Origin of the sequence: Mesorhizobium huakuii, assembly GCF_030160235.1 — a bacterium.
GTDB classification, from domain to species: Bacteria; Pseudomonadota; Alphaproteobacteria; order Rhizobiales; family Rhizobiaceae; genus Mesorhizobium; species Mesorhizobium huakuii.
In genome coordinates this window covers 1-56,144 of record NZ_BSNY01000056.1, presented here as the reverse complement: position 1 = coordinate 56,144, position 56,144 = coordinate 1, and the positions used below count along the sequence as shown (strand labels likewise).

At 64.6% G+C, this 56,144-nt stretch carries 52 protein-coding genes and 1 pseudogene (1 of these 53 running past the window's edge); 20 read left to right on the top strand and 33 right to left on the bottom strand.

Annotated elements, in window-relative coordinates; all coding sequences use genetic code 11:
• Window positions 1–782, top strand: the 3' portion of a protein-coding gene (locus tag QQK95_RS30190; RefSeq protein ID WP_284278086.1) for a saccharopine dehydrogenase family protein. Its footprint begins 322 nt before the window's first position; only the last 782 of its 1,104 coding nucleotides appear in the window; its start codon lies beyond the left edge, outside the window; it ends in the stop codon at window positions 780–782.
• A 169-nt stretch (window positions 783–951) separates the two neighbouring features.
• On the opposite strand, the gene lpdA is transcribed toward QQK95_RS30190, so the two are convergent.
• The 4 genes from lpdA to QQK95_RS30170 all read right to left on the bottom strand — a co-directional run bounded on the left by lpdA (window position 952) and on the right by QQK95_RS30170 (window position 6,205).
• A complete protein-coding gene (lpdA, locus tag QQK95_RS30185; protein ID WP_284278084.1) occupies window positions 952–2,346 on the bottom strand; it encodes a dihydrolipoyl dehydrogenase in 1,395 nt (464 codons plus the stop codon).
• Window positions 2,347–2,637: 291 nt separating this feature from the next.
• Window positions 2,638–3,954, bottom strand: a complete 1,317-nt coding sequence (locus QQK95_RS30180) for a dihydrolipoamide acetyltransferase family protein (protein WP_284278083.1) — start codon at window positions 3,952–3,954, stop codon at window positions 2,638–2,640.
• Window position 3,955: 1 nt separating this feature from the next.
• Window positions 3,956–4,969, bottom strand: coding sequence for an alpha-ketoacid dehydrogenase subunit beta (locus tag QQK95_RS30175; protein ID WP_284278082.1), 1,014 nt, complete (start codon window positions 4,967–4,969; stop codon window positions 3,956–3,958).
• Window positions 4,970–4,972: 3 nt separating this feature from the next.
• Window positions 4,973–6,205: a 3-methyl-2-oxobutanoate dehydrogenase (2-methylpropanoyl-transferring) subunit alpha gene (locus tag QQK95_RS30170; protein WP_284278081.1), complete on the bottom strand. Its 1,233-nt coding sequence runs from the start codon at window positions 6,203–6,205 to the stop codon at window positions 4,973–4,975.
• A 319-nt stretch (window positions 6,206–6,524) separates the two neighbouring features.
• On the opposite strand from QQK95_RS30170, the gene holA reads away from it, so the two are divergent.
• A complete protein-coding gene (holA, locus tag QQK95_RS30165) occupies window positions 6,525–7,568 on the top strand; it encodes a DNA polymerase III subunit delta (protein ID WP_284278080.1) in 1,044 nt (347 codons plus the stop codon).
• A 33-nt stretch (window positions 7,569–7,601) separates the two neighbouring features.
• Here holA and QQK95_RS30160 read toward each other — a convergent pair whose 3' ends face one another.
• The 6 genes from QQK95_RS30160 to mnmE form a co-directional block, all read right to left on the bottom strand.
• Window positions 7,602–8,225 carry a DUF1326 domain-containing protein gene (locus tag QQK95_RS30160; RefSeq protein ID WP_284278079.1) on the bottom strand — a complete coding sequence of 208 codons (624 nt, stop codon included), beginning with the start codon at window positions 8,223–8,225 and terminating at the stop codon, window positions 7,602–7,604.
• 500 nt (window positions 8,226–8,725) lie between these two features.
• Window positions 8,726–9,613: a ParB/RepB/Spo0J family partition protein gene (locus QQK95_RS30155; RefSeq protein ID WP_284278077.1), complete on the bottom strand. Its 888-nt coding sequence runs from the start codon at window positions 9,611–9,613 to the stop codon at window positions 8,726–8,728.
• Window positions 9,614–9,687: 74 nt separating this feature from the next.
• Window positions 9,688–10,485 (bottom strand): ParA family protein, encoded by a 798-nt coding sequence (locus QQK95_RS30150; protein ID WP_284278076.1) that lies wholly within the window; start codon window positions 10,483–10,485, stop codon window positions 9,688–9,690.
• 56 nt (window positions 10,486–10,541) lie between these two features.
• On the bottom strand, window positions 10,542–11,174 hold the full coding sequence (gene rsmG, locus QQK95_RS30145) for a 16S rRNA (guanine(527)-N(7))-methyltransferase RsmG (protein ID WP_284278075.1): 633 nt from the start codon (window positions 11,172–11,174) through the stop codon (window positions 10,542–10,544).
• Window positions 11,171–13,042 carry a tRNA uridine-5-carboxymethylaminomethyl(34) synthesis enzyme MnmG gene (gene mnmG / locus QQK95_RS30140; RefSeq protein ID WP_284278074.1) on the bottom strand — a complete coding sequence of 624 codons (1,872 nt, stop codon included), beginning with the start codon at window positions 13,040–13,042 and terminating at the stop codon, window positions 11,171–11,173. The genes rsmG and mnmG overlap by 4 nt, the downstream gene beginning before the upstream one ends.
• 464 nt (window positions 13,043–13,506) lie before the next feature.
• Window positions 13,507–14,838 (bottom strand): tRNA uridine-5-carboxymethylaminomethyl(34) synthesis GTPase MnmE, encoded by a 1,332-nt coding sequence (gene mnmE, locus QQK95_RS30135; RefSeq protein WP_284278073.1) that lies wholly within the window; start codon window positions 14,836–14,838, stop codon window positions 13,507–13,509.
• Between the two features lie 59 nt (window positions 14,839–14,897).
• Between mnmE and QQK95_RS30130 the strand changes: the two genes are divergently transcribed.
• Window positions 14,898–16,916 carry a thioredoxin domain-containing protein gene (locus QQK95_RS30130; RefSeq protein WP_284278072.1) on the top strand — a complete coding sequence of 673 codons (2,019 nt, stop codon included), beginning with the start codon at window positions 14,898–14,900 and terminating at the stop codon, window positions 16,914–16,916.
• Between the two features lie 122 nt (window positions 16,917–17,038).
• Here the strand turns inward: QQK95_RS30130 and rho are convergent, their stop codons facing one another.
• The 3 genes from rho to hemE all read right to left on the bottom strand — a co-directional run bounded on the left by rho (window position 17,039) and on the right by hemE (window position 20,034).
• A complete protein-coding gene (gene rho, locus QQK95_RS30125; RefSeq protein WP_019862177.1) occupies window positions 17,039–18,304 on the bottom strand; it encodes a transcription termination factor Rho in 1,266 nt (421 codons plus the stop codon).
• A gap of 162 nt (window positions 18,305–18,466) precedes the next feature.
• On the bottom strand, window positions 18,467–19,003 hold the full coding sequence (gene hemJ, locus QQK95_RS30120) for a protoporphyrinogen oxidase HemJ (RefSeq protein WP_284278071.1): 537 nt from the start codon (window positions 19,001–19,003) through the stop codon (window positions 18,467–18,469).
• A complete protein-coding gene (hemE, locus tag QQK95_RS30115; protein WP_284278070.1) occupies window positions 19,003–20,034 on the bottom strand; it encodes a uroporphyrinogen decarboxylase in 1,032 nt (343 codons plus the stop codon). Before hemE ends, hemJ begins: the two co-directional genes overlap by 1 nt.
• Before the next feature lie 310 nt (window positions 20,035–20,344).
• Here hemE and QQK95_RS30110 point away from each other — a divergent pair, with 310 nt between their 5' ends.
• The 5 genes from QQK95_RS30110 (at window position 20,345) to dnaQ (ending at window position 24,114) form a co-directional block, all read left to right on the top strand.
• Window positions 20,345–21,259: a pyruvate, water dikinase regulatory protein gene (locus QQK95_RS30110; protein ID WP_407660570.1), complete on the top strand. Its 915-nt coding sequence runs from the start codon at window positions 20,345–20,347 to the stop codon at window positions 21,257–21,259.
• 27 nt (window positions 21,260–21,286) lie between these two features.
• Window positions 21,287–21,886, top strand: a complete 600-nt coding sequence (locus QQK95_RS30105) for a Maf-like protein (protein WP_284278067.1) — start codon at window positions 21,287–21,289, stop codon at window positions 21,884–21,886.
• The gene (locus tag QQK95_RS30100; RefSeq protein ID WP_284278066.1) at window positions 21,879–22,721 is read left to right on the top strand and encodes a shikimate dehydrogenase; all 843 of its coding nucleotides are present in this window, start codon (window positions 21,879–21,881) and stop codon (window positions 22,719–22,721) included. The genes QQK95_RS30105 and QQK95_RS30100 overlap by 8 nt, the downstream gene beginning before the upstream one ends.
• Window positions 22,718–23,311 (top strand): dephospho-CoA kinase, encoded by a 594-nt coding sequence (gene coaE, locus QQK95_RS30095; protein ID WP_284278064.1) that lies wholly within the window; start codon window positions 22,718–22,720, stop codon window positions 23,309–23,311. The genes QQK95_RS30100 and coaE overlap by 4 nt, the downstream gene beginning before the upstream one ends.
• 77 nt (window positions 23,312–23,388) lie before the next feature.
• Window positions 23,389–24,114, top strand: a complete 726-nt coding sequence (gene dnaQ, locus QQK95_RS30090) for a DNA polymerase III subunit epsilon (protein WP_284278063.1) — start codon at window positions 23,389–23,391, stop codon at window positions 24,112–24,114.
• 82 nt (window positions 24,115–24,196) lie between these two features.
• Here dnaQ and QQK95_RS30085 read toward each other — a convergent pair whose 3' ends face one another.
• The 7 genes from QQK95_RS30085 to QQK95_RS30055 form a co-directional block, all read right to left on the bottom strand.
• Complete coding sequence (locus QQK95_RS30085; RefSeq protein ID WP_284278061.1) at window positions 24,197–25,144, bottom strand: alpha/beta hydrolase; 948 nt, start codon at window positions 25,142–25,144, stop codon at window positions 24,197–24,199.
• A gap of 12 nt (window positions 25,145–25,156) precedes the next feature.
• Entirely contained in the window at window positions 25,157–25,837 is a 681-nt protein-coding gene (locus QQK95_RS30080; protein WP_284278060.1) for an isochorismatase family protein, read from the bottom strand.
• Window positions 25,834–27,129 carry a M24 family metallopeptidase gene (locus tag QQK95_RS30075; protein WP_284278058.1) on the bottom strand — a complete coding sequence of 432 codons (1,296 nt, stop codon included), beginning with the start codon at window positions 27,127–27,129 and terminating at the stop codon, window positions 25,834–25,836. The genes QQK95_RS30080 and QQK95_RS30075 overlap by 4 nt, the downstream gene beginning before the upstream one ends.
• A 162-nt stretch (window positions 27,130–27,291) precedes the next feature.
• Entirely contained in the window at window positions 27,292–28,260 is a 969-nt protein-coding gene (locus QQK95_RS30070) for a GlxA family transcriptional regulator (protein ID WP_284278057.1), read from the bottom strand.
• Between the two features lie 46 nt (window positions 28,261–28,306).
• Window positions 28,307–29,491: a trans-sulfuration enzyme family protein gene (locus QQK95_RS30065; RefSeq protein ID WP_284278056.1), complete on the bottom strand. Its 1,185-nt coding sequence runs from the start codon at window positions 29,489–29,491 to the stop codon at window positions 28,307–28,309.
• Window positions 29,488–30,927 (bottom strand): pyridoxal-phosphate dependent enzyme, encoded by a 1,440-nt coding sequence (locus tag QQK95_RS30060; RefSeq protein WP_284278055.1) that lies wholly within the window; start codon window positions 30,925–30,927, stop codon window positions 29,488–29,490. Before QQK95_RS30060 ends, QQK95_RS30065 begins: the two co-directional genes overlap by 4 nt.
• A 234-nt stretch (window positions 30,928–31,161) precedes the next feature.
• Window positions 31,162–31,560 (bottom strand): RidA family protein, encoded by a 399-nt coding sequence (locus tag QQK95_RS30055; RefSeq protein WP_284278053.1) that lies wholly within the window; start codon window positions 31,558–31,560, stop codon window positions 31,162–31,164.
• Window positions 31,561–31,728: 168 nt separating this feature from the next.
• On the opposite strand from QQK95_RS30055, the gene QQK95_RS30050 reads away from it, so the two are divergent.
• Window positions 31,729–32,061, top strand: a complete 333-nt coding sequence (locus QQK95_RS30050; RefSeq protein ID WP_284278052.1) for a hypothetical protein — start codon at window positions 31,729–31,731, stop codon at window positions 32,059–32,061.
• Entirely contained in the window at window positions 32,058–32,705 is a 648-nt protein-coding gene (locus tag QQK95_RS30045) for a cysteine hydrolase family protein (protein WP_284278051.1), read from the top strand. The genes QQK95_RS30050 and QQK95_RS30045 overlap by 4 nt, the downstream gene beginning before the upstream one ends.
• Before the next feature lie 6 nt (window positions 32,706–32,711).
• Here QQK95_RS30045 and QQK95_RS30040 read toward each other — a convergent pair whose 3' ends face one another.
• Entirely contained in the window at window positions 32,712–33,065 is a 354-nt protein-coding gene (locus QQK95_RS30040) for a winged helix-turn-helix transcriptional regulator (RefSeq protein ID WP_284278050.1), read from the bottom strand.
• Between the two features lie 111 nt (window positions 33,066–33,176).
• Between QQK95_RS30040 and QQK95_RS30035 the strand changes: the two genes are divergently transcribed.
• Window positions 33,177–33,947, top strand: a complete 771-nt coding sequence (locus QQK95_RS30035) for a type 1 glutamine amidotransferase domain-containing protein (protein ID WP_284278049.1) — start codon at window positions 33,177–33,179, stop codon at window positions 33,945–33,947.
• Here the strand turns inward: QQK95_RS30035 and QQK95_RS30030 are convergent.
• Both QQK95_RS30030 and QQK95_RS30025 read right to left on the bottom strand, forming a co-directional pair.
• A complete protein-coding gene (locus QQK95_RS30030; RefSeq protein ID WP_284278047.1) occupies window positions 33,944–35,302 on the bottom strand; it encodes an FAD/NAD(P)-binding protein in 1,359 nt (452 codons plus the stop codon). The two genes, QQK95_RS30035 and QQK95_RS30030, sit on opposite strands and share 4 nt — an antisense overlap.
• A 25-nt stretch (window positions 35,303–35,327) precedes the next feature.
• On the bottom strand, window positions 35,328–35,798 hold the full coding sequence (locus QQK95_RS30025; protein WP_284278046.1) for an RrF2 family transcriptional regulator: 471 nt from the start codon (window positions 35,796–35,798) through the stop codon (window positions 35,328–35,330).
• An 899-nt stretch (window positions 35,799–36,697) separates the two neighbouring features.
• Here QQK95_RS30025 and tauA point away from each other — a divergent pair.
• The 4 genes from tauA (at window position 36,698) to QQK95_RS30005 (ending at window position 39,707) form a co-directional block, all read left to right on the top strand.
• Window positions 36,698–37,711, top strand: coding sequence for a taurine ABC transporter substrate-binding protein (gene tauA / locus QQK95_RS30020; RefSeq protein WP_284278044.1), 1,014 nt, complete (start codon window positions 36,698–36,700; stop codon window positions 37,709–37,711).
• 159 nt (window positions 37,712–37,870) lie between these two features.
• The gene (locus QQK95_RS30015; RefSeq protein ID WP_284278042.1) at window positions 37,871–38,638 is read left to right on the top strand and encodes a taurine ABC transporter ATP-binding protein; all 768 of its coding nucleotides are present in this window, start codon (window positions 37,871–37,873) and stop codon (window positions 38,636–38,638) included.
• The gene (locus tag QQK95_RS30010; protein WP_284278041.1) at window positions 38,635–39,495 is read left to right on the top strand and encodes an ABC transporter permease subunit; all 861 of its coding nucleotides are present in this window, start codon (window positions 38,635–38,637) and stop codon (window positions 39,493–39,495) included. Before QQK95_RS30015 ends, QQK95_RS30010 begins: the two co-directional genes overlap by 4 nt.
• A 20-nt stretch (window positions 39,496–39,515) precedes the next feature.
• A complete protein-coding gene (locus QQK95_RS30005; RefSeq protein ID WP_284278040.1) occupies window positions 39,516–39,707 on the top strand; it encodes a hypothetical protein in 192 nt (63 codons plus the stop codon).
• Window positions 39,708–39,761: 54 nt separating this feature from the next.
• Here QQK95_RS30005 and QQK95_RS30000 read toward each other — a convergent pair whose 3' ends face one another.
• Window positions 39,762–40,523 carry an ABC transporter permease gene (locus tag QQK95_RS30000; protein ID WP_284278039.1) on the bottom strand — a complete coding sequence of 254 codons (762 nt, stop codon included), beginning with the start codon at window positions 40,521–40,523 and terminating at the stop codon, window positions 39,762–39,764.
• The gene (locus tag QQK95_RS29995) at window positions 40,520–41,446 is read right to left on the bottom strand and encodes an ABC transporter ATP-binding protein (RefSeq protein ID WP_284278038.1); all 927 of its coding nucleotides are present in this window, start codon (window positions 41,444–41,446) and stop codon (window positions 40,520–40,522) included. The genes QQK95_RS30000 and QQK95_RS29995 overlap by 4 nt, the downstream gene beginning before the upstream one ends.
• A gap of 240 nt (window positions 41,447–41,686) precedes the next feature.
• Between QQK95_RS29995 and QQK95_RS29990 the strand changes: the two genes are divergently transcribed.
• Both QQK95_RS29990 and QQK95_RS29985 read left to right on the top strand, forming a co-directional pair.
• Window positions 41,687–43,048 (top strand): cytochrome ubiquinol oxidase subunit I, encoded by a 1,362-nt coding sequence (locus tag QQK95_RS29990; protein WP_284278036.1) that lies wholly within the window; start codon window positions 41,687–41,689, stop codon window positions 43,046–43,048.
• Window positions 43,049–43,053: 5 nt separating this feature from the next.
• On the top strand, window positions 43,054–44,058 hold the full coding sequence (locus tag QQK95_RS29985) for a cytochrome d ubiquinol oxidase subunit II (RefSeq protein ID WP_284278034.1): 1,005 nt from the start codon (window positions 43,054–43,056) through the stop codon (window positions 44,056–44,058).
• A gap of 31 nt (window positions 44,059–44,089) precedes the next feature.
• On the opposite strand, the gene QQK95_RS29980 is transcribed toward QQK95_RS29985, so the two are convergent.
• Window positions 44,090–46,678, bottom strand: coding sequence for an ATP-binding protein (locus QQK95_RS29980; protein ID WP_284278032.1), 2,589 nt, complete (start codon window positions 46,676–46,678; stop codon window positions 44,090–44,092).
• 241 nt (window positions 46,679–46,919) lie between these two features.
• Between QQK95_RS29980 and QQK95_RS29975 the strand changes: the two genes are divergently transcribed.
• Window positions 46,920–47,192 (top strand): DUF4242 domain-containing protein, encoded by a 273-nt coding sequence (locus tag QQK95_RS29975; RefSeq protein ID WP_172221775.1) that lies wholly within the window; start codon window positions 46,920–46,922, stop codon window positions 47,190–47,192.
• Between the two features lie 342 nt (window positions 47,193–47,534).
• Complete coding sequence (locus QQK95_RS29970; protein WP_284278030.1) at window positions 47,535–48,038, top strand: hypothetical protein; 504 nt, start codon at window positions 47,535–47,537, stop codon at window positions 48,036–48,038.
• Window positions 48,039–48,240: 202 nt separating this feature from the next.
• On the opposite strand, the gene msrA is transcribed toward QQK95_RS29970, so the two are convergent.
• The 6 genes and pseudogenes from msrA to QQK95_RS29940 form a co-directional block, all read right to left on the bottom strand.
• Complete coding sequence (msrA, locus tag QQK95_RS29965; protein WP_409371719.1) at window positions 48,241–48,969, bottom strand: peptide-methionine (S)-S-oxide reductase MsrA; 729 nt, start codon at window positions 48,967–48,969, stop codon at window positions 48,241–48,243.
• Window positions 48,970–49,169: 200 nt separating this feature from the next.
• Complete coding sequence (locus QQK95_RS29960) at window positions 49,170–49,469, bottom strand: hypothetical protein (protein ID WP_284278029.1); 300 nt, start codon at window positions 49,467–49,469, stop codon at window positions 49,170–49,172.
• Between the two features lie 85 nt (window positions 49,470–49,554).
• Window positions 49,555–50,259 carry a DUF1223 domain-containing protein gene (locus QQK95_RS29955; protein ID WP_284278028.1) on the bottom strand — a complete coding sequence of 235 codons (705 nt, stop codon included), beginning with the start codon at window positions 50,257–50,259 and terminating at the stop codon, window positions 49,555–49,557.
• Between the two features lie 276 nt (window positions 50,260–50,535).
• A complete protein-coding gene (locus tag QQK95_RS29950; protein WP_284278027.1) occupies window positions 50,536–50,862 on the bottom strand; it encodes a hypothetical protein in 327 nt (108 codons plus the stop codon).
• Between the two features lie 260 nt (window positions 50,863–51,122).
• Window positions 51,123–51,468 (bottom strand): annotated as a pseudogene (locus tag QQK95_RS29945) (endonuclease domain-containing protein).
• Window positions 51,469–51,569: 101 nt separating this feature from the next.
• Window positions 51,570–52,631, bottom strand: a complete 1,062-nt coding sequence (locus tag QQK95_RS29940) for a TadE/TadG family type IV pilus assembly protein (protein ID WP_284278025.1) — start codon at window positions 52,629–52,631, stop codon at window positions 51,570–51,572.
• 198 nt (window positions 52,632–52,829) lie between these two features.
• Here QQK95_RS29940 and lepA point away from each other — a divergent pair, with 198 nt between their 5' ends.
• Window positions 52,830–54,635 (top strand): translation elongation factor 4, encoded by a 1,806-nt coding sequence (gene lepA / locus QQK95_RS29935; protein WP_010912511.1) that lies wholly within the window; start codon window positions 52,830–52,832, stop codon window positions 54,633–54,635.
• A 3-nt stretch (window positions 54,636–54,638) separates the two neighbouring features.
• On the opposite strand, the gene QQK95_RS29930 is transcribed toward lepA, so the two are convergent.
• Window positions 54,639–55,829: a DNA methyltransferase gene (locus QQK95_RS29930; RefSeq protein ID WP_284278024.1), complete on the bottom strand. Its 1,191-nt coding sequence runs from the start codon at window positions 55,827–55,829 to the stop codon at window positions 54,639–54,641.
• Between the last annotated feature and the right edge of the window lie 315 nt (window positions 55,830–56,144).

Sequence of the window (56,144 nt, the reverse complement as noted above, 5' to 3'; positions counted from 1 at the left end):
AACTGGCGCGCTCGGGCAAGAGCGCCTTCATTCCGCAGTGCGGGCTGGCGCCGGGCTTCATCTCGATCGTCGCCAATGATCTGGCCAGCCGTTTCGACACGCTGGAAAGCGTGCGCATGCGCGTCGGCGCGCTGCCGCAATATCCGTCCAATGCGCTGAACTACAACCTCACCTGGAGCACCGACGGCGTCATCAACGAATATTGCGAGCCCTGCGAGGCGATCGTCGAGGGCGAGCTGATCGAAGTGCCGCCGCTGGAGGAGCGCGAGGAATTCTCGCTCGACGGCGTCACCTACGAGGCGTTCAACACATCGGGCGGGCTCGGCACCTTGGCCGAGACGCTGAAGGGCAAGGTGCGCACGCTGAACTACCGCACCATCCGCTATCCCGGCCACGCCGCCATCATGAAGGCGCTGCTCAACGACCTCGGCCTGCGCCACCGCCGCGACGTGCTGAAGGACATTTTCGAGAGCGCGCTCCCGGCGACGCTGCAGGACGTGGTCATCGTCTTCGTCACCGTCTCCGGCCGCCGCAACGGCCGCCTGCTGCAGGAAACCTACGCCAACAAGATCTATTCGCAGCGCGTCGGCAACCAGGTGCGCAGCGCCATCCAGATCACCACGGCATCGGGCATCTGCGCCGTGCTCGACATGCTGGCCGACGGCAGCCTGCCGGCGACCGGCTTCGTCAAGCAGGAAGACATCGCGCTCGACGCATTCCTGGCCAACCGTTTTGGGCGGGCCTATGCGCAGCACGAGATGGTGAGCCGGCTGGCGAGCTGAGCAGCCGCTACTCTTCCTTCTCCCCTTGTGGGAGAAGGTGGATCGGCGCACAGCGCCGAGACGGATGAGGGGTGTTCCAGGGAACTCCAACGCCTCACTCCGCTGGAGCACCCCTCATCCGTCGCCTTCGGCGACACCTTCTCCCACAAGGGGAGAAGGGAAGAGCCCTCTAAATATGCAGCGCGTGCCCGAGCGCCTTCAGCGCCGCTTCCTGGAACCCCTCGCCTTGTGTCGGGTGCGCATGGATGGTGCCGGCGATATCCTCCAGCCGCGCTCCCATCTCCAGCGCCAGGCCGAACGCCGCCGCCAGCTCCGAAACGCCCTGCCCGACCGCCTGGATGCCGAGCACCAGATGGTTGTCGGCGCGGGCGACGACACGGACGAATCCATCCTCGCCGAGCTTCGTCATCGCCCGTCCATTGGCGGCAAACGGGAACAGGCCGATCTTGATCTCGCCCTGAGCCTTGGCTTCCTCGGGCGACAACCCTGATGTCACCAGCTCGGGATCAGTGAAGCAGACGGCCGGGATTGAGCGCTTGTCCCAGCTGCGCTTGTGGCCGGCGACGATTTCCGCGACCATTTCGCCTTGCGCCATCGCCCTGTGCGCCAGCATCGGCTCGCCGGTGACGTCGCCGATGGCGAAGATGCCGCGCATCGAAGTGCGGCACTGGTCGTCGATCCGGATGAATTTGCCTGTCCTATCGAGGTCGATCTGGTCGAGGCCCCAGCCTTCGGTCACCGGCTTGCGGCCGACCGTCACCAGGATCCTGTCGGCGGCGACCTTGACGTTCTTGCCGTCGGCTGTCTCGACGAGCAGCGCGTCGCCCTTGGTCGACAGGCCCTTGGCCTTGGCGCCCAGCATCACTTCGATGCCAAGCGCCGCGAGCCGCTTGACGACAGGCCGGGTCAGTTCGGCATCGTACTGCGCCAGCACGCGCGGCAAGGCCTCGACCACGGTCACCTCGGCGCCCATTTTGGCGAAGGCCATGCCAAGCTCAAGCCCGATATAGCCCCCGCCGACCACCGCAAGCTTCTTCGGCACCGCACCCAAGGTAAGCGCGTCCGTCGACGAAATCACAGGTCCGCCAAAGGGAAGAAACGGCAGTTCGACCGGCGCCGAGCCGGTGGCGATGACGATCGCCTCGGCCCGGATCACCTGGCTTCCCGTCTCGGTCTCGACCTCGACGGTCTTGCCGTCACGGAACGTCGCCCAGCCATGCACGGTCTTCACGCCGGCCTTCTTCAGCAGGCCGGCGACGCCGCTGTTGAGCCGGCTGACGATGCCGTCCTTCCAGGCGACGGTTTTGCCGAGATCGAGCACGGGTGCCGATAGCGAAATGCCGAGCGGGCTCTTGCCGCCGGCCATATGCGAGACCTTCTCGAACTCCTCCGCCGCATGGATCAGCGCCTTGGACGGGATGCAGCCGACATTGAGGCAGGTGCCGCCCGGCTTGCCCGCCTCGACGATGACCGTGTCGACGCCGAGCTGGCCGGCACGGATGGCGCAGACATAACCGCCCGGACCGGCGCCGATGACGAGCAGCTTGCAGGAGATTTCTTTCATGTCGACTGCTTCCTTTCGGCGAGAGCCGCGACGCGCCCCTTCCTTCCCCCCTTGTGGGGGAAGGTGGATCGGCGCGTCAGCGCCGAGACGGATGAGGGGTGCTCCAGCGGAGTGAGGCGTCGGCGTTCCCTGGAGCACCCCTCGTCCGTCGCCTTCGGCGACACCGCCCGGGGGCGAGCCACTTGTCTCGCCCCGTCCTTCGGACCCCACAGGGGGAGAAGGGGGAGCCGGGATCCCGACGCCGGCACCTCCCGACGATCCCTATCGCGCTTCGAGATCAACCTCATCGCCTCAATCCACAAAGATCAGCGCCGGCGTTTCCAGCAGCGCCTTGATGCGCTGCACGAACACCGCCGCGACCCAGCCGTCGATCACCCGATGGTCGAAGCTGGACGACAGGTTCATCATCTTGCGCGGGATGAACTGGGTGCCGTCCCACATCGGCCGCACCATCATCTTGTTGACGCCGATGATGGCCACTTCGGGATGGTTGATGACCGGCGTCGTCGCGATGCCGCCCATGGCGCCGAGCGAGGTGATGGTGATGGTCGAGCCGGAGAGTTCGTCGCGGGTCGCCGTTCCGGACTTGGCCGCCTCGGCCAGCCTGACGACCTCGGCGCCGCAATCCCAGATGTCGCGCGCCTCGGCATGCTTGACGACAGGCACCACCAGCCCGGACGGCGTCTGCGCGGCAATGCCGATATGGATGCCGCCATGCTGGTGGATGATGCCGGCCTCGTCGTCGAACAGCGAATTGAGCTGGGGCTGGTCCGCGATCGCCTTGACCATCGCCCGCATCAGGAACGGCAGCAGCGTCAGCTTCGGCCTGTCCGCGCGCTTCTCCTTGTTCAGCGCGGCGCGCAACTCCTCGAGTGCCGTGACGTCGATCTCCTCGACATAGGTGATGTGCGGGATGCGCGATTTGGAAAGCGTCATCTTCTCGGCGATCTTGCGCCGCAACCCCACCACCTTGATATCCTCGATGGCATCGTTGCGCGCCAGGCCGGATGCCTTGGCGACCTGCGGCCCGCGCGCCAGGAACGCCTCGATGTCCTCATGGCCGATGCGCCCGGCCGGGCCGCTTCCCGCGACCTGCCTGAGATCGATGCCGGCCTCCTTCGCGCGCAGCCGCACGGCCGGCGACGCCAGCGGCTTCTCACCCTCCGGGCGCGGCGCGCCGGAAACCGACCTCTGCCCGGCGCTTTTCGCAACCGCCGGAGCGGGTTTCGCCTCCTGGTCGCCGGCCTTTGGCGAGGCCTTCGCGGTCGGCGCGGCCGTTTCGGGCTTCGGCGTCGGCAGCTTCGCCGGCGGCTCGGCGGCCACCGCCTCGGCCTTGGCATCGCCCTGCGGCTTTACATTGCCCTCGCCCGCCACTTTCAGCCGCACGATGGGCGAGCCGATCGCCACCGTGTCGCCGATCTCGGCGCCCAGCCACAGGATCTCGCCATCGACGGGCGAAGGAATCTCGACCGTCGCCTTGTCGGTCATGACGGCGGCGAGCACGGTGTCCTCGCGCACCATGTCGCCGACCTTGACGTGCCACTCGACGAGCTCGGCCTCGGCGACGCCTTCGCCGACATCGGGCAGCTTGATGATGTGCTCGCCCATGTCAGGCCTCCATGGTTTCTATGAGCGCGCGGCTGACCCGGGCGGGACCGGGGAAATAGTCCCATTCCTGCGCATGCGGATAGGGCGTGTCCCAGCCGGCGACCCGCGCCACCGGCGCCTCCAGGTGGTAGAAGCAGTTTTCCTGGACCAGCGCCGACAGCTCGGCGCCGAAGCCGGAGGTCAGCGTCGCCTCATGCACGATGACGCAGCGCCCGGTCTTCTTCACCGAGGCGACGATGGCGTCGAGGTCGAGCGGCAGAAGCGTCCTCAGATCGATGATCTCGGCATCGATGCCGGTCTCTTCGGCCGCGGCCTGCGCGACATAGACCATGGTGCCGTAGGCGAGTACGGTGACATCAGAGCCGGCCCTGCGGATCGCCGCCTTGCCGAGCGGCACGGTGTAGTGACCGTCGGCGACTTCGCCGAGCTCATGCTTCGACCAGGGCGTGACCGGCCGGTCGTGATGGCCGTCGAAGGGGCCGTTGTAGAGGCGCTTCGGCTCGAGGAAGATCACCGGATCGGGATCCTCGATCGCGGCGATCAGCAGCCCCTTGGCGTCATGCGGGTTTGACGGCACCACCGTCTTCAGCCCGGAGACGTGGGTGAACAAGGCTTCCGGGGACTGGCTGTGCGTCTGGCCGCCGAAAATGCCGCCGCCGGTCGGCATGCGGACCACGATCGGGCAAGTGAAATCGCCGTTCGATCGGTAGCGCAGTCTAGCCGCTTCCTGGGTCAGCTGGTCGTAGGCCGGATACATGTAGTCGGCAAACTGAATTTCCACGCAGGGCTTCAGCCCGTAGGCGGCCATGCCGATGGCCGAGCCGACAATGCCGGATTCGTTGATCGGCGCGTCGAAGCAGCGGGTCTTGCCATATTTGGCCTGCAGGCCTTGCGTGCACCGGAACACGCCGCCGAAGAAGCCGACATCCTCGCCGAACACGACGACTTTCTCGTCACGCCCCATCGACACGTCCATGGCGTCGCGAATGGCCTCGATCATGGTCCGTCTCGGCATGGCTCAGACTCCCGCCTGCTGGCGCTGGCGCCTGAGATGCGGCGGCATCTCGGCATAGAGGCCCTCGAACATGTCTCGGGTCGACGGCTTGCCGCCGGCGTGCAGCGTGCCGTGGCTCTCGGCCTCCTTTTGCGCCGCGATCACCGTGTCGAGGATTTCGGCCTCGGCCTGCGCGTGCCGCTCGTCCGACCAGACGCCGAGCCCGATCAGATGGTTCTTCAGCCGCACGATCGGATCGCCGAGCGGCCAGGCGTCGGATTCGGTCTTCGGCCGGTAGGCTGACGGATCGTCCGAGCTCGAATGGGCGCCGGCGCGGTAGGTGACATATTCGACCAGCGTCGGTCCGAGATTCTTGCGCGCCCGCTCGGCCGCCCATTTGGCGACCGCATGCACGGCGAGATAGTCATTGCCGTCGACACGCAGCGACGGGATGCCGAAGCCGAGGCCCCGCGCCGCGAAGGTGCCGGAACCGCCGCGCGCAATGCCTTGGAAGGTCGAGATCGCCCACTGGTTGTTGACCACATTGAGCACGACCGGCGCCTTGTAGGTGGAGGCGAACACCAGCGCGGAATGAAAGTCGGATTCCGCCGTCGAGCCGTCACCGATCCAGGCTGCCGCGATCTTGGAATCGTTCGAGATCGCCGAGGCCATCGCCCAGCCGACCGCCTGGATGTACTGCGTCGCCAGATTGCCGGAGATCGAGAAGAAACCGTGCTCCTTCGACGAATACATGATCGGCAGTTGCCGGCCCTTCAGCGGGTCGGCCTCGTTGGAATAGATCTGGTTCATCATCGTGACCATCGGATAGCCGTCGGCGATGAGCAGGCCGGCCTGCCGGTAGGTCGGGAAATTCATGTCGCCCGGCTCGAGCGCCTTGCGGAAGGCGCAGCTCACCGCCTCCTCGCCGAGATGCTGCATGTAGAAGGAGGTCTTGCCCTGGCGCTGCGCCATCTGCATGCGCGCGTCGAAGGTCCTGAGCGTCATCATGTGGCGCAGGCCTTCAAGCAGCTCCTCGCTGGAGAGCAGCCCCGCCCATGGCCCGACGGCCTCGCCATCGCGGTTCAGCACGCGGATGATGGAGAAGGCCATGTCGCGGATGGTGCGCGGATCGACATCGATGTCGGGGCGCGGCACCGAGCCGGCCGCGGCAATGGTCACGTTGGAGAAATCAGGCGTGCCGCCCGGCCGCACTTCCGGCTCCGGAACGTGGAAACGCAACATCCCAGCATCGGCCATGACCTTCGTCCTCCAATGTTGCCTGGCGCCGATATTTGCACATCCGCGCGTCCAGTGCGAATTCGCCGAAGGTCGTCGGACCGGCCATGCCGGCCGATCCAGCCTCCCTGCGCCAAGATGAAGATATGTCCGCGAAATTTCTTGTCGATGTTTCGCGGCGGCGCGCAATTTGGCGCAAGCTTGGACGAGGGTTTCCGCCAGATAAGGCGATTGGGCGGCAGACCTCGCGCGGTCTTCCTTCTCCCACAAGGGTAGAAGGAAGAGAGCGTCGGCGCCGATCGCCGTTCACGCCGCCCCAACATCATGCTAACCACCCCCCATGGCACAGAAGAAAGCTTTCGAGGTCGATTCCTGGCTCGCGCGGCCTGATCAGCGCATCTCCATCGTCCTGCTCTACGGCCCCGATCGCGGCCTCGTCTCCGAGCGGGCAAAGGCCTTTGCCGAAAAGACCGGCCTGCCGCTCGACGATCCCTTTTCCGTGGTCCGGCTGGAGGGTTCGGAGGTCGACCGCGACGAGGGCCGGCTGCTGGACGAAGCCCGCACCGTGCCGATGTTTTCCGACCGCCGCCTGCTCTGGGTGCGCAATGCCACCGGCCAGAAGGCGCTGGCCGAGGACGTCAAGGCGCTGACGGCGGAACCGGCGCCCGATGCCATCATCCTCATCGAGGCCGGTGACCTCAAGAAGGGTGTCGGCCTGCGCGCCGTGGTCGAGGGCGCCGACAACGCCATGGCGCTGCCTTGCTACGCCGACGAGGCCCGCGACATCGACACGGTCATCGACGACGAACTGCGCAAGGCCGGCATGTCGATGACGCTCGAGGCGAGACAGGCGCTGCGCCGCAATCTCGGCGGCGACCGGCTGGCTTCGCGCGGCGAGATCGAGAAGCTCATCCTCTACGCCCACGGCCAGAAGGAGATCGGCCTGGAGGATATCAGGGCGATGTCAGGCGACGTGTCCGGGGCTTCCTTCGACGATGCCGTCGACGCGCTGCTAGAGGGCAAGATCGGCGACTTCGACACCGCCTTCACCCGCCACTGCCAGTCCGGCGGCCCGCCCTTCCTGGTGCTGTCCTCGGCGATGCGCCAGTTGCAGCAGATCCAGGTCATGCGCGGCCAGATGGACTCTGGGGGGCGCAATGCCGCGTCGGTCGTCGCCGGCGCGCGCCCGCCGGTTTTCTTCTCCAGGCGCAAGCTGGTGGAGAAGGCGCTGGAGCGCTGGAGCAGCGATGCGCTGAGCCGCGCATTGACCCGGTTGCAGACCGCCGTGCTGCAGACGCGGCGGCGGCCTGATCTTTCGGTCGCGCTGGCACGGCAGGCGCTGCTCGGCATTGCGGTGGAGAGCGCGAGGCTGGGGCAGCGTTAGGCGAGCGATCCTCCCGTACCATGCAGCCAACGGCTACTCGCCTGACCAATTGATCGGGGCGTAATGTCCGTTCTGGCCGGAATTGTCCCAGCTCATGCCATGGTCGCTGAATGTGCTGCCTTCCGCCCCCATCGCCATGGCGAGCCAGTCGGGATTGACGGGATGGCCGGTGGCCGCCCACATCTGCCCGTCCTCGCGCATCGTCGGCAGCGGCTCGACAGCCATCTGCATGACGCCGGCAATCTTCGCCGACCGCTTCTTGCCGTCTATCCGGTAGTCAATCGGCACCTTCCTGGCCCCGAGGTTCGTGCCGATCAAGGGTGCCAACACGGCCATGGGGCCGCCCGCGGCGCCAGTAAAGATGGCACCCAGCGCCTCTGTCTGCCTGTCATCGGCCCGTTCGTCTATGTAGGCGGCGGCCGTCCAATTGCCGTCTGCCATCGGACCCGGCGTGTGAGCAACCATCGCGACACTGAGCCCGTCCAATCGAACGTCGCCGTAATTGCCCGTATCGATATGAAAGACCAGACCGACGTCGCAAACGCCTTTCGTCGGTCTCGATGTCAGCTGCGCCTCGGTGGACAGCAGGCAAGGACACACGACATCGCAGCTGCAATTTTCGAAGTAGCTTCCGGACAATTGCCAACGGACTGCCATTTGCACCTCCCACTCGCGTCAGGCGCGTCGGCATATCGGTTTGGCGAGGCGGTGCCATTTCACGACCAGGCAGGAATGGCAAATGGCCCTCGCCGCGACCGACCGGCACGCCAGGGCAATTAATTTAAGCCATATCTAATATAAGTTACGCCGTTGCCCGGCACTGTCAAGCCGCGAGGGCTGGGGCTGCGGTGGGCGATTGGCCGATCTCCCCCACGAGGGGGAGATGGCTGGCAAGCCAGAGGGGGCGCTGGCCCGCCGACCTCTCGATCAGTCGCGATACGGCTTCGGCTGAGTTGTCGGCCAGCCGCAGATGGCCGAGCCAGCGCCCTAAGGCGCCCCCCTCTGCCCTGCCAGGCGTCCCCCCCCGAAGGGGAGAGATTGGCAGTTTCGCCGATTTCGCCAATCAGCGCTGCAAAAAGAAAGGGCTGACCCAACAGCCAGCCCCCCTTTTTCCCTACATCAAATCGAGCGTCTGCCTGATGCAATTTGCCGGCTAATTACCGCTCCTGCTTCAATCTCCGGCACAGCTCGTCCAGCTGCTCCAGCGACCGATAGGACACCCGCAGCTCGCCGCCCTTGCCCTTGTGATCAATCGCCACGATCATGCCCAGCGTGTCGGTCATCAGCTTTTCCAGCGCCATCGTGTCGGTATCCTTTTCCGGCGCGGCTTGCGGCTGCTTCGGCTTGGCCGGCGTGGGGCCGGCCGGCATCTGCGCCAGCGCTTCGGCCTGGCGCACGGAAAGCCCTTCCTCGACGATGCGCTTGGCAAGGCCGGCCGGATCCTCCGCCGTCACCAGTGTGCGGGCGTGGCCGGCCGACAGCGCGCCGTCGACCAGCATGTCGCGGATCACGTCCGGCAGCTTCAGCAGCCTCAGCGTGTTGGCGACATGGCTGCGGCTCTTGCCGATGACATTGCCGAGATCGGCCTGGGTGTAGCCGTGTTCGTCGATCAGCTGCTGATAGCCCAGCGCTTCCTCGACGGCATTGAGGTCGGTGCGCTGGACGTTCTCGATGATCGCCAGCTCGAGCGCGGTGCGGTCGTTGACCTCGCGGATGATGACCGGGATCTCGGTCAGCCCGGCGCGCTGCGCCGCGCGCCAGCGCCGTTCGCCGGCGATGATCTCGTAGCGGCCCGCCTGCGTCGGCGACGGCCGCGCCACCACCGGCTGCACCACGCCATGTTCGCGGATCGATTGGGCGAGGTCGGTCAGTTCGGCGTCGCCGAAGTGCCGGCGCGGGTTTTTCGGGTTGGGGCTGAGAAACTCGATCGGCACCTTGCCGTCGGCACTCATGCCGGGCTTTTCCGGCGCCGCCGGGCGATCGATCTCGCCGATCAGTGCCGCCAGGCCACGGCCCAGTCTTTTCCTCGAAAGGTCTTCGCTCATGTCTATTCCGAGTCTATTTTGGATATTGGATCGTTTCGGTATCGAATCGGCTGTCAATTCTGCGTCCGATCTTATCAAGCGGCGCGCAATTTGCGCTCGCGGCGGATCACTTCCGAGGCCAGCTGCAGATAGGCCTGGCTGCCCGAGCACTTCAAATCGTAAAGGATCGCCGGCTTGCCATAGGACGGTGCCTCCGACACCCGCACATTGCGCGGAATGATCGTCTCGTAGACCTTGTCACCCATATGCGCCCGCACATCCTGCACCACCTGGTTGGCGAGATTGTTGCGGCCGTCATACATGGTCAGCACGATGCCCTGGATAATGAGATCCGGATTGATGGAGCGGCGCACCTGCTCGACGGTCTCCAGCAATTGGCTCAAGCCTTCCAGCGCGAAGAATTCGCATTGTAACGGCACAAGGACGGAATCGGCGGCGGCCATTGAATTCAGAGTCAAAAGGTTAAGCGAAGGCGGGCAATCGATCAGCACGTAACCGAAAGGCGCCCCGCGCTCGGTCGCGGCGCGCAACGCATTGCGCAGCTTCAGCACCCGGTCCGGCGCCGAGGCGATCTCCATTTCGATGCCGAGCAGGTCGAGCGTCGACGGCACGATCGACAGGCCGGGCACGGCGGTCGGAATGGCCGCGGCTTCCAGCTCCAGCTCGCCCGTCAACACGTCGTAGGACGAGACGGTGCGGTCTTTGCGGTCGATACCGAGGCCGGTGCTGGCATTGCCTTGCGGGTCGAGGTCGACGATCAGCACTTTTTCGCCGATCGCGGCCAGAGCGGTGGCCAGATTGATGGCGGTGGTGGTCTTGCCGACACCGCCCTTCTGGTTGGCTACGGTGATGATTCGGGGGCCGTTCTTCATGGGTTTATGCCAGAAATTCATGTTCTTGGGTCGCCAAATAGCCGACGAGTCGAAGATCAGACAGGTCGCAGGTTAGACAGTTCAAGGATGACGCCTTGGGAGTCCGTCACACTGGGATGTTCTACCAGATCGAAGGCCCATCGGTTAACGCTTTCTTGCACTTCGGCGCGATAATCCCGGCCTTTGTGGAACAGGCCGCGCGCGCCTGACGTGAGCCACGGCGCCGACAGGTCGAGCAGGACCGAAAGCGAGGCCAGGGCCCGCGCCGTGACGATTTGCGGTTGCGAAACAAGCGCATGGCTGTCCTCGATCCGCCGCGCCACGACCCGCGCCGGCAGGTTGAACTGGCCGATGACGGTCTGCAAGAACGAAGCCTTCTTGCGGTTGCTCTCCACCAGATCGATGCTGGCGCCGTCGCGCTCGGCAAGCAGGAAGGCCATGACCAGGCCGGGAAATCCGCCGCCTGAACCGATGTCGACCCAATGCGAGGCATCGGGCTCAATGCGCGCCAGCTGTGCGCTGTCGAGGATGTGGCGGTGCCAGACATCGCCCGCTGTAGACTGCGCCACCAGATTGATGCTGCGATTCCATTTCTGGAACATGGATTCGAACGCCACAAGGCGATCGAATGTTTCACGTGAAACCGGGCCTGCCGCATCCTGCAGGCTCTCTAGGGAGAAAGAGCTCACGCAACGTCTCTCTGCGCACTCTCGTAGTGGCGGACATGCGCGACAATGATCGCCAGCGCCGCCGGCGTCATGCCCTCCATGCGCTGCGCGTCGGCAATAGAACGCGGCCGCCGCGCCTGCATCTTCTGCTTCAACTCGTTGGACAGGCCAGGCACACCGGCGAAATCAACCGTCTCGGGGATCAGACGGCTCTCTTCGTGGCGGATCTGCGCGACATCGCTCTTCTGCCGGTCAAGATAGACCGAATATTTCGCTTCCGTTTCGAGACGCTCGGCGGTCTTGGCGTCGATCGCCGCGAATCCCGGCTCGACCCCGGCCAGCCAGGCGACATCGACGTCGGGATAGGCCAGCAGTTCGTAAGCCGAGCGGCGAACGCCATCCCTGTTGATCTCCAACCCATGCCGCGCCGCCTCATTCGGCGTCATCGCCACCGATCTGGCCAGTTCGCGCGCCGCATCGAGCCGCTGCATGACATCGCCGTAGCGCTGCATGCGTTGCGCCGATGCGATGCCCAGCTTCGCGGCGAGCGGTGTCAGCCGCTCATCGGCATTGTCGGCGCGCAACGACAGCCGGAATTCGGCGCGCGAGGTGAACATGCGATAGGGTTCGGTGATGCCGCGGCTGGTCAAATCGTCGACCATCACGCCGATATAGGCCTCGGTGCGGCTGAGCACGATCAGTTCGCCGCCCGCGGCCCGACGCGCCGCGTTGAGCCCTGCGAGCAGGCCCTGGCCCGCGGCTTCCTCATACCCGGTCGTGCCGTTGATTTGCCCGGCAAGGAACAGGCCGACAACACGCTTGGTCTCCAGCGTCTGCTGCAGTTCGCGCGGATCGACGTGATCATATTCGATGGCATAGCCAGGCTGCAGCATGGTCGCACGCTCGAGCCCGGGAATGGTCTTGAGGATCTCGAGCTGCACGTCCTGCGGCAGCGAGGTCGAAATCCCATTGGGATAGACGGTGTCGTCGTCGAGCCCTTCCGGCTCCAGAAAGATCTGGTGGCCGTCGCGGTCGCCGAACTTGACGATCTTGTCCTCGATCGACGGGCAATAGCGCGGCCCGACGCCTTCGATCGAGCCGGAATACATGGCGGAGCGGCCGAGATTGGCGCGGATCAACTCATGCGTGGCTGTTGTCGTGCGGGTAATGCCGCACTCGATCTGCGGTGTAGTGATGCGGTCGGTCATCAGCGAGAACGGCACCGGATCCTCATCCGCCGCCTGGCTTTCCAGCGACGCCCAGTCGATGGTCTTTCCGTCCAGCCGTGGCGGCGTGCCGGTCTTCAGTCGGCCGAGCTTGAAGCCTGCACGGTCCATCGTCGCCGACAGGCCAAGACTCGCCTGCTCGTTCATCCGGCCGGCGACGATCTTCTTCTCGCCAATATGAATGAGGCCGCGCAGGAAAGTACCGGTGGTCAGGACAACAGCGCCGCAGGCGAGCCTGCGGCCGTCGGCCAGGAGGACAGCGGCGATCCGTCCTTGGTCGATCTCGAAATCCAGGACCTCGCCCTCGACCACGTCGAGATCGTTCTGCTGCCGAATCGCTTCCTGCATGGCCAGGCGATAGAGCTTTCGGTCGGCCTGCGTGCGCGGGCCGCGCACCGCCGGCCCCTTGCGGCGGTTGAGCAAACGGAACTGGATGCCCGCGGTATCCGCCACCCGGCCCATCAGGCCGTCCATGGCGTCGATCTCGCGGACCAGATGGCCCTTGCCGAGCCCGCCGATGGCGGGATTGCACGACATCACGCCGATCGTATCGAAGCGCAGCGTCACCAACGCGGTCTTGGCGCCGGCGCGCGCGGCAGCACTGGCCGCCTCGCATCCCGCATGGCCGCCGCCCACCACAACCACATCATAGTGATCGGTCATTTTCAAATCCTGGACTCAAAAAAGAGATTGAGGGACACATGTCCCCGCGGGGCCAAGCTGTCAAGAAAACTTCGCGGCAAGTTTCACGTGAAACAGGGCAATGCCTTGCCATCCCCCTTGTGGGGAGGGTCGCTGCGAAGCAAGCGGGGTGGGGTGCGGCGCAGACCCCCACCCGGATTTACGGTCCTTACGGTCCTACCTCCCCACAAAAGGGGAGGTAGGGCCTGGCGCCTATGTTTCACGTGAGTCACCGCTGGGGATTGCCGAAGCGTCTCCAACTTCGTCATCCACGGGCCGAGCAGCCACGAAGTGGCGTCGCGGAGACCCGAGGATCCATTCCGTGACTTTAGGTGTAGGGCGCAGCGGAGCAGAATTCTGAACCGTTGCGGCGCGTTGCATATCCCCTCAATCATCATCACCGAACAGCCGGGCTGGTCTTCGCCCAAGTGGTTGTTTCACGTGAATCATTTCCCGATACAGAACTGCGAAAAGATCACGTCCAGCATATCTTCGACATCGATCGCGCCCACAATTCGGCCCAGCCTGTCCGCCGCCAGCCGCAACTCCTCGGCGCGCAGTTCCTGGCCCGCCGCGTGGTCGTCGAGGGCGCGACGCAGATGGCGATTCGCCTCGCCGAGCAGTTCGACGTGTCGCAGGCGCGACGGCAGAACGTCGCCGACATTGCCGGCCGCGCCCGCCGCGCGACGGCCGATCTCCGCCAGCAGCGCTTCCACGCCGCTTCCGTTCATCGTCGAAATGACGAAATCATATCTGCCGGCCGCATCATCCGCCGCCTGTTCACTCAACAGGTCGAGCTTCGTGCCGATGCGCAACAGGGGCGCCGCCGTCTGAACCGGACCGACGCCACCGGGCGACAGAATGTCTTCCAGCAGCAACAACAGATCGGCGCGATCGGCCTTCGCCCGCGCCTTTTCGATGCCGATCGCCTCGACCTTACCGGGCGCGTCGCGCAGGCCGGCCGTATCCGTCAGCCTGACGCGCAGGCCGCCGAGATCCAGCGTCACCTCGAGCAGATCTCGGGTCGTGCCGGGCTCATCCGTTACAATAGCTGCATCGCGCCGCGCCAACGCGTTGAACAGACTCGACTTGCCGGCATTCGGTGCGCCGAGAATCACCACCTCGAAGCCGTCGCGGATGATCTCGGCCGCATGAAATCCGGCGATGTGGCGATCGATTTCGCCGATCATTGCCCGGACATCCGACCAGACCGTATCCGAAACGGATCCAGGCACATCGTCTTCATCGGCGAAGTCGATCTCCGCCTCGATCATGGCCCGCGCATGGATCAACCTGCGGCGCCAGCTTAGATAAAGCTCGCTTTGGACACCCTCGGCGTTCTGGACGGCAAACCGCCGCTGCGCCTCGGTCTCGGCATTGACCAGATCGGCAAGTGCTTCCGTCTCGACCAGATCGACCTTGCCGTTGAGAAAGGCGCGACGCGTGAATTCGCCCGGTTCAGCATGCCGCACGCCGTCGAAACCGGAGATCGTCTCCAGCATCCGGGCCACCACGGCACGTCCGCCATGGACATGGAATTCGGCGACATCCTCGCCGGTGAAGCTCGCCGGACCGGGAAAGAAGATGACCAGGCCGCTGTCGAGCACGGTCCCATCCGGCGCCCTGAACTTGCGCAAGGCGGCCGCACGGGCCTTAACCATGCCGCCGGCGATCGTTTCGACCACGAATCGAGTCTGCGGACCGGAAATACGCAGCACGGCGACACCGGCCGGAAGCCGGCCGCTCGACAGCGCAACGATCGAATCGCTTGAAATCATTTGCCCGCTCTGTTGAACCGCCCTAGCCTCGCGCCTTCAAACAAGCCGAGTTGCCCATCGTGAGATTGCCCGCGCAAAACCTGCTTGCCGAAGAGGCCAGCCCCTATCTGCAGCAGCACAGCGGCAATCCCGTCCATTGGCGGGCCTGGTCGCCGGCATCGCTCGAGGAAGCAAGGACGCTCGATCGCCCGATCCTGCTTTCCGTCGGCTATGCCGCCTGCCATTGGTGCCATGTCATGGCGCACGAAAGCTTCGAGAATGACGGCGTCGCCGCCGTCATGAACCGTCTGTTCGTCAATATCAAGGTCGACCGCGAGGAGCGTCCCGACATCGACCAGATCTACATGGCCGCGCTGTCGTCGATGGGCGAGCAAGGCGGCTGGCCGCTGACCATGTTCCTGACGCCCGACGGCAAGCCGTTCTGGGGCGGCACCTATTTTCCGCGCGAGGCGCGCTATGGCCGCCCGGGCTTCATCCAGGTGATGGAAGCGGTCGACAAGGCCTGGCGTGAGAAGCGCGACAGCCTGCACCAGAGCGCCGACGGGCTGACCTCCCATGTCGAGGCGCGGCTCGCCGGCACGCACGCCAGGCAGAGCCTCGACCGCGGCACGCTCACCGACCTCGCCGGCCGCATCGACCGCATGATCGACCGCGACCTCGGCGGCTTAAGCGGCGCGCCGAAATTCCCCAACGCGCCATTCATGCTGACGCTCTGGCTGTCCTGGCTGCGCGATGGCAACGCCGCGCATCGCGACGACGTGCTGGTCAGCCTCGAACGGATGCTGGGCGGCGGCATCTACGACCATGTTGGCGGCGGGCTCAGCCGCTACTCCACCGATGCAGAATGGCTGGTGCCGCATTTCGAGAAGATGCTCTACGACAATGCCGAGCTGATCCGCTTCTGCAACTGGGCCTTTTCGGCCAGCGGCAAGGATTTGTTCCGGATACGAATCGAAGAGACCGTCGACTGGCTGCTGCGCGAAATGCGCGTCGCCGGCGGCGCCTTCGCCGCCAGTCTCGACGCCGACAGCGATGGCGAGGAAGGGCTTTTCTACACCTGGAGCAGGCAAGAGATCGAAGCCGTCCTTGGCGACGATTCAGCCTTGTTTTTCAATTACTTCACGCTATCCAGTCCACATGGCTGGGAAGGCAAGCCGGTTGTCCACCAAACCCGCGCCCAGCAAACCCAAAGCGTCGCCGACCGCGAAAGACTCATTCCGCTCAAGGCCAGGCTTCTCGCGGTCCGGGAGGAGCGCGTCAGGCCAGGCCTCGATGCAAAAACCCTGACCGACTGGAACGGCCTGATGATTGCGGCACTCGCCGAGGCTGGTCGGTCGCTGGCCCGGCCCGACTGGATCGAGGCCGCGGCCACGGCCTTTGCCCATATCTCCGGTTCCAGCCGCGACGGCCGCTTGCCGCATTCCATGCTTGGCGCCAGGAAACTGTTTCCCGCTCTGTCCAGCGACTACGCCGCCATGGCCAACGCCGCGATCTCGCTGTTCGAGGCGTCGGGCGATTGGAGCTATATCGACCAGGCCAAGCAGTTCATCGAGCAGCTCGACCATTGGCACATCGACGCCGCCGGCACAGGTTACTATCTGACCGCTTCGGACAGCACCGACGTCCCGATCCGCATCAGGGGGGATGTCGACGAGGCCATTTCCTCGGCCACCAGCCAGATCATCCAAGCGTTGGTGCGGCTCGCATCCGTTACCGGCGATCTCGATCTCGGGGAAAAGGCCTGGAAGATCGCCGAGCACGCCGCCGGCCGCGCAACGCACCAGGCTTACGGCCAGGCCGGCATCGTCAATGCCTGCGCGATTGCCGTCGAGCCTTTGAAACTGGTCATCGTCGATGATCTGGAAGGTCCAAAGCTCGTTCCGGTTGCGAATCGATGCCCCGACCCGCGCCGCGTCGACATCATGGCCGCGATTGGTTCGGAAACGAATCGACCCTTGCTGCCCGGCGGGATTCTGCCGCCGACCGACAGGCCGGGCGCCTGGCTTTGTACCGGGCAGGTATGTTTGCCGGTGGTGACGGATGCCGGGGAGTTGGAGCGGTTGTTGCGGCGTCGATAGGGACAACTTCACACGTCGCGACTTGCCGCCAAACCCGCGGACTAACCCCAGGCAATAAAAACCCCATCCCGGCCTTCCGGAATGGGGTTTCGACATTACAGGTTTGGAAAGGCGGCTAGACCTTAGGTATTCATCGAATCGAAGAAATCCGCATTGGTCTTGGTCTGCTTGAGCTTGTCGATGAGGAACTCGATCGCGTCGGTCGTTCCCATCGGCGCCAGGATGCGGCGCAGCACGAAGATCTTCTGCAGGTCCTGACGCGGCACCAGCAGGTCTTCCTTGCGGGTACCGGATTTGAGGATGTCCATGGCCGGGTAGATGCGCTTGTCGGCGACCTTGCGGTCGAGCACGATTTCCGAATTGCCGGTGCCCTTGAACTCTTCGAAGATGACTTCGTCCATGCGGCTGCCGGTATCGATCAGCGCGGTGGCGATGATGGTCAGCGAACCGCCTTCCTCGATGTTGCGCGCGGCGCCGAAGAAGCGCTTCGGGCGCTGCAGCGCGTTGGCGTCGACACCGCCGGTCAGCACCTTGCCGGATGACGGCACGACGGTGTTGTAGGCGCGGCCGAGGCGGGTGATGGAATCGAGCAGGATGACGACGTCGCGGCCATGTTCGACCAGGCGCTTGGCCTTTTCGATGACCATTTCGGCGACCTGGACGTGGCGCACCGCCGGTTCGTCGAAGGTCGAGGAAACGACCTCGCCCTTCACCGAGCGCTGCATGTCGGTCACTTCTTCCGGCCGCTCGTCGATCAGCAGCACGATCAGATAGCATTCGGGATGGTTGGTGGTGATGGAGTGGGCGATGTTCTGCAGCAGCACCGTCTTACCGGTGCGCGGCTGCGCGACGATCAAGGCGCGCTGGCCCTTGCCGAGCGGCGCCACCAGATCGATGACGCGCGGCGAGATATCCTTGGAGGTCGGAACCTCCATTTCCATCTTCAGCCGCGAGGTCGGGTAGAGCGGCGTCAGATTGTCGAAATGGATCTTGTGACGGATCTTTTCGGGATCGTCGAAATTGATGGTGTTGACCTTGAGCAGCGCGAAATAGCGCTCGCCCTCTTTCGGGCTGCGGATCGGCCCTTCGACCGTATCGCCGGTCTTCAGCGAAAAGCGCCGGATCTGCGACGGCGAAATGTAGATGTCGTCGGGGCCTGGCAGATAGTTGGCGTTGGCCGAACGCAGGAAGCCGAACCCGTCCTGGAGCACTTCGACCACGCCGTCGCCGATGATCTCGACGTCCTGGGCGGCCAGCTTCTTCAGGATCGCGAACATCAGCTCCTGCTTGCGCATGACGCTGGCGTTCTCGACCTCGAGCGATTCGGCATAAGCGATCAACTCTGGCGGCTTCTTGTTCTTGAATTCGGTAAGTTTCATTTCTTGCATAGACGGACTCTGGGTGAGCTTTGGGAAAAATATCGGCGGGATGCGACAAATGCCGGGCGCGGCCAAAAACAATGAAGGGCGGCGCATGACGGGAAGGAAGACCCGTCTTTTATCGTCGGTCGGGTGAAAGAGCAAGCCGCGTTTTAAGAGGCTTGATCGGCCTCAGAACGGCTTGACGACAACCAGGATCACGATGGCGATCATCAACAATGTGGGGATCTCGTTGACGATCCGCCAGTGCCTCGCCGGTTTTTCGTTGCGATCTTCGGCGAATTTGCGCACCGCGCCGGCCAGATAGCCGTGAACGGCGGACAACAAAAGCACCAGGCCGATCTTGGCGTGCAGCCAGCCGCCCTGGAATCCAAAGACTTTCCAGGCAAGCCACAAGCCGAACACCCAGGTGACGATCATCGCCGGATTGATGATGCCGCGCAGCAGGCGCCGCTCCATCACCTTGAAGGTCTCCGACTGCACCGAGCCCTTCTCGGCATCGACGTGGTAGACGAACAGCCGCGGCAGATAGAGCATGCCGGCCATCCAGGAAATGACGGCAAGGATATGGATCGCCTTTGCCCAGGGATAGAAACTTTCGGGCGCGACGAGAAACAGAAGCGCCGTCGCCACGATCAGCACGCCGATGCTGATGACCATGCGCATCATCGCCTGCCCGGTGCCGTTGGTGTTGTTCATCCCAGCCATCAGCGTGTCGCGCTCCTCACCTGCTTCACCATCGCCTCGACATGCGCGATCGGCGTCTCCGGCGTGATGCCGTGGCCGAGATTGAAGATCAGCGGCCCCTCTCCCAGCGCGTTCAGGATCGCCTCGACGCCGTCCGACAGTGCCTTGCCGCCAGCCACGAGGCGCAAGGGATCGAGATTGCCCTGGACCGCACCCGAACGCTGCAAGTCCTTCGCCGCCGCCAGCGGCACCGTCCAGTCGATCCCCAGCCCCGTCACGCCGGTCTTCTGGCGATAGGTGCGGTAGCGCGCGCCGGCGCCCTTGGGAAAACCGATGATCGGCACATCGGGATGGACGGCTCTTACCTGCCTGACGATCTCCGCCACCGGCCAAACGCAGAACTGGTCGAACGTCGCATCGTCGAGCACGCCGGACCAGGAATCGAAAATCTGCACCACATCGGCACCGGCCTCGATCTGCCGGATCAGATAGGCCGCCGAATGATCGGCAAGCACCTTCAGGAGATGTTGGAACGCCGCCGGCTCGCGATAGCCGAACAGCCGCGCCGGCGCCTGGTCGGGCGTGCCATGGCCGGCGATCATATAGGTCGCCACCGTCCAGGGCGCGCCGCAGAAACCGATCAGCGTGGTCTCGTCAGGCAGTTTTGCCCGCACCCGGCGAACCGTCTCGTAGACCGGTTCGAGATTCACGTGAAACACATCGCTTTCCAGAGCCATGATCTCGGCCACGGAGATCGGCGTCAGCAATGGTCCTCGCCCCTCTTCGAAGCGCACGTCACGGCCGAGCGCATGCGGAACGACAAGGATGTCCGAGAACAGGATCGAGGCGTCGAAGCCAAAGCGCTCGATCGGCTGCAAGGTCACTTCCACCGCAAGGTCGGGATCGTAGCAGAGGTCGAGGAACGAACCGGCGCGCCGGCGTGTTTCACGATACTCCGGCAGATAGCGACCTGCCTGGCGCATCATCCAGAGCGGAGGCGGAAAATGAGCCTCGCCCTTCAGGACGTCCAGCATGATCCGGCTTCTAGGCATTGAGCACTCGCCTCTCCCAGCCTTCCTATAATCAAAGATTCTTATATCTAAGATTCTTCTGATTCTAAGAGTCTGTTGGTTGTGGTGGTTGTCACCTGTCCCGCTTCGTCAGCCAAAAAGCCAGCAAGCATATTGTCGCGCGCTTCGTTCTCCCGGCTGCACGGTTCTGGGGATAGTCCAGAATCCGTGATCGGGAACAAGGCGTTAGCACGCCAGGGAAAAATCCCGCCCTGTGGATGGCTGAAAGGCAAAAGAGACGGTCCCCAGATTTGTCCCCAGCCGTCCGGCGAAGCTGACAGAGGACCGAATTGTGGACAAACTGCCATCTGATACAGTCGCCTCCAACCGGCGCCTCTTTCTGTCCCGCTTTATCCACACCCGCCCACAGCCCCAGGTGATCCCTGTGAACAAACCCCAGAGCTTCTTTCACCTGCACCTGATTTCCGACGCGACCGGCGAAACGCTGCTTGCCGCCGGCCGGGCGGCTTCGGCGCAATATAAGGACGCGCGGGCGATCGAGCACATCTACCCGCTCATCCGCACCGAAAAGCAGGTGGCCAAGGTGTTCGAGGACATAGAGGAGGAGCCGGGCATCATCCTTTATACGGTCGTCGACCAGAAGCTGGCGCGCGGCATCGACGAGCGCTGCGCCACAATGGGCCTGCCCTGCGTGTCGGTACTGGAACCGGTGCTCACCGTCTTCCAGTCGTATCTCGGCACGCCGGCCGGCCGCCGCGTCGGCGCCCAGCACGTCCTCGACGCCGAATATTTCCGCCGCATCGATGCGCTGAACTTCACCATGGACCATGATGACGGCCAGTTGCCCGCGAATATGGACGATGCCGATGTCGTGCTGATCGGCATTTCGCGAACGTCGAAGACGCCGACCAGCATCTATCTCGCCAACCGCGGCATCAAGACCGCCAACATCCCGATCGTGCTCGGCGTGCCGGTGCCGGAAAGCCTGGTCAGCGCCTCGAAGCCGCTGATCGTCGGGCTGATCGCCACCGCCGAACGCATTTCGCATGTCCGCCAGAACCGCATCCTCGGCAACAGCAGCTCCTATGTGCCGACCGACTATGTCGACCGCGCCGCCATCAACGAGGAGCTCGCCTACGCCCGCCAGATCTGCACGCGCCACGGCTGGCCGATGATCGACGTCAGCCGCCGCTCGATCGAGGAAACGGCGGCGGCGATCGTTGCCCTGAGGGGGAAGACGCGCTAGGGCAAACGCCAACCCCGGTGAACAACCATGACCGAAAAAATCATCCTCGCCTCCGGCAGTCCGTTCCGCAAGGCGATGCTTCTCAACGCCGGCATCGACGTCGAGGCGGTGCCGGCCAAGGTCGACGAGCGCGCGCTCGAGGCGCCGTTGCAGGACAGCGGCGTTTCGCCCGAGGATGTCGCGCTGGTGCTGGCCGAAGCCAAGGCAACCGAGGTCAGCGAACGCAGGCCCGGCGCGCTGGTGCTCGGCTGCGACCAGACACTCTCGCTCGGTGACGAGGTCTTCCACAAGCCGGCCGACATGGAGGGCGCGCGGCGCCATCTCCTGGCGCTGTCGGGCAAGACCCATCATCTCAACAGCGCCGCCGTGCTGGTGCGCGACGGCCAGGTACTGTGGCGCCATGTCGGCATCGCCGGCATGACCATGCGCAAGCTCGACCCCGGCTTCATCGGCCGCCATCTCGCCCGTGTCGGCGCCAAGGCGCTGACCAGCGTCGGCGCCTACCAGATCGAAGGCGAAGGCATCCAGCTGTTCGAGAAGATCGAGGGCGACCATTTCACCATTGTCGGCCTGCCGCTTTTGCCCCTGCTGGCGGAACTGCGCACGCTGGGAGCCATCGATGGCTGAGGCAACGAAAAAGGCTTTTGTCACCGGCCACCCGATCAAGCATTCGCGCTCGCCGAAGATCCACGGCCACTGGCTGGCCCAGCACGGCATCGACGGCAGCTACGAGGCGATCGACGTGGCGCCGCAGGATTTCGCCGAATTCATCGCGACGTTGCAGGCAAACGGGTTTCGCGGCGGCAATGTCACCATTCCGCACAAGGAAGCCGCCTTCGCTCTTGTCCAGCGCCGCGACCAGGCGGCCGAAGAGATCGGCGCCGTCAACACGCTGTGGTTCGAGGACGGCGTGCTGTGCGGCGGCAACACCGACGGTCACGGCTTTGCCGCCAACCTTGATGATTACGCCCCGGGCTGGGCGAACATGGGCCCCGCGGTCGTGCTCGGCGCCGGCGGCGCGTCCCGCGCCGTCATCCAGGCGCTGAAGCAACGCGGTTTCACCGACATCCGCATCGTCAATCGCACGCTGGCTCGGGCGCAGGAATTGCGCGATCGTTTCGGCGCCGGCGTTTCGGCGCATGGCACGGCGGCGACCAACGAGTTGCTGGCCGACGCCGGGCTGCTGGTCAACACCACGGCACTTGGCATGGTTGGCAATGAAGGCCTCGCCGCCGATCCGGCCTTGCTGCCGGACCATGCCATCGTCACCGACCTTGTCTATGTGCCGCTCGAAACCTCGCTGCTCGCTGCCGCGCGCGCCAGGGGGCTGAAGACGGTCGATGGTCTCGGCATGCTGCTCAACCAGGCCGTGCCCGGCTTCGAACACTGGTTTGGCGTCAGGCCGCGGGTCACGCCGGAGCTGCGTGAGATCATCGTTGCCGATCTGGTGCCGAAACCATGATCGTGCTCGGTCTCACCGGCTCGATCGGCATGGGCAAGTCGACGACGGCAAAAATGTTCGCCGAGGCGGGCGTGCCGGTCCACGATTCCGACGAAACGGTGCATCGCCTCTATGCGGGCAAGGCGGCCCCTCTGGTTGAAGCCGCCTTTCCCGGCACCACTGTTGATGGTGTGGTCGACCGCATAAAACTTGGCGCGCATGTGATTGGCGATGCCGCCGCGCTGAAGCGCCTGGAAGCGATCATCCATCCGCTGGTGCGCGCCGACGCCGACGCCTTCCTGGTCAAGCATCGTAACGCTGGCGAATCGATCGCCGTGCTCGACATCCCGCTGCTCTTCGAAACCGGCGGGCGTGGCCGCGTCGACAAGGTCGTCGTCGTCACCGCGCCCCCCGAAGTCCAGCGCCAGCGCGTGCTGGCCCGGCCTGGAATGACGGAAGAAAAACTGGCGGCGATCCTGGCCAAGCAGGTGCCGGACGAGGAGAAGCGCAGGCTGGCGGATTTCGTCATCGACACCGGCCAGGGGCTGGATGCCGCGCGTGCCGCCGTTGCCGCCATTGTCGCCGAACTCCGGGGACAAAGGGGTTCCTGACGGCGGGCTGTCAGCATTGCCCATTGCCATTTTGTTCCGGTCTCGTGATTCTGCTCCTCCAGGAGCAAACTGATTCGATGCGCGAGATCATCTTCGATACGGAAACCACCGGCCTTGATTCGCGCGACGACCGCGTGATCGAGTTGGGCGGCGTCGAGCTAGTCAATCGTTTCCCGACCGGCAGGACGTTCCACCACTACATCAACCCGCAAGGCCGAGCGATCCATGAGGAGGCGCAGGCGGTGCACGGCATCAGCGCGGCGGATCTCGCGGGCAAGCCGACCTTTGCCGAAATCGCCGAGGAATGGCTGACCTTCACCGAGGGCGCCAAGCTGGTCGCGCACAACGCCACTTTCGACATCGGCTTCCTCAATGTCGAATTCGGCCGGCTCGGTCATCCCGTCGTCGATCCCGGCCGCGTCGTCGACACGCTGGCGCTGGCGCGCCGCAAGCACCCGATGGGGCCAAATTCCCTCGATGCGCTCTGCCGGCGCTACGGCATCGACAACACGAAGCGCACCAAGCACGGCGCGCTGCTCGATTCCGAATTGCTGGCCGAGGTCTATATCGAACTGATCGCCGGCAAGCAGGCGGCGCTGATCCTCGACAGCGCCACCGCGCCGGCGCAGGGCGAGAATGTCCGCCACATCGAGATCATCGTCGCCGAGCGCCCGAGGCCGCTGTTGCCGCGCCTGACCGAAGCCGAGCGCGCGGCGCATGCCGCCATGGTCGCCACGCTCGGCGAAAAGGCGCTCTGGCTTAAGGCCAATTCATCCGAAATGAGCGTCGCAGCGTCCTCGTAGAGCAATTCCAGGAAAATTGTGAAGCGGTTTTCCGTCCGGAATTGCGGCGAAAAGAGAGGACGACCCGGCCCCGGCGTAGTCCTCAATATGGCCACTCGCCCCGCCCCAATGCAGCAATCGCCGCGATGATGCGCGCGAACGCTTCCGCCACGGCCGGCACTGTGGCGCGGGCGCGCAGGAAACTGTGCACCAGGCGCTTCTCCTCATGCCACCACGCCTTGCCGCCGGCCGCGACAATGCGGTCGCGATAGGCCTCGCCATCCGACGAGAGCGGGTCGCACTCGGCCGTGATGATCACCGTCGGCGGCAGGCCGGAAAAGTCGCGGTCGCGCAGCGGTGAAAAGGTCGGGTCATCAGGCGATTGCCGCTTGGCCGAGCGGACGTTGCGGTAGAAGGCGATGTCGCCGACGGACAGCAGCGGCGCCTCGGCATGTTCGACATAGGAGCCGGCGGCCTCGTCGCCGCCGAGGCCGGGATAGATCAGCACCTGGCCGATCGCAGCGTGGGCGTGCTTGCGCGTAGCCTGCGCCACGGCCGCGGCGAGATTGCCGCCGGCGCTCTCGCCGCTCAAGATGAGCGGCAGGCCTGACGCCGCCGCCCTTGCGAAGGCGGCCATCGCATCGTCGAAGGCGGCTGGGTGGACATGCTCGGGCGCCAGCCGGTAGTCGACCGACACCACGTCGAAGCCGGTGCCGGCGCAGATCTCGGCGCAGATGTCGTCATGGCTGTCGAGGTTACCCAGAATGAAGCCGCCGCCGTGGAAATAGAGCACCATGGCCCGCGCGGCCTTGCCGGCGGGTTGGTAGTGGCGGATCGGTATGCCGTGGGCCGTGGCGGTGACCAGGCCGTCGCTGGCCTTGACCCCCGGCGGGCGGCCCTGATGGAAAGCCCGGCACATCCTGTCATAGACCGCGCGCTGCTTGTCGATCGGCAGGCCGGTGATCTCGGGCGGGTACCAGGCGTTGACGCTGTCGATATAGGCCCACAGCGCCGGGTCGAGCCGTGTTTCATATCTGCCGCGGCCGGTCATGTCGGTCTGCTGTCAAAGGTCGGCGTAGAGCGCCGCCGCATTGTCGAAGGTGAAGCGCAGCGGCACCGACCCCTCGACCTGCCAGGCGGTGACGGTCTCGCCGGCCAGCAGCCGGCAGGCGCCGTCCGTATCGGTGACCGCGCCGCCATAGAGCCGGTTGGCGAGGTTGAGGATGCCGGTCTGGTGCATGGCGGCGCTGCCGCTGCCGCAGGCATCCTTGACCAGGAGCACGCGAAATCCCCTTGTCACGGCGTCCTTGACCGTGGCGTCGATGCAGGCCTCGGTCCAGACGCCGGCAACCACGAGCCATTCGATGCCGGACGCCTTCAGCCGGTCGGCCGCCGGCCCGCTGCGGAAGGCGCTGGCCTCGGCCTTGATCAGCAGCGCTTCGTCCCCGGCCGGCGCCACCTCATGGCAGATCTCGGTCAGCGGATCGCTCTTGTCTGAGAAGGCCGACTTGCCGTCGGCGCCAACGGGATGAAAGGGCCGGTCCTGCTTGTCGAGATCGACGATGTAGGCCCAATGATACAGCGGCACGTGGTTTTGCCGCGCCGCCGCCTGCAGGCGCTGGACGTTGGCCAGGATGCCGGCAAAGCCCTCGACCAGATAGCGCTTGTCCTGCCGGTGCTCTTCCTGCAGGTCGATGAAGATTGCGGCCACCGTGCCTCTGCTGATGGAGATGGGTGCCTTCACGCCAGAAACTCGTCCTCATAGGGAAAGCGCGACAGAAGCTCCGTACCCGTCTCGGTGATCAGGATCTCGTCCTCCAGCTTGACGCCCTCGCGGCCGCCCTTTTCGCCAATATAGCTTTCCACGCTCACCACCATGCCTGGCACGATATGGCCGTCGCGGCCATAGGTCTCGTAATCCATGGCATGCGCGATGAACGGCGTCTCGCCATGCATGCCGACGCCGTGCATCACCGAGGTATAGCGGTGGTCGACGAAGCGGTCGGGGATCTTCCACGCCTTTTCGGCGATCTCGCGAAAAGCCATGCCGGGCTTCACGATCGAAATGTTGTGCTGAACCTGGTCATGCGCCATGCGGTAGAGCGACTTCTGGTAATCGGTCGGCTTGCCGGGTCCGCAGCGGAAGGTGCGGGAGAAATCGGAATAATAGCCGTAGCAGCCGATCGTGTCGGTATCGAGCGCCAGAAGCTCGCCCGGCCGGATCTTGCGGCCGCTCGCCTCGTTGAACCACGGATTGGTGCGCTGGCCTGAGGTCAAGAGCCGCGTCTCGATGAATTCGCCGCCTTGGCGGATCACCTCGCCATACATGATGGCGAACAGGTCGTTTTCGGAAACGCCGGGCTTGATCGCCTCGCGCACCGCATAGACGGCGGCCTCGGCGCCGGCCATCGACACCTGCAGGCATTTCACCTCCTCCCGCGTCTTCACCGCGCGCACAGCCAGGATTTCGCCCTGGCAATCCTTGACCTCGCAGCCGCGCTTTTCCAGGGCGAGCGCCTGCAGATGACTGCAGCGGTCGAGCCCGAGCTTCATCGAGCCGCCGCCATGCTGCTTCAGGAGCTCGGCGATCTCGTCGGCGAAGGGCCCGGCGGTTTCGTCGTCACGGCCGGAAACCGACGACCAGACGAGCTTGGAAGGACGCGCCTCGTCGATCGTGTCGAGCACCATCGAGACATGGTAGCTCTGCGGGTATTCGAACAGCACGATCGGCCCTTCGGTCGGGATGAAGAAATAGCGGGTCGAGTTGCGCAGGAAATAGCCGAACATGTTGCGCGAGCCGGTGGCGTAGCGCTGGTTGTATGGGTCGAACAAGACGACCCCGCCATAACCGGCGTCGCGCATCCAGCCGCGCAGTTTTGCCAGCCGGCCCTTGCGCAGCGCGTCGGCATCGATGAAGGACGGCTCGGTGTCCGACAGCCACATGCCGCCCGCAGGATCGGCCGCCGCCGGGTGGCGCATGCGGTCCTTGAAGTCGACGTCCTCGGTGCTGTCGGGGTCGAATACGACGATGCTCATGGGGTTCGGCCTTGGGTCGGTTGCAAGGTCCGACCATGGCGCAGCAGCGGCGGAGGCATTGTGCGGAAAACCGCAGGGGTTATGCGGGATGCCGCTGGCAGGTAGTGCCGGGCGCTGGAGGGTGGGACGGAACTCGACGTCGCGTACCCTGGCACGCCGACCCTAATGCCTCCGCGCCAGTTTCGGTGGATGGCCATGCTCCTCGCGAAAAGCGCGGGCAAAGCTCGACATCGAGGCAAAGCCGCAGGCCAGCGCCACGTCGCGCACGGCGAGCGTCGAATGCGCCAAAAGGTCGGCGGCGCGCTTGAGCCGCAGCCGCCGGTAGTAGCCATTGGGCGAGATGGCGAGTTCGGACCTGAAACTGCGTTCGAGCTTGTCGGCGGACACGCCGAGCCGTGCGGTCAGCTCGGCCATGCCGAGCCGCTCCTCGACCGCGTCTTCCATGATGGCGATGGCCGACAGCACCAGCTCGTTCTGCACGCCGGTGCGCAGCCTGAGCGGCATCAGCTTGCGATCGACGCTGGAGCGCAGCTGGCTGTGCACGAACCATTCGGCGACGCCCGCGGCTAGCTCGGCGCCGTAATCGCGGCTGATGATCTCCAGCATCATGTCGAGGCTGCCGACGCCGCCGGCCGAGGTGAAGCGCTTGCGGTCGATGACGTAGAGATCGCGCCGCAGTTCGATGTTGGGAAAGGCCTCGGTGAAGGCGGCCTGGCTGGTCCAGTGCAAGGTGCAGGCATGGCCGTCGAGCAGGCCGGCCCGCGCCAGGAAGAACGCCGCATCCGCCACCGCGCCGATATGAGCGCCATTGCGCAGGCTGCGGCGGATCCAGCTCGCCGCGTCCTCGGCGACGAGATGATCGGCATCACCGCCCGAGCAGACGACGATGCGGTCGACCTTCGGTGCATCCTCGGCATAGAACCCTGGCTGGATGACGACGCCGTTCGAGGCCTCGACCGCGCCTTTCGTGCCGCCGACGATGATCCAGCGGTAGCACTGCCGCTTCGCCAGAATGTTGGCGGCCCGCAGCGGCTCGATGACGGAACTGAACGCCATCATCGGAAAGCCGGGGAACACCAGCACCGCGAAGGTCAGGGGTTCGGTGAGCTTTAGGGGTTCGCGCGTTGCCATGGACGCTACATCTCGGGCGAATGGCGCTTGGCGTCAACCGCTGGCGCTATCCCCCCAGCGCCTGCTCCAGATCCGCGATCAGGTCATCGCCATCCTCGATGCCGGCGGAGAGTCGCACCAGCGAATCCGAAATGCCGATCTCCGCCCGCTTCTCGGCGGGAATGGACCCATGCGTCATCAGCGCCGGATGCTCGATCAGGCTCTCCACCCCGCCGAGGCTTTCGGCCAGCGTGAACAATTGCGTGCGTTCGAGGAAGCGTTTTGTGCCGGCGAGATCGCGGTCGAGCACAACCGTTATCATGCCGCCGAAGGCGTGCATCTGCTGGACGGCGATGGAATGCTGCGGGTGGCTGGCGAGGCCTGGATAGATCACGCGGCGCACATCTTTTCGCGCTTCCAGCCACTGCGCGATCTTCAGCCCGTTGTCGGAATGCCGCTCCATCCGGAGCGCCAGCGTCTTCAGGCCGCGCAGTGCCAGAAAACTGTCGAACGGGCCCGATATGGCGCCGATGGCGTTCTGCAGGAATTTCAGCTGGGCGGCCAATTCCTTGTTGTCGCCGACGACAGCCACCCCGCCGACCATGTCGGAATGGCCGTTGAGATATTTGGTTGTCGAGTGCACGACGATATCGATGCCGAGTTCCAGCGGCCGCTGGATATAGGGGCTGCAGAACGTGTTGTCGGCGACGGTGAGGACGCCCTTGCGCTTGGCCAGCGCGGCGACGCCTTCGAGGTCGACGATGCGCAGCAGCGGGTTGGTCGGCGTCTCGACCCAGAGCAGCTTCGTCTCCGGGCGGATCGCCGCCTCCACGGCGGCAAGGTCGGTGAAGTCGACGAACGAGACCTTGAGACCCGCCGAGCGCTTGCGCACCCGCTCCATCAGCCGGAAGGACCCGCCATAGATGTCGTCGGTGGCGACGATATGCGCGCCGGACTCGAGCAGCTCCAGCACCGTCGAGATCGCCGCCAGGCCGGAGGCGAAAGCAAACGCGGCCGTGCCGCTTTCGAGGTCGGCCACCGCGCGCTCGAAGGCGAAGCGCGTCGGGTTCTGGCTGCGGGCGTACTCGAACCCCTTGTGCACGCCCGGCGACTGCTGGCCGTAGGTCGAGGTGGCATAGATCGGCACCATCACCGCGCCGGTCAGCGGATCGTGGCTCTGGCCGCCATGGATGGTGCGCGTCGAGAAGGCCAGGCGGTTCTTGCCCGATGGTGGTGGTGTGTGGCTGGTCATCGTGCGCGCCTCAAATGGTTGATCAGGTCGATGCGGGTGATCAGGCCGACGAACTCGTCGCCGTCGAAGATGATGGCGACCTCGTTGCGGTCGAACACCGGCAGCAGCGCATCCAGCGTCTGGCTGGCCTGTAGCGTGTGCAGATTGGAGGTCATCGCCGTGCGCACCGGCCCGTTGAAACGCTCCCAGCGCCCGTCATAGGGGCCGTCGACCTTGGCGAGGATATCGCTCTCGTCGACGATGCCGATGAGCTTGCCATCTTCCAGAACCGGCAGCTGCGAGACATCGGAACGGCGCATGCGGCCATAGGCGTTGAGCAGGCTTTCGTCGGGGCCGACATAGACGGTGTCGCCGGTGCGGTGCGAGCGCATGACGAGGTCGCGCAGGTCGCCATGCTGCTCGTGTTCGGCCAGGCCCTGTTCGGCCAGCCAGAAATCGTCGAACACCTTCGACAGGTATTTGTTGCCGCTGTCGCAGACGAAGGTGACGACGCGTTTCGGCGCCGTCTGCTCGCGGCAATAGCGCAAGGCGGCCGACAAAAGCGTGCCCGAGGACGAGCCGGCCAGGATGCCTTCGCGCGACAGGAGATCGCGCACCGCCAGCATGCTCTGCTTGTCCGTGATCGAATAGGCCTTCCTGACCAGCGACAGATCGGCATTGGGCGGCACGAAATCCTCGCCGATGCCTTCCACCGTCCAGCTGCCGGCCTCTTCCATCTTGCCGGTCTTGATCAAGGGCGCCAGCACCGAGCCGACCGGATCGGCCAGCACCATTTCGGTCTTGGGCGAGACTTTCGAAAAATAGCGGCCAAGCCCGGTCAGCGTGCCGCCCGAGCCGACGCCGACGACCACCGCGTCGACATTGCCGTCGAGCTGCGAAAAGATCTCGGGACCGGTGGTCGTCTCGTGCGCCAGCGGGTTGGCCGGATTGGCGAACTGGTTGGCATAGAAGGCGCCGGGTACCTCAGCCGCGATCTTCTCGGCCATGTCCTGGTAATATTCCGGGTGCCCCTTGCCGACATCGGAGCGCGTCATGCGCACTTCCGCGCCCAGCGCCCGCAGGTGCTGGATCTTTTCGCGCGACATCTTGTCGGGCACGACCAGCACGATGCGGTAGCCCTTGGGGATGCCGACCTGGGCAAGGCCAAGGCCGGTATTGCCGGCCGTCGCCTCGACGATGGTGCCGCCACGCTTGAGCTTGCCCTCTCTCTCGGCCGCCGCGATCATCGACAGCGCGATGCGGTCCTTGATCGAGCCGCCGGGATTCTGGCTTTCGAGCTTGATGAACAGCCGGCATTTGCCGGTGTCGAACTTGGTCAGCTCGACCACCGGCGTCTGGCCGATCAGGTCGAGAACCGACTTGTAGGGCGGCCGCAGGCGCGAGGATTGGCCATCCGAGGGGTCGCTGCCTGGCGCAGCTTTTCCGTGCTCGCTCATATCGAAGCTCCCTGATCAGGCAACCGCCCAGAGCATGATGCCGAAAAATGTGAAGCGGTTTTCGGACGGCATCATGCTCTATTTCTTTGATTGAGCCGGCAGAGCGGCAGCGTAGCCTCTTTTCCAGCCGTTTGTCGCGGGAAAGAAGATAGAACGTGCCAATCAGACGGCCAGACGAGGAATGAAATTCCAACCGGCTGGTGCTCACGCGCCACGGCATCAAAAGCAAGGCTTCTACACGATCGCCGCCTGGCCCTCGATCTCGATCAGGAAATCCGGATTGGCGAGGCCGAGCACGCGTATGCCGGTCACCACCGGCGGCGGTCCGCGATCCGCCCAGAACGCCATCCAGGCGCCGAAGGCCGGCCTGATATCGGCGTCGCCGACAATGTAGATCGACAGGCGGACGAGGTCTTCGGGCCTGGCGCCGCCGGCTTCGAGCACCATCGCCAGATTGGCGAGCGCCTGCGCGGTTTGCGCCGCGATGTCGCCCTTGCCGACGATCCGGCCATCGGCATCGATGCCGTTCTGGCCGCCGATCAGCACGATGCGCGCCGATGCGGGCAGCGCCACGCCTTGCGAATAGGCCGGGTTGCTGTGCATGCCCTTCGGGTTCAGCCGTTCGATGACCATTCCGTCTCCTCTCCGCTGGATGCCGCGCGCCACGAAAGGCCAACCGGCCGGTTCGTTCAACGAACCATCTCGTTCGTTGAAGCCGCCATTTTCGACATGCTAGCCGAACGTGACCCGGGCCCAAACAAGGCGGCCGCGCGATGCTGACATGCCAAGAGGAGACCGCCGATGAAGATCATTGCCTATGACAACTTCAAGCCCGGCGTCACCCTCGACGATTTGAAACCCTATCTGCGCGACGAGGTCTCGAATGTCTGGCGGCTGTGGAAGGCAGGCATCGTGCGCGAAAACTATGCGCGCGCCGATGTCGGCGGCGTCATCATCGTCTTCGAGCTCGAGAGCGTCGAGGAGGCCAGGCGCTATACGGACGACTTCCCGCTGTCGAAGGCGGGGCTGCTCGAATGGCATTTCCTCGCCTTCGATCCGGCGCCGCTGCCGCTCGAATATCTGTTCGACCCCGGCGTCGACATCGCCAAGCCCTGGGACCGGACGGCGGCATGATCCGGTCGAGCGAAGGCATAGAGGTTCCAACCAACCTGGCCGAATGGTGCGATCCGCGTCGCATGGCGCTGGTGGTCTACGACATGCAGGTCGGCATCTGCCGCCAGGTCGCCGGCGCTGCCGAAATCGTCGAGCGCACCGGCATCGTGCTTGAAGCCGCCCGCTCGGCCGGCATGCGGGTGGCGTTCACGCGCCATCTCTCCTTGCCGCGCAAATGGATGGGCGCCACCCAGCTGCGCACCGCCATGGCCTGGCAGCGGCGCGACAGTCCCGACGCGGTCGAGCCGTGGTTCTTGCGCGATGCCGAAGCGGCGCAAATCGTCCCCGAACTGGCGCCCCGCGCCGACGAAGCCGTGTTCGACAAGCTGACCATGTCAGCCTTCGATTCCACGGCGCTTGGCTTTGCGCTCGGCGATTGCGGCGTGCGCGCCATCGCCCTTGCCGGCATCGCCATGGAGATCGGCATCGAGCCGACCGTGCGCCAGGCGACCGACAATGGTTTTACGGCCGTCGTGATCGAGGATGCCTGCGGCTTCGGTAACCGCGAAGCGCGCCACCGCTCCATGGCGACGTTGCGTTTCCTCGGCGAGGCCGTCATCACCGATGTCGCAGGCTTTTGCGGGGCGCTTGCCGATGCGGCGTGAGCGTTGCTAGGCCGCCGCCTCGATATCACTGCGGAAGCGCACGCCCTCGGCGCGCCCATGCACGCTGCCCCAGTCGTAAAGCGCCTGGAGTGCTGCGGCGAGATCCTGGCCGCGCTCGGTCAAGGCGTAGCGCCCCTTGCCGTCGTGCGACGTCTCGAGCACTACGAAGCCGATCTCGACGAGGTCGGCGAGCCGCTGCGTCAGCATCTTGTCGGACAGCGACGGGATCAGCCGGCGCAGCTCGGAATAGCGCAGCGGCCCTTGCTTGATGCGCGCGATGATCACCGTTTTCCATTTGCCGCCGAGCGCGTCGAGCGCGAACTCGACAGGGCAGCCATAGAGTCTACCGCGTTGTGTCATGCACCGATCCTAGGCAGGGCGCCGCCACGACGGAAGCGGATTTTGCCCCGCCATGTGGCCAGATTGCCGGGCCGGGCTTTGTCGGCGACAGTTTCATAAGGGAGAGCCAAGATGAGCGTCAGGGATGCCAATCCGGTCAATGCACGCAAGCCAAAGCGTGTGGCCATCGTCATCGCGAATCCGGCCGTATCGACCACGACAGGATGGCCGGTCGGCTTCTGGTGGAGCGAGCTGACGCATCCGTGGTTTGCCTTCACCGAGCGCGGCTATGCGGTTGAAATCTTCTCGCCCGAGGGTGGCAGATGCGAGGCCGACGCGCTGAGCGACCCGCGTGACCCCTCGGGTTATTCCGAGACGGATCTCATCTCGCTCGGCTTCCTGTCGAGCCCCAAACTGGCGGCCCTGGTCGAGACCACGCGGCCGGCGGCGGAGATCGATGTCGACAGCTTTGATGCGATTGTCGTTGCCGGTGGCCAGGCGCCGATGTTCAGCTACGAGGGCGCGACCGACCTGCAACGGACCTTCGTCGCCTTCCATGAGGCCGGCAAGGTGGCCGCCGCGCTCTGCCACGGCACCGCCATCCTGCGTTACGCCAGGCGCGCCGACGGATCGCTGCTCGCCGCCGGCAAGACGGTGACCGGTTTTGCCAATGCCGAGGAGGATTTCGCCGACAGGGCGACCTGGGAGATGGGCGCGCTCGAGCGCGGCAAGCATCTGATGCCCTGGCGCATCGAGGACGAGTTGAAGGCCATCGGCGCCAACTATGTCCAGGCCGGGCTGTGGCGCGGCTTTGCCGTGCGCGACGGCAATCTGATCACCGGCCAGCAGAATTTTTCCGGCGCCGAGACCGCGCGCCTGGTGTGCGAGGCGCTGGGCGGCTAGCCCAGCAACTGCTTGCTCAGCCGCGCGCACTGGACGCGTATGTCGGGGATGGCGTCGATCTCGAAGAAGGTGCCGCGCGTCAGCGGACCGACGGCGAGGATCTTTCGCGAGACCGTGCCGTCGCCGGCGATGATCTCGCAATTGGCCGACACGTCGAGGCCGATGCGCATCGGATCCGGCCGCGCGAGCCCGCGGTCGACCAGGGAGCGCACCACGCTGTTCGACGAGGTCGAAATGTCCCGCACGATGCCTGAGCAATCATAGATACGGGCGACGTCGAAAGTCTCGACAAGCTGGCTGTGGCGCGACTGGATGTCGACGCTGAAAGCCTCGCCTGGCGTGATGCCGACGACGCGCCCGGCGACAAGCCGGATGCGGCCGGACTGCACGGCTTGCGTCACCTTGGCGTAGACCTCAGGCGCCATGCGATGGCGGTGGATGTCCCACCACGCCTTGGTGTGTTCCACGAAGCGGCGCTTGGCGGAGGCCGGCCAGTTCTGCCAGATCTTCTGGTTGAACGGCCTGAGACCATCGACTACGTCGCGCCAGTCGATGCCGGCCTTCTGGTTCTCGCGGATCAGGTCGCGGAACCAGCCGACGAAATAGGAAAGCTGGGTGCCGAGCGGGATATCGGCGACGTCGAGCTTGATCGGATTGCCCTTGCGGTGCGGCGACGGCAGCAGGCCGCGCCGCGACACGGCGACGATCTCGCCCGTATGGCCGCGCTGTTCCAGCGCCAGGAACGCGTCGACCATGCTGAGGCCGGTGCCCAGCACCATGACGCGGCTTTCCGGGTCGAGCGCGGTGTCGGCTTCCGACCCCATGCGGATCGCATGGCCTTGCGCCGGCTGTTCGTCATGGCCGGTGGCCAATATGGCCAGATGGGCGACGACGCTGGTGCCGTTGGCGAGCGCCACCTCGACGCCGGACGCGGTCGGCGTGATCGCCAGGCTCTCTTCGTGGATCAGGCGCAGCCGCCCGGTCGGCTGCTCCCGTGCTTCGAGGTCGTCGAGCAGTTCGCCGAGATAGCGGGCATAGAGGCTGCGCGGCGCGTAGAAGGGTGTCTGCGGCGTCTGCTCCGGGTCGACCAGGCCACGCCCCTGCAGCCAGCGCCAGAAATTGCCGGGATCATCGGCATAGGCGCTCATGCCGGCCGCGCTGACATTCAAGACGTGCGCGGACAGCAGCGTCGAATAGGCAATGCCCTGGCCGAAATGCGGGCGCTTTTCGATCAGCGTGACGCGCAGATCCGGATTGGCCGATTTCAGCAGATGCGCGGCCATCACGACGCCCGAGGCGCCGCCGCCGACGATGATGATCGAGCTGGGGATGATCGAATTGGCGCGCCCGCTCATGCGCGCACCTGTGGAATGCGAGGCGTCAGGCCTGGACCTTCACGGCCAAGGGACGGTCGTCGATGTCCCTCGCGAGGTCGTCGAGACCGATATCGCGCATCTCGGCCAGGCTGCGCTGGTCGAGCACCTCGGCGATCGCCTGCCGGACCTCGAGCATCAGATGTCGGACTTGGCATGTCGCCTCGTTGCAGTCTTCACAGCGCTGATATTGTGTGCGGCTGGCGCAGGGAATTGGGGCGAGCGGCCCGTCGAGGACGCGCACGACATGGCCGACCTTGATCTCGTCGGCCGGCCGCGCCAATCGGTAGCCGCCATCCTTGCCCTTGCGGCTCTGGACGAAACCGGCATTGCGCAGCTCGCCCAGTATGGCGTCGAGAAATTTCTTTGGGATGTTGTTGCCGGTCGCGATGTCGTTGACGAAAGCCAGTTGCCCGGCCGGCATGTGCGCGAGGTGGATAAGCGCCTTGAGGCCGTACTTGCCTTTTTTGGTGAGCATTGACCGAACGTTTCTCTGTCATGCGATGGCGCGAGGCCATCCGTTGCGAAACGCCTGGCGAGCCTCCCCGCCGCGTCCAAGCATCCATGACACATAAATTCTAGTGACATGATGTACAAGCCGAGGAACGTTGAATTTGCTTCGTTTTCAAGCCGCAATAGCCATTTTGTCAGGCCTTTGTGCCAATAAGAGCACAGAAATGCATCTCGATGGCGACAAGGCGGCAAATGGTTCCTGTAGGCCCGCCGTGCCGCGCGTCGACATGTGGGGCCCTCAGCCGGCGCATGCCGTGGGCGATCATGGTGGTGGGATGCCCGCTCATCGTCGCCTCCAATTCACTCATGTCGATAAGGATACTATACTTACCCTCGAACACGCGGAACGGCTTGTCAATTCCGTGGCTGTTCGAGGCATGGATTCGCGTGTCGATCGCGAAAGCGAAAACCGTCGTTTCGTGAGTAACGGTGTCGACGGTTGTCGAGCGGCCTGGGCCTTCCCGACTTCGTCATCCACGGGCGGAGCAGGAGCGAAGCTCCGTCGCGAAGACCCGAGGATCCATGCCGGGACCGTGCTAGCGGGCGCAACGGAGCATAACCAGGACCGTGGCAACGCTTCGAAGTCACGGAATGGATCCTAGGGTCTGCGCGTCGCTGCACTGCTTGCTTCGCCCCAGGATGACGAAGTTGGAGGGTCGCGGAGCACCTTTCCCGTTCATGCGGAGGCTACCATCGGAGGCGGTGACCGCGCCACAGCCGCCCCGTCCGCCTTGGCGGCAAGTCATCGACCGCTTTTTTTCAACAAACCCGCCTTCCTTGGAAGGATTTAACTCTACAAGAACGATAGAATTAGCGGACTATCATGGGGCAATCCGGTTTTCTCTGTTTTCATGGAGCCCTTTGATGTCCACCATTTCGCGACGCATCCTCCTTCTGTCGTCCGCCGCCCTCGCTGGCGCCGCCTTCCTCAGCCCGGCCTTGGCCGAGGACCTGAAGATCACCATCGGCTACCAGACGGTGGTCGAACCCTCCAAGGTGCCGCAGGCCGACGGCGCCTATGAGAAGGCCACCAAGGCCACGATCGACTGGCGCAAATTCGATTCCGGCGCCGATATCATCGCCGCGGTCGCCTCCGGCTCGGTCGATATCGGCTATGTCGGTTCGAGCCCGCTGGCGGCGGCGGCGAGCCGCGAATTGCCGATCCAGACCATCTTCGTCGTCGGCCTGATCGGACCGTCCGAAGCGCTGGTCGCCCGCAATGGCGCCGGCATCGAGAAGGTCGCCGACCTCGCCGGCAAGAAGGTCGCCGTGCCCTTCGTCTCGACCACGCATTACAGCCTGCTTGCGGCGCTGAAGCACGAGAATGTCGATCCGAAGTCGGTCCAGATCCTCAATCTGCGGCCACCGGAAATCGCCGCCGCCTTCTCCCGCGGCGACATCGATGCGGCCTATGTCTGGGACCCGGCGCTCGGCCAGATCAAGACATCAGGCAAGGTCGTCCTGGATTCCTCGCAGGTCGCCGCCTGGGGCGCGCCGACCTTCGACGCATGGATCGTGCGCACCGATTTTGCGCAGAAGAACCCGGAAGCCGTGCGCGACTTCGTCAAGGTGACGGGCGCCGCCTATGCCGAGTACCTCGCCAAGCCCGACGCCTGGTCGGTCTCCTCGCCGCAGGCCGGCAAGATCGCCAAGCTCACTGGCGCCAAGCTAGAGGAGGTGCCGGAGCTGCTGAAGGGCTATGTCTTCCCGACCCTGGAAGAGCAGGCCTCGGAAAAATTTCTCGGCGGCGGCACGGTCAAGGCGGTCGCGGCGGCCTCCGCCTTCCTCAAGGAGCAGGGCAAGGTCGACGCCGTGCTGCCGGACTATTCAAAATATGTGACGTCGAAATACGTCACCGAGGCGCTGGCCTCGAACTGAGCCCAGTGCTGAAGCGTCCCCGCATGTCCTGACGGCAATGCGGCGGCGCTCAAATGGCTCGCGCGCCCTTCCCTGACGCCGCGCGTGCCTGCCCCCGAACCGCTGACGAGGCGCGGTTTCGGGGCAGGCGAGTTTCGATGAACGTCCTTGAGAGGCCCCATGCCGCATCTCGTGCTCGACAAGATCTCGATCCACTATGACGGCTACCCCGCCGTCGAGCGTGTGTCGATCGACGTCGCCGGGGATGATTTCGTCGTCCTTGTCGGCCGTTCCGGCTGCGGCAAGACCTCGCTGCTCAATGTCGCCGCCGGCCTGGTCACGCCGGCGCGCGGCAGCGCCACGATCGACGGCCGGCCGATCACGGAGCCTGGCTCGGATCGCGCCGTGGTGTTCCAGAACGATGCGTTGTTTCCCTGGCTGACCGCGCGCGAAAACGTCGCCTTCGCGCTGCGCCTGCGCGGTGTCCGCCCGGCTGAGCGGGCGCGCCGTGCCGACGAGCTTCTGGCGCTGGTCAAGCTCGGCGATGCCGGCGACAAGCGCATCTGGGAGCTTTCCGGCGGCATGCGCCAGCGCGTCGGCCTTGCCCGCGCGCTCGCCGCCGAACCGCAATTCCTGCTGCTCGACGAGCCGCTCGGCGCGCTCGATGCGCTGACGCGCGAGCGCATGCAGACGACCCTGCTCGATCTCTGGAAGGCAAGCCATGCCGGCGTGCTGATGGTCACCCACGGCATCGAGGAAGCGCTGGTGCTCGCCACCCGCATCGTCGTGCTGGCGCCAGGCCCCGGCCGGGTCGTGCGCACCTTCGAGCCGGGTTTCGCCAGGCGCTACGCCGCGGGCGAGACCATCCGCGCGGTCAAGGCCGACCCGGCCTTCGCCAAGGCGCGCGGCGAACTGACCGATGCCATCGTCGAGGGAGAAACGGCATGACCATCTTCTCCTACACCGAGCGCGCCGGCCCCAGGACTGAAGAGGCCGCCGGCCTGTCGGTGCCGTGGTCGCGGCCGAGCCCGAAACGCCGGGGTGTCTCGGCGCGCATGATCAGCGCGGCCACCATCCTGCTGGTGCTGGCGGCGTGGGCGCTGTCGGCCCGCCTGCAACTGGTTTCTCCGGTCTTCCTGCCCTCGCCCGTCGCCGTGTGGAACAAATTCATCGTCGTCGTCAGCGATGGCTTCGTCGACGCGACGCTGCTGCAGCACACCGTCGCAAGCCTGGGCCGGGTGTTCGCCGCGCTGGTCGCGGCCATGCTCGTCGGGGTGCCGGTAGGTCTTGCCATCGGCATCAGCACCATCGGCCGCGGCATCTTCGATCCGCTGCTGGAATTCCTGCGGCCGATCCCGCCGCTCGCCTATCTGCCGCTGGTCATCATCTGGTTCGGCATCGGCGAGCCGTCGAAGATCCTGGTGATCGCCATCGCCATGCTGGCGCCGGTGGCGCTGTCGACCGCATCGGGCGTTCGCGGCGTTTCGCAGGAGCGCATCAACGCGGCGCGCTCGCTCGGCGCGACGAAGCGCCAGGTGGTCCGCCACGTCATCCTGCCCAGCGCGCTGCCCGCGATCCTGACCGGGCTGCGCATCGCGCTTGGTGCCGGCTGGTCGACACTGGTCGCGGCTGAACTGGTGGCGGCGACGCGCGGGCTTGGCTTCATGATCCAGTCGGCGGCGCAGTTCCTGGTCACCGACGTGGTGATCATGGGCATTCTGGTGATCGCCGCCATCGCCTTCGTGCTCGAATTCACCATCCGCCGGATCGAGCGCGCGCTCGTCCCGTGGGCGGGACGGGAATGATCAACCGCAAGCGCAGGAGAATGACGATGACGACCCATTCCACCGCCGTGCTGTTCGCCCATTTCGGCGCCTGGCTGCTCGGCCTTGCCCCCGACGAAAGGGCGGCGAGGCAGGAGCGTTCGCCGGCGCCGGTCCAATTCCCAGCTGGCCGCGACCGCCTGCCGCCGCGCGACGAAAGCTTCTACTGGGCCTGGCAATATTGGTCGCAGTGAGGTCGAAGGAGCTTCGCTCCTGTATCGCCCTAGGACGACGACTTTAGCACTGCGTCAGTTCCGCAGCCGGTAGCCGGTCTTGAAGATCCAGGCGACGATGGCGATGCAGACGGCCAGGAAGACCAGCGTCATGCCCAGGCTGACGCCGACCGAGACGTCGGCCTTGCCGTAGAAACTCCAGCGGAAGCCGCTGATCAGATACACGACCGGATTGAACAGCGTGATCGTCTTCCAGATGCCGGGCAGCATGTGGATCGAATAGAAGCTGCCGCCGAGAAAGGTGAGCGGCGTGACGATCAGCAGCGGCACCAGCTGCAGCTGCTCGAAGCTTTTCGCCCAGATGCCGATGATGAAGCCGAACAGGCTGAATGTCACCGCCGTCAGCACCAGGAAGCCGATCATCCAGAACGGATGTTCGATGTGAAGCGGCACGAACAGCGAGGCGGTGGCGAGGATGATCAGGCCGAGGATGATCGACTTGGTCGCCGCGCCGCCGACATAGGCGATGACGATCTCCAGATAGGAGACCGGCGCCGACAGAAGCTCATAGATCGAGCCGACGAATTTCGGGAAATAGATGGCGAAGGAGGCGTTGGAGATCGACTGCGTCAAGAGCGACAGCATGATCAACCCCGGCACGATGAAGGCGCCGTAGCTGATGCCGTCGATCTCGGTGATGCGCGAGCCGATGGCCGAGCCGAAGACGACGAAGTAGAGCGATGTCGAGATGACCGGCGAGATGATGCTCTGCAGCACGGTGCGGAAGGCACGCGCCATCTCGACCCGGTAGATCGCCCAGACTGCGCGCAGGTTCATGGCTCTCTCCTCACCAGGTTGACGAAGATCTCCTCGAGCGAGCTGTTTTGCGTGTCGATGTCGCGGAACTGGATGCCTGATGCCTCGAGGTCGCGGATCAGCGAGGCGACGCCCGGCCGCTCGGCCTGGTTGTCATAGGTGTAGGTCAATTGCCCGCCATCCGGCGACAGCTCCAGCGCATAGCGCGAGAAGGACTCCGGAATAGCGGTCAGCGGATTGCGCAGCTCCAGCACCAGCCGCTTGCGGCCGAGCTTGCGCATCAGCTCGGCCTTGTTCTCGACCAGGATGATCTCGCCGCGGTTGATGACGCCGACGCGGTCGGCCATCGCTTCGGCTTCCTCGATATAGTGGGTGGTGAGGATGATGGTCACGCCATCCTCGCGCAGCCGGCGCACCATCTCCCACATGTCCTGGCGCAGCTCGACATCGACGCCGGCGGTCGGCTCGTCGAGGAACAGGATGCGCGGCTCGTGCGACAGCGCCTTGGCGATCATCAGCCTGCGCTTCATGCCGCCCGACAGCGTGATCGCCTTGGCGTCCTTCTTGTCCCACAGCGACAGGTCGCGCAGCACCTTCTCGACGAAGCCGTGATTGGCCGGCTTGCCGAACAGGCCGCGGCTGTAGTTGACCGTCGCCCAGACGCTCTCGAAAGCGTCGATGGTCAGTTCCTGCGGCACCAGGCCGATCAGGCTGCGCGCGGCGCGGTAGTCCTTGCTGATGTCGTGACCGTCCACGGTGACGGTGCCGGTCGAGCGGTTGACGATGCCGCAGACGATCGAGATCAGCGTCGTCTTGCCGGCGCCGTTGGGGCCGAGCAGCGCGAAGATCTCGCCGCGCTGGATGTCGAGATTGACTTCCTTGAGCGCGGTGAAGCCGGTGGCGTAGGTCTTGGAGACCCCGGAAATGGACAGAATGGAGGGCATGGCTGGAAAACGACTGCCTGAAAGAGGTCCCCTGATATAGGCCGAATGCCGTCGCGTGCAACCGCAAGTCAATGGCGCTGCTGACAGTTCTGGACAGCCAGTGCCGGGAATGGCTGGAGATGTGGCGCATGAACCGGTAAAATTGTCCTGTGGCGTTCAGCCTCGCGGCAGGACGCCGCTTTGACCTGAACCGGCTTCGGGCCTATCCTTTGCCAGTACTTCCAGCAGCCGGAGCCCGCCATGGACCCGCTCATACTGTCGCGCATCCAGTTCGGCGCGAATATTTCGTTTCATATTCTGTTTCCGACCATCACCATTGCCCTTGGCTGGGTGCTGCTGTTCTTCAAGCTGCGCTACAACGCGACCAACGATTCCGCCTGGATGCGCGCCTATTTCACCTGGGTGAAGGTGTTCGCGCTCTCCTTCGCCATGGGCGTGGTGTCGGGCGTCACCATGAGCTTCCAGTTCGGCACCAACTGGCCGGGCTATATGGAGCATGTCGGCAACATCGCCGGGCCGCTGCTGGCCTATGAGATCCTCACGGCCTTCTTCCTCGAGGCGGCCTTCCTCGGCATCATGCTGTTCGGCTTCCGCCGCGTCTCCAACCGCGTCCACACGCTGGCGACGGTGCTGGTCGCCGGCGGCACCACGCTGTCCGCCTTCTGGATCATAGCGCTGAATTCCTGGATGCAGACGCCGGCCGGCTTCGAGATGATCGACGGCAAGGCGCATGCCGTCGACTGGTGGGCCATCGTCTTCAACCCGTCCATGCCTTACCGGCTGGTCCACATGCTGCTCGCCTCCGGTCTGACGGTATCGTTCCTCGTCGCCGGCCTGTCGGCGCTGCGCTATCTCAACGGCGACCGCTCGGAATCGATGTGGAAGGCGCTGCGCACCGGCGTCTTCACCGCGGCGGTCCTGATCCCCATCCAGATCTTTGCCGGCGACCAGCACGGGCTGAACACGCTGGAGCACCAGCCGCAGAAGATCGCCGCTATGGAGGCCAACTGGAACACCGGCCCCAACGTGCCGCTGGTGCTGTTCGCGCTGCCCGACGAGGCGGCCAAGGAAAACCGGTTCGAGGTCGCCATTCCCGACGGCGCCAGCCTGGTGCTGCGGCACTCGACCAGCGGCGTGGTGCCCGGCCTGAACGACTACCCCGGCAACCATCCGCCGGTCTTTCCGCTGTTCTGGAGTTTCCGCATCATGGTCGGCACCGGCCTGTTGATGCTCGCCGTCTCGTGGTCGGCCGCCTTCTTCCTCAAGCGCCGCCACAGCCTGCCGAAGCCGCTCGCCATGCTGATGGTGCCGATGGCACTGTCGGGCTGGCTGGCGACGCTGGCCGGCTGGTACACCACCGAGATCGGCCGCCAGCCCTGGCTGGTCACCGGCGTGCTGAAGACCGCCGATGCCGTCGGCCCGGTGGCGGGCAGCCATGTCGCGCTGACGCTCGCCGTCTACCTCACCCTCTACGTGCTGCTGCTGATCGCCTATCTCGGCGTGCTGGTGCATCTGGCGCTGAAGGCGGCGAAGGATGGCGATTCATCACCGCTGCCGGGCGTCATGAAAACAGCCATGTCGCAGCCGGCGGCTGGGGAGTAAGAAAAATGACCTTCGACTGGCCTACCGCTCTCCCCCTCATCTTCGCCGGCCTGATGGGCCTCGCCATCCTGATCTATGTCATCCTCGACGGCTTCGACCTCGGCATCGGCATCCTGTTCGCCGCGGCCGAGGACGCGGAACAGGACACGATGATCGCGGCGATCGGTCCGTTCTGGGACGCCAACGAGACCTGGCTGGTGCTCGCCGTCGGCCTGTTGCTGGTCGCCTTTCCCCTGGCGCATGGCGTCATCCTCACCGCGCTCTACATTCCCGTCTTCGTGCTGCTGGTCGGGCTGATCCTGCGCGGCGTCGCCTTCGATTTTCGCGCCAAGGTGCCGAGCGGCAAGAAGCATCGCTGGAACCGCATCTTCTTCCTTGGCTCCGTCATCGCCTCGCTGGCGCAGGGCTATATGCTGGGCGTCTATGTGCTCGGCCTCGATGTCGGCCTGGGCGGCATGGCGTTCGGCGTGCTGGTGGCGTTCTGCCTGGCCGCCGCCTACGCGGCGATGGGGGCCGCCTGGGTGATCTACAAGACCGAGGGCGAGCTGCAGAAGAAGGCGGTGCGCTGGCTGCGCACCGCGCTGGTGCTGACCGCGCTCGGCATGGCCGCGGTGTCGCTGGCCACGCCTTTCGCCAGCCCGCGCATCTTCGACAAATGGTTCGTCTGGCCGCAGATGCTGTATCTCTCGCCGCTGCCGATCCTGTCGGCGCTGTTGTTCCTGTGGCTGTGGCGGCAGACCTTCCATCTGCCCAAGCCCGACGACCGCCATGCGCTGACGCCGTTCCTGACGCTGGCCGCCATCTTCGCGCTCGGCTTTGCCGGCCTTGCCTGGTCGTTCTACCCGTTCGTCGTGCCCGATAAATTGACCATCTGGCAGGCAGCGTCCGCGACCGAAAGCCTGGCCATCATCCTGGCCGGCACGGTGGTGGTGCTGCCGATCATCATCTTCTATTCCTTCTATGCCTACCGGGTGTTCGGCGGCAAGGCGACGGATCTGACCTACGACTGATATGCCGGCCGTTCAAACTGGCCTGCTGCCTTCAGATCAGCCCGCTGGCGCGCGCGGCAGCGGAGGCCTCGCCGCGTGAGACGGCATCCAGCTTGCCGAGCACCGCCGAGACGTGGTGATCGACCGTCTTGGGTGAAATGGCGAGATGCTCGGCTATGCGCTTGTTGGAGAGACCGCGCTCGATCAGCTGCAGCACTTCCATCTGGCGCTCGGTCAGGCCGGCGCTGTTGGCGCGCGTGGCGCGGCGCGGTCCACGCGCGATGCGGATGACGCCGTTTCGCCGCATGATGTCGCGCACATGGCTCGCGACCGGCCGGGCGCCGAGCTGCTCAAGGATCTCCAGCGCCGCCCGCTGTGCCGCCTCATCGCCCTGCGCGAGCGCCAGGGCGCGTTCGTAGGGCGCGTCGAGTTCGGCCCACGCCGTGGCCGCTGCCCGCCAGTCGCCGGCCAGCAGCATCCGGTAGGGCGCGGCCATGCCTGATGTGTCGCCCGGATCCGCACTGGGTGCCAGCATCTGCCGCCAGCCGGCCAGTTCGGCGAAGACCGCCCGGGTCGGCGACATGCCCTCGGCAAGGCCGATCAGCCGCAGCGCCTCGTCCTTGTCCGCCTCCCCAAGCCAGGCCAGTTCGGCCATCACGGCCGCGTAAGGCAACAGCCGCTGCAGTTCGGCGCCCTTCTCCAGAAACCGCTTCATCTCCGCCAGGAGCGGCTCTGCCAAGGGGTCGCCGCGGCGGACCCTCAGCCGCGCCAGCGCTACGAGGGCGGGATAGCGCACCAGCGCCGTCGCCCGGTCGTTGGCAATCACATCCAGCGCCTCGGCGGCCGCGTCATCCCAGCGTCCGTTGCGCACCAACAACTGGGCCCGCACGCCGCGCATGTAATCGCGCCAGGTCGCCAGATCGTTCTCGACGCAATAGTCGATGCCGCGATCGAGGAAGGATTGGGCCTGGCTGTAGCCCAACTGGTTCATCTCGCCACAAGCGCAGTTGGTGAAGGCGCGCGCGGCATGTTCCTGAAAATTCTGCTCCAGCGCGATCTCGAGGCTGCGGGCAAGATGCAGCCTGCTGCTGCTCAGGTCCAGCCACTGTTCGGCGGCACCGACATTGTTGAGAGCATGGCAAACGACTTCCGGCCTGTTCAACCGTTCGGCGAGTTCGATCGCCCTGGCGCCGAGCGACAACGTCTCGTCCAGCCTTTCGGCCAGCATCGCGAGCTGCGAAAGGTTCGAATAGGCCATGGCGAGTTCGGCGCTGGCCGGAACGGTTTCCAGCAGCGCGACCGCCTGTGCGCCGTACATGTCGGCGGCCTGTCGGTCCCCCAGAAGATAGGCCAGGCGCGATAGCCATCGGAGGCTGTCGCCTTCCTTCAGCCTGTTGCCAAGCGCCTGTTGCAACACACGTGCCTGTTCCTGCGCCTTGATGGCCTCGTCTATGCGAGCGATCAAATGGCACTCGAACGCATATTGTTCGTAGAGGCCGGCGCGCTCATCTTGAGGCAAGCTATCGGCCTGACGCAGGGCAACCTCGTAGTAGCCGGCGGCGTCGCGATGGGCGCCGACACGCGACGCCTCCCGAGCCGCGATCGGTGCGAACTCGCGCACCGCCTCCAGATTGTGCGCCTCGACCGCATGGTGGACGAGGCGCGCGGTGGCGACACCACCATTCTCCAGAAGCGCCGACAGCGCACGCTGATTGAACAATCTCCTGGAACTCGTCGTCAGCATCATCTCGATGGCGCGGCGCGCGATTTCGTGCCGGAAGGCGTAGCCGTCACCGAGATCGTCGAGCAGGCCGTTCGACACGCATTCCGCGAGCTGGCCGGCAGCTTCGACGCCGCACAGGCCCTGCAAGGCCCACGCGTCGGCGCGCCTGGGAAAGACCGAAACCGCATCGAGCATCGAGCGGGCGCCGGCCGACAGCCGTTCGGCCCGTGCGACGACGGCATCGCGCACGCTGGCGGGTGGCGTCATCTCATTGTCCGCGCACAAGAGCTCGGTAACGAAGAAGGCATTGCCCGCCGTCGCGCGGTAGATGGCATCGCCATCGCGGCCGGCGGCATTGGCAAGCAACAGCACCGCCGCCTCGCTCAGCAGGGGCACATCGATGCGCGTGACGTTGCCGGCGGGAATTTCGCCGAGCGCACGGCGCACGCGCATCTGCCCCTCACTGCGGTCGGTGCGCGCCGTCAGGGCGAGCAGGATGTGGGTATTGGCGATGCGGCGCCCGAGGAAGCGAACGAAATCCAGTGTCGCGTCGTCGGCCCAGTGCAGGTCCTCGATCACCAGGAGCGTCGGCTGGGTCCTTGCCTCGAAGACTCCCAGCGCGTCGGAAAACAGGGGCAGCCTCTGCCCCTGCCGGGCGTCGATCGCCCGCGGCATCGCCCATTGTGCCTCGCGGGCGAGATCGTAGAGCGGCCCGAGCGGATCGGGGATCGACAAATCCTCGCAGGCGCCGCGGAAGATGCGCGTGCCATCGGCAACGCTGCCAACGAAAGCCTCGACAAGCGCCGACTTGCCGGCGCCTGCCTCGCCGGACAGCGCCACCACGCGGCCGCGGCCATTCGCCGCCTCTGCGAGAAGTCCGTCCAGCTGCTCCAGCTGTGTCTGCCGTTCCAGAAGCATCGTCATAGGCCCAGAAAGGATCATGTTTCGGCGGTTTCCCCTGACGCCCGCCAGCGTCCGGGACCATGACCGACAATGTGATCCTCCACACATTTCGGTGCGACCTCACACATAACGTCGCCATTATAGGGAATCTTCCCACAAAACATGGGGAAAGGCTCCGATGCGCGTCCATGGCGAGCGTGGTCAATGTCCGGCGCGCTCAAATCGAGCGTGAAACCATGGAAAAGGGAAAACCAATATGCCTCGCTATGTGGTTGAACGCACATTTCCCAATGGCCTCAGCGTGCCGATGAACGATGTCGGCGCCGACGCGCTTGGCGGCGTCATCATGCGCAACGCCGAGAAGGGCGTGACCTGGGTGCAGTCCTTCGTCTCGCCGGACAAGAAGCAGAGCTTCTGCATTTATGATGCGCCCTCGCCGGAAGCGATCCGCAGCACCGCCCAGAAAAACGCGCTCCCGGTCGACAAGATCACGGAGGTGCGGGTTCTTGACCCTTACTTTTATCGTTGATCGCGGCAATGCGCATCCAACTGCCCTTCGCGGCGATAGCGGCTTGCCTGACAACGCGTCCAGCGAGGTGTCGGCGGCTTCGGGACCAGTCGGACGAGGCCCTTTACTGGGCCGGCTTGTCCGGCGGCTTGCCACCTTGCTGTTCGCACCATTGCGCTCGAGTCGGCGCGGATTGCCACCGCAGGACGATTATCTGAGACGCGACATCGGCTTGCCGGAGCTCGTGGAGCTGCCGCAGTACTGGGATTTCACCCGGTCGGACAGATAACGCGCCAAGCCCAGCCCCGACTTCGCGGCGGGGGCGGCTGTCCCCCGCGCGCACTCAACAAACCAGGAGAGAATATGAACATTCATGTGTGGACCAGGCACCTCATCAACCTGTCGATCCTGTCGATCGCGGCAACGACGGCGAATGCCAATGGCACCGGCACGCTGGAGGAGAAGGTGCGGGTAGCCGACAGCCGCTTCGAGAATGTGGCGATGGCCACCGCCGAAGGCTATGCACCCATCCCTTGCGCCAGTGGCATCACCGGCGGCGCCATGGGCATTCACTATGTGAACGCGGCCTATCTGAAGGACGATCGGGTCGATCTCGCGAGGCCGGAAGCCGTCATGTACGAGCCGATGGCGGACGGCACGCAAAAGCTGGTGGCGGTCGAGTATATCACCTCGAAAGGGCCGGCTTCGCTGGAGGGACAGCTGTTCAACTTCAACAGCGCGCCCAACCGGTATGGACTGGGGCCCTTCTATGAGCTGCATGTCTGGGCCTGGAAGAAAAACCCGACAGGCACCTTCGCCGACATGAACCCCGACGTGTCGTGCGAAGCGATGAAGATGGGCGACTGACCGGAGCGTGCCGGCACAACGCTCTTTCCTCGCATTGCTTCATCCGCGGAGTGCGGCGATCCCGAGCACCCACCCCGGATCACGGGCTGGGGCGGATGGCATGCCGGTTGGTTCCAGCGGCGCGGGGAGCCTTGGCTCTCCGCGCATTTTCCCCTGGTTCCATGCTGTGCCCGAAAACGCTGCAAGCCATTGGATGTATGGATCAATTGCTCGCCGACAGCACCAGCACCGGCTTCTCGCTGTACAGCGCCGGGAACAGCTGCTTCAGGTTCGCCACCTTGGGCAGGTCGTTGTAGACGATGTAGGGATAGGTCGGGTTCAGCGTCAGGAAATCCTGGTGGTAGTTCTCGGCCGGGTAGAAGGTCTTGCCGGTCTCGATCGTGGTGACGATCGGCGCCGGATAGAGCTTGGCCTTGTCGAGCTGGTCGATATAGCTCTGCGCGATCTTCTTCTGCGTGTCGTTCTCGGCGAAGATCGTCGAGCGGTACTGGGTGCCGGAATCCGGTCCCTGGTAGTTCAGCTGCGTCGGATTGTGGGCGACGGAGAAATAGACCTGCAGCAGCTGGCCGTAGGTCACTTTCGAGGGGTCATAGGTGATCTCGACGGATTCGGCATGGCCGGTGCGGCCGGTGCCGACGGTCTCGTAGACCGCGTCATCCTTGGCGCCGCCTGTATAGCCGGAAACGGCCTTGCTGACGCCCTTGACGTGCTGGAACACGCCCTGCACGCCCCAGAAGCAGCCGCCGGCGAAGATCGCCGTCTCGCTGCCGGGGGCGGCCTTTTCGTCCATTGCCGGCGGCGGGATCACCACCGCGTCCTCGGCCGAGCGCGCCGGGGTCTGCCAGAAGGCGGCGGCCGCCACCGCGGCGAAGCCGAGCACGGCCATCGCGCCGCGGGTAAAGAACGGCCGTGTCTTTTCGATACCGGTCATGTTCTGATCTCCTGTTGTTGTTCCAATATATACGACGCCAGCCGAGAAGCAGTTCTCAATTTGCCGTGCGGGCGGCTCCCGCCGCCGGCACTCTCCCTCATCCGGCCCTTCGGGCCGCCTGTGCCGGAGCGAGACAAGCGGCTCGCCCGGAATTGTCAGCCGAGCGAAGCTGAGGCTGGATGAGGGGCAGCCGAGCTCGCTTACTGCGCCGGCTTCATCGCATCCGTCGCCGGTTTCATGGCGTCGGCGGCAGGCTTCATCGCATCCGCTGCGGGCTTCATCGCATTGGTGGCCATCGGGTCGGCGGGCTTCATCGCGTCGGTCGCGGGCTTCATGGCATCCGCCGGCTTCATCGCATCCGTCGCCGGCTTCATGGCGTCGGTGGCCATCGCATTGGCGGGCTTCATGGCGTTGGTCGCGTCGTCGGCACGGGCGCCGGCGACGAAAACGGCGGCCGAAAGCGCGAAGGCGAGCGCCGGCAGGGTCAGGTACTTGGTCACTAGGAGTCTCCTTGGGTTTTGGCGCGCGCAAGCGGGCCGGATGATGCGTTGCCGCTGCATGCGGCCGCGCGAAAAGAAAGAAAAATCAGTTGGTGGCGGCGGCCAGGATCGGCCCGCCGCCGGGTGATTGCACCAGCACGGCGGTGCTCAGGCCGCCCGGGGCGGCGGGCAGCGCATAGGAAGTGGCGTTGCCGGTCCAGTTGCCGAGTTTTTCCAGCGCGTGCACGACATTGGCATGCGGCAGCGTGCGGCCGGTGTTTTCGCCGCGCGCCACCGGCACCTGCACGACGCCCTTGGTGTAGCGCACCAGCCAGACATCGGCCTTGCCGCCCGGCGCGGCACCTGCGCCGACGGCGACCTTGCCGCCCTCGAGCGACAGCGAGGGCCCGCCGGTCTTGCCGGTTGCTGAAATCAGCCGTTCGATCTCGCCCGGCGCGGCGCCGACGACATCGGCATGGCCGTTGATCACCACTTGCGGCGTAAACGGCCCGTCATGGCCGAGCGGCGGCTCGTAGGAAACCTGGCGCTGGGTGAATTCCTGTTTGCCGAACGTGTCCTTCCAGCCGAGATAATCCCAGTAGGTGACGTTGAAGGACAGCGCCAGCACGCCGGGCCGGTCCTTGACCTTGATCAGATTGGCATTGGCCGGCGGGCAGGACGAGCAGCCCTGGCTGGTGAACAGCTCGACCACGCTGAGCGGCTGCGCGGCGGCGGCGCCAAGCGAGGCGGCGAACGCCAGCGCCCCCAGGCTGGACACGGCAAGCAACTTTCTGGCGGGTGATCTCGGCATGGGCGGGCTCCGTTGGGGGCGGCGCTGAGACGCGCCGGTCATTCCCCCACTTCGCCGCCATCTGCCGCTTCGTTACAGCGCTCACCGGTTTGTGATCATGGCGCGGGTCTTCCTTCTCCCCTTGCGGGAGAAGGTGGATCGGCGCGTTAGCGCCGAGACGGATGAGGGGTGCTCCAGCGGAGTGAGGCGTTGGCGTTCCCTGGAACACCCCTCATCCGTCGCCTTCGGCGACACCTTCTCCCGCAAGGGGAGAAGGGAAGATGGAGCTACTACCGCCTAGGCGAGTGGCCCGAACCGCCACAGCGAGGTGTAGTGCATAATCGGCCGCTCGAACCTCGCGCCCGCGGCGACAAATCGCTTTCCCGCATCCAGCATGGGCTGGAAGGTATCGAGTTGCCTGGCGTGCTCCAGCGTGTCCCACACACTGGTGTTGATCAGCGACGATGTCGCCTCGTCGGCGCCGGCGTCGAAGACGAGCAGCCCTGGCAGCGCCTCTATGCCCGGCCGAAGCTCCGCCTCGACGTCCACCATCATCTCTCGCAACGAGGCAAATTTCTCTGCATCGCAGCGCAGGATGGACACGCGCAGCACGGAATCAGGCATCGGCTTCTTCTCCGGGAGTTGACGTACCCCAAGCTAGGCCACGCCGACCCGGGCCGCCAATACCGTGCCCGATCAAGATTGAGTGCGCGTCGAGGGTGCCTTCCTTCTCCCCTTGCGGGAGAAGGTGGATCGCCGCGAAGCGGCGAGACGGATGAGGGGTGTTCCAGCGGAGTGCGGCGTCGGCGTTCCCTGGAGCACCCCTCATCCGACCTCGCTTCGCGAGGCCACCTTCCCCCACAAGGGGGGAAGGAAGAGCGCTCCTATCGCCAGGGCTGCAGACTGGTGTCCCGCACATAGGCGATGATGGTGTCGCAGACGGCGTTCATGTCTCTCAGGACATCGTCATTCCAGAAACGCAGAACCCGAAAGCCCTTGGCCTCCAGCTCGGCCTTGCATGCTGGCTGCCGTCGATCTCGATGATCAGCCGAGCTTCGGGGCAGACGAAATCGGCGACGTATTTTCCGATAGGCGCCTGGCGCCGGAATTTTATCCGTCGAGCCTGCGGTCGCGCAGCTCCTGCCAGAGCTTGCCTTCCAATTCCGTCATCTCGCGCCGGAGCGAACGGGCAAACTTACGCTTGGCTTGGGTGACGGCTTGATGCGGCATGGCGCCAGATTAGCCGGACACAGCGCTCCATCCAGCACCCCGTCTCGCCGCTACGCGCCGATCCTTCTGGCCCACAAGGGGGAAGGAAAGGCGGCGCCTCCCTACTGCGTCAGCGCCGTCAGCGACGGACGCTGGTTGAAGTCGCACTTGCCGGTGACGTTGTAGAAGAAGTCGGCATTGGAGGGCGCCGCCGGCACCGTGGTTCCGCCGTCTTCCCATGCCTGATAGCTCGTCTGGCCGCATGGCACGATGGAGAAGATGTCGACGGTCTGGCCGGTGGTGGTCTCGACCAGTTTGTTGGCGGCTGCTCCGCTGTAGAGCCGGTTGGAGGTGGCCGGGTCGTTCGAATAGAGGTTTTGCGGGTTGCCCGACGGCACGTTCATTTGCAGATACAGACCGCCCATCTGGCTGACGTCGATCGCCGCGCCGGCGCTGTTGGCCGGATACATCGTATCGACGCAGTAATAGTTCGTGCCAAACGAATCCTGCTGGAGCGTCACCCCGTTGGGCGGGTTGTTGCCGACGGAGCAGACCTGTTTCTGGACCATCGTGGTGACGGTCTGGCCGCTTGAATTGGTGGTGATGGCGTTGACGATGGTGGTGCCGTAGCCCTTGGGATCCTTGGTGTTGCCATAGGTATAGGCGATCGTCATCAGCGGCTTGGCCACCGTGGCGCCGAATTGCGTCCCGTAGAGCGTCATCGTCTTGCTCCACCAGCCCGAGACCCCGCTGACCTTGAACGTCGCCTGCACCAGGCCCGGCGCCTTGTGGACGCCCGAGGTGACCGCGACCGGCACGGTGTTGATCCGGGCGATGGTCATGAAATCGGTCGGCATGGCATAGCTCGCCGAGGTCTGCGCGGTGACGCTGCCGTCGGCGGCGACATTGTAGTTCACCAGCGTCGTGGTGCCCTCGCCATTGTTGGCGGTGAAATTGTCCTGCAGCGCCTGCTGGCGGGCCGACAGCGTCGTGGCCGGCGGCAGCGTGGTGATGGCCAGCGTCGCGGCATCCAGCGCTTCCTGCATGTTGGAGCGGGTCTGGACGGCATCGGTGTAGTCGACCGAGAAGCCGACGGCGGTGATCAAGGGCACCAGGCTCAGGAAAAACAGCGGCATCATCGAGCCGCTGCGCGAACGGGCGAACCCGCCTGCAACTTTCAGCATTTTTCTACCCCCGCGGACATTAGTGACCACGCAGATACCACGCAGCCTGCAAACCAAGGTCTAATGCGATCGATAAAAATTTAAGCATCCACGGCCGCCGCGCCGGTATTTGGCGCGGCTCACCGCTTTGTGATCGAAGGCGCCGCCCTTGCGCCGCAAGCCTTGCCGCCGCAGGCCACCCCTGCTAAAGCGCGCGACATGAGCACGCCCCTCGACCACATCCGCAATTTCTCCATCGTCGCCCATATCGACCATGGCAAGTCCACGCTCGCCGACCGCCTGATCCAGTCCACCGGCGGGCTGGAGCTGCGCGACATGAAGGAGCAGGTGCTGGACTCGATGGACATCGAGCGCGAGCGCGGCATCACCATCAAGGCGCAGACGGTGCGGCTGAAATACCGCGCCAACAATGGCGAGGACTATATCCTCAACCTCATCGACACGCCCGGACATGTCGACTTCGCCTATGAAGTGTCGCGTTCGCTGGCCGCCTGCGAGGGCTCGCTGCTGGTGGTCGACGCCTCCCAGGGCGTCGAGGCGCAGACGCTCGCCAATGTCTACCAGGCCATCGACAACAACCACGAGATCGTCGTGGTGCTCAACAAGGTCGACCTGCCGGCCGCCGAGCCCGAGCGCATCCGCGAGCAGGTCGAGGAGGTGATCGGCATCGACGCTTCCGGCGCCGTGCTGATCTCGGCCAAGACCGGCCTTGGCATTCCCGACGTGCTGGAAGCCATCGTCCACCAATTGCCGCCGCCGCGCGAGGGCGATGCGACCGCACCCTTGAAGGCCATGCTGGTCGACAGCTGGTACGACGCCTATCTCGGCGTCATCGTGCTGGTGCGCATCATCGACGGCGTGCTGAAGAAGGGCCAGACCATCCGCATGATGGGCACCGGCGCCAAATACCTGGTCGAGCGCACCGGCGTGTTCACGCCCGCCCGCATCAATGTCGATGAGCTTGGCCCCGGCGAGTTCGGCTTCTTCACCGGCTCGATCAAGGAAGTGGCCGACACCCGCGTCGGCGACACCATCACCGAGGACAAGCGCCCCACCGCGCAGGCCCTGCCCGGCTTCAAGCCGGCGCAGCCGGTGGTGTTCTGCGGCCTGTTCCCGGTCGACGCCGCCGATTTCGAGGACCTGCGCGCCGCCGTCGGCAAATTGCGGCTCAACGATGCGTCCTTTTCCTATGAAATGGAAACCTCCGCCGCGCTCGGCTTCGGCTATCGCTGCGGCTTCCTTGGCCTGCTGCATCTGGAAATCATCCAGGAGCGGCTGGAGCGCGAGTTCAACCTCGACCTGATCGCCACCGCGCCATCCGTCGTCTACCGGCTGCTGCTCAATGACGGTTCGGTGAAGGAACTGCACAACCCGGCCGACATGCCCGACGTGGTGAAGATATCCGCCATCGAGGAGCCGTGGATCCGCGCCACCATCCTCACCCCCGACGACTATCTCGGCGGCATCCTGAAGCTCTGCCAGGACCGGCGCGGCATCCAGGCCGACCTGTCCTATGTCGGCAAGCGCGCCATGCTGACCTACGATTTGCCGCTCAACGAAGTCGTCTTCGACTTCTATGACCGGCTGAAGTCGATCTCCAAGGGCTATGCCTCGTTCGACTATCACCTGACCGACTATCGCGAGGGCGACCTGGTGAAGATGTCGATCCTGGTCAATGAAGAGCCGGTCGACGCGCTCTCCATGCTGGTCCACCGCACGGCGGCGGAAAAGCGCGGCCGGCAGATGTGCGAGAAGCTGAAGGAGCTGATCCCGCACCACCTGTTCAAGATCCCGATCCAGGCGGCAATAGGCGGCAAGGTCATCGCCCGCGAAACCATCTCCGCCCTGCGCAAGGACGTGACCGCGAAGTGCTATGGCGGCGACGTCTCGCGCAAACGCAAGCTGCTGGACAAGCAGAAAGAAGGCAAGAAGCGGATGCGGCAGTTCGGCAAGGTGGATATCCCGCAGGAGGCGTTTATCCAGGCGCTGAAGATGGGCGATTGATTCCTATTCCTTGATGAAACTCAGGATGGTCTCCGTTCTCATGCGTTTAGAAAGAGCACCATTAGATAGGGGGAGATAACGATTTCGAGCGGGAAGCTCTCGATCGAACCGCTCCAGCTCTCTTAGACCCGAATAAGTTGCTGCGCACGCGACGCTATTGGCGTTGCTAATGAAGACGCCCTTTAGGCACGAATTGCCGACGACAAACGTCGCCATCGAACCCGGTCGAAGAACCCTCGTGGTCTCGGCCGTCATACCGATTAGATCGACGACGTAGCGGTCAATCATGCGATCATAACTTGATGGAAGCGCTCCCACGTCTCCAGCTGCCTTTTTGATTTCCACGAACGCGCGATCTTCCAAGGGAATTTTAAGACCACGCTCTGTGCCAATACTTTCCGCTCGGATGGTTCGTATCTCCGAGCATGTCAGTCCAAACCAAACTAGAGCAAGGCGATGGCCGCGTAGGTAGTCGATAGCGTTCAAATAGGGAGGGGAAGTAAGCACCGCATCAACGGAAGAATCATCGATATCTGTGAGACTTCGTGCATCGCCTAAATGGACAGTGGCATTTCCTGGCGGAGGAAAGTCCTGCAGCTTCTTCCTAAGTATACGGTACGATCGCTCAAAACCTACAAAAACATCATAGTCAGAATTTTCAGATACTTTGTGCGGTCGGCTATGTGATGTATCTCTGGCAAGTGAAGCGCACATTTCCTTTGTTATTATTATTCTGCTCAGGCTTACACGAAGAACGTTCAACTCGGCACAACTACCTGCGTCACTCTGTTCCGTGTCAATCGATTGAAAGACGTATGCGATCGCCCTAAGCGCCTTCCGCTGCCTGATATCAAACCAGTATTCCGTAAACCGCGCAGTCTCAGGGTCCAGGTCAATCCAAGGCAACACAATCTCTTCAGGCACAAGCGCCTTCGCTTCGCGAAGCGTTCGTTCGAAAAGGCTGTCCAACTTGACGAGATCAACGGGGGTTGTCCAAACGCCGGCTATCAGAACCGCCAATGGGTCAACATCGAATCCTATCGCCTGCAACCCAAGATCAGTGGCTTGCCGAAGGACGGTGCCCGAGCCGGCCATTGGATCCAACACGATACTATTGGGTTCTAAAGTTTGAAGGCTGGCTAGAGCCAGTTCCGGAGCCATTCTGGCGGGGAAAGGATGGATAGTTTTATTCACTTTGCCGCGCTCTCATGATCGGACGTTGCAGACAGTTCGGATAGCAACGCGCTTACGCCATTTGATTTGGCAAACTGAAGCGGCGATTCGTTTCCGAAAACGCGATACATGGTCCTTGGGGCGCGATCAACTCGCAGAGACGCGATGCCACCGGGCCGAGAAGCTGTGATGCTGGCGAATTCAGCCAGGGTGATGCCCACTACGCCGTCTAAACCACAAACCAAAATGATCCATACCGAAGCGAACCGAGTTCTCAAACCCGACTTAAACACCGCCTGTGAGAATATGTCATTAAGTCAGCATGTTAGGCGCGCG

Excerpts from the sequence above, each read along its gene's own strand:
- lpdA (WP_284278084.1), bottom strand. The coding sequence starts at position 2,346 with ATGAAAGAAATCTCCTGCAAGCTGCTCGTCATCGGCGCCGGTCCGGGC.
- QQK95_RS30180 (WP_284278083.1), bottom strand. The coding sequence starts at position 3,954 with ATGGGCGAGCACATCATCAAGCTGCCCGATGTCGGCGAAGGCGTCGCC.
- QQK95_RS30175 (WP_284278082.1), bottom strand. The coding sequence starts at position 4,969 with ATGCCGAGACGGACCATGATCGAGGCCATTCGCGACGCCATGGACGTG.
- QQK95_RS30170 (WP_284278081.1), bottom strand. The coding sequence starts at position 6,205 with ATGGCCGATGCTGGGATGTTGCGTTTCCACGTTCCGGAGCCGGAAGTG.
- holA (WP_284278080.1), top strand. The coding sequence starts at position 6,525 with ATGGCACAGAAGAAAGCTTTCGAGGTCGATTCCTGGCTCGCGCGGCCT.
- QQK95_RS30160 (WP_284278079.1), bottom strand. The coding sequence starts at position 8,225 with ATGGCAGTCCGTTGGCAATTGTCCGGAAGCTACTTCGAAAATTGCAGC.
- QQK95_RS30155 (WP_284278077.1), bottom strand. The coding sequence starts at position 9,613 with ATGAGCGAAGACCTTTCGAGGAAAAGACTGGGCCGTGGCCTGGCGGCA.
- QQK95_RS30150 (WP_284278076.1), bottom strand. The coding sequence starts at position 10,485 with ATGAAGAACGGCCCCCGAATCATCACCGTAGCCAACCAGAAGGGCGGT.
- mnmG (WP_284278074.1), bottom strand. The coding sequence starts at position 13,042 with ATGACCGATCACTATGATGTGGTTGTGGTGGGCGGCGGCCATGCGGGA.
- mnmE (WP_284278073.1), bottom strand. The coding sequence starts at position 14,838 with ATGATTTCAAGCGATTCGATCGTTGCGCTGTCGAGCGGCCGGCTTCCG.
- rho (WP_019862177.1), bottom strand. The coding sequence starts at position 18,304 with ATGCAAGAAATGAAACTTACCGAATTCAAGAACAAGAAGCCGCCAGAG.
- hemJ (WP_284278071.1), bottom strand. The coding sequence starts at position 19,003 with ATGGCTGGGATGAACAACACCAACGGCACCGGGCAGGCGATGATGCGC.
- hemE (WP_284278070.1), bottom strand. The coding sequence starts at position 20,034 with ATGCCTAGAAGCCGGATCATGCTGGACGTCCTGAAGGGCGAGGCTCAT.
- QQK95_RS30105 (WP_284278067.1), top strand. The coding sequence starts at position 21,287 with ATGACCGAAAAAATCATCCTCGCCTCCGGCAGTCCGTTCCGCAAGGCG.
- QQK95_RS30100 (WP_284278066.1), top strand. The coding sequence starts at position 21,879 with ATGGCTGAGGCAACGAAAAAGGCTTTTGTCACCGGCCACCCGATCAAG.
- coaE (WP_284278064.1), top strand. The coding sequence starts at position 22,718 with ATGATCGTGCTCGGTCTCACCGGCTCGATCGGCATGGGCAAGTCGACG.
- dnaQ (WP_284278063.1), top strand. The coding sequence starts at position 23,389 with ATGCGCGAGATCATCTTCGATACGGAAACCACCGGCCTTGATTCGCGC.
- QQK95_RS30085 (WP_284278061.1), bottom strand. The coding sequence starts at position 25,144 with ATGACCGGCCGCGGCAGATATGAAACACGGCTCGACCCGGCGCTGTGG.
- QQK95_RS30075 (WP_284278058.1), bottom strand. The coding sequence starts at position 27,129 with ATGAGCATCGTCGTATTCGACCCCGACAGCACCGAGGACGTCGACTTC.
- QQK95_RS30070 (WP_284278057.1), bottom strand. The coding sequence starts at position 28,260 with ATGGCAACGCGCGAACCCCTAAAGCTCACCGAACCCCTGACCTTCGCG.
- QQK95_RS30065 (WP_284278056.1), bottom strand. The coding sequence starts at position 29,491 with ATGACCAGCCACACACCACCACCATCGGGCAAGAACCGCCTGGCCTTC.
- QQK95_RS30060 (WP_284278055.1), bottom strand. The coding sequence starts at position 30,927 with ATGAGCGAGCACGGAAAAGCTGCGCCAGGCAGCGACCCCTCGGATGGC.
- QQK95_RS30055 (WP_284278053.1), bottom strand. The coding sequence starts at position 31,560 with ATGGTCATCGAACGGCTGAACCCGAAGGGCATGCACAGCAACCCGGCC.
- QQK95_RS30050 (WP_284278052.1), top strand. The coding sequence starts at position 31,729 with ATGAAGATCATTGCCTATGACAACTTCAAGCCCGGCGTCACCCTCGAC.
- QQK95_RS30045 (WP_284278051.1), top strand. The coding sequence starts at position 32,058 with ATGATCCGGTCGAGCGAAGGCATAGAGGTTCCAACCAACCTGGCCGAA.
- QQK95_RS30040 (WP_284278050.1), bottom strand. The coding sequence starts at position 33,065 with ATGACACAACGCGGTAGACTCTATGGCTGCCCTGTCGAGTTCGCGCTC.
- QQK95_RS30035 (WP_284278049.1), top strand. The coding sequence starts at position 33,177 with ATGAGCGTCAGGGATGCCAATCCGGTCAATGCACGCAAGCCAAAGCGT.
- QQK95_RS30030 (WP_284278047.1), bottom strand. The coding sequence starts at position 35,302 with ATGAGCGGGCGCGCCAATTCGATCATCCCCAGCTCGATCATCATCGTC.
- QQK95_RS30025 (WP_284278046.1), bottom strand. The coding sequence starts at position 35,798 with ATGCTCACCAAAAAAGGCAAGTACGGCCTCAAGGCGCTTATCCACCTC.
- tauA (WP_284278044.1), top strand. The coding sequence starts at position 36,698 with ATGTCCACCATTTCGCGACGCATCCTCCTTCTGTCGTCCGCCGCCCTC.
- QQK95_RS30015 (WP_284278042.1), top strand. The coding sequence starts at position 37,871 with ATGCCGCATCTCGTGCTCGACAAGATCTCGATCCACTATGACGGCTAC.
- QQK95_RS30010 (WP_284278041.1), top strand. The coding sequence starts at position 38,635 with ATGACCATCTTCTCCTACACCGAGCGCGCCGGCCCCAGGACTGAAGAG.
- QQK95_RS30005 (WP_284278040.1), top strand. The coding sequence starts at position 39,516 with ATGACGATGACGACCCATTCCACCGCCGTGCTGTTCGCCCATTTCGGC.
- QQK95_RS30000 (WP_284278039.1), bottom strand. The coding sequence starts at position 40,523 with ATGAACCTGCGCGCAGTCTGGGCGATCTACCGGGTCGAGATGGCGCGT.
- QQK95_RS29995 (WP_284278038.1), bottom strand. The coding sequence starts at position 41,446 with ATGCCCTCCATTCTGTCCATTTCCGGGGTCTCCAAGACCTACGCCACC.
- QQK95_RS29990 (WP_284278036.1), top strand. The coding sequence starts at position 41,687 with ATGGACCCGCTCATACTGTCGCGCATCCAGTTCGGCGCGAATATTTCG.
- QQK95_RS29985 (WP_284278034.1), top strand. The coding sequence starts at position 43,054 with ATGACCTTCGACTGGCCTACCGCTCTCCCCCTCATCTTCGCCGGCCTG.
- QQK95_RS29980 (WP_284278032.1), bottom strand. The coding sequence starts at position 46,678 with ATGCTTCTGGAACGGCAGACACAGCTGGAGCAGCTGGACGGACTTCTC.
- QQK95_RS29975 (WP_172221775.1), top strand. The coding sequence starts at position 46,920 with ATGCCTCGCTATGTGGTTGAACGCACATTTCCCAATGGCCTCAGCGTG.
- QQK95_RS29970 (WP_284278030.1), top strand. The coding sequence starts at position 47,535 with ATGAACATTCATGTGTGGACCAGGCACCTCATCAACCTGTCGATCCTG.
- msrA (WP_409371719.1), bottom strand. The coding sequence starts at position 48,969 with ATGACCGGTATCGAAAAGACACGGCCGTTCTTTACCCGCGGCGCGATG.
- QQK95_RS29955 (WP_284278028.1), bottom strand. The coding sequence starts at position 50,259 with ATGCCGAGATCACCCGCCAGAAAGTTGCTTGCCGTGTCCAGCCTGGGG.
- QQK95_RS29950 (WP_284278027.1), bottom strand. The coding sequence starts at position 50,862 with ATGCCTGATTCCGTGCTGCGCGTGTCCATCCTGCGCTGCGATGCAGAG.
- QQK95_RS29940 (WP_284278025.1), bottom strand. The coding sequence starts at position 52,631 with ATGCTGAAAGTTGCAGGCGGGTTCGCCCGTTCGCGCAGCGGCTCGATG.
- lepA (WP_010912511.1), top strand. The coding sequence starts at position 52,830 with ATGAGCACGCCCCTCGACCACATCCGCAATTTCTCCATCGTCGCCCAT.